At 67.7% G+C, this 44747-nt stretch carries 51 protein-coding genes, 3 tRNA genes and 2 pseudogenes; 32 read left to right on the top strand and 24 right to left on the bottom strand.

Going from position 1 to position 44747, the window contains the following annotated elements; genetic code table 11:
• Positions 1–1181, bottom strand: a 1181-nt coding sequence (gene ahpF / locus CYU89_RS14465) for an alkyl hydroperoxide reductase subunit F (protein WP_296282070.1), incomplete at its 3' end; no start/stop codon positions are given.
• 236 nt (positions 1182–1417) lie between these two features.
• Positions 1418–1981 carry an alkyl hydroperoxide reductase subunit C gene (ahpC, locus tag CYU89_RS14460; protein ID WP_296282069.1) on the bottom strand — a complete coding sequence of 188 codons (564 nt, stop codon included), beginning with the start codon at positions 1979–1981 and terminating at the stop codon, positions 1418–1420.
• A gap of 361 nt (positions 1982–2342) precedes the next feature.
• Between ahpC and prmC the strand changes: the two genes are divergently transcribed.
• From prmC to CYU89_RS14440, 4 genes are all read left to right on the top strand, one after another.
• Positions 2343–3212 carry a peptide chain release factor N(5)-glutamine methyltransferase gene (prmC, locus tag CYU89_RS14455; protein WP_296282068.1) on the top strand — a complete coding sequence of 290 codons (870 nt, stop codon included), beginning with the start codon at positions 2343–2345 and terminating at the stop codon, positions 3210–3212.
• A 30-nt stretch (positions 3213–3242) separates the two neighbouring features.
• The gene (gene pip / locus CYU89_RS14450) at positions 3243–4184 is read left to right on the top strand and encodes a prolyl aminopeptidase (RefSeq protein WP_296282067.1); all 942 of its coding nucleotides are present in this window, start codon (positions 3243–3245) and stop codon (positions 4182–4184) included.
• A 29-nt stretch (positions 4185–4213) separates the two neighbouring features.
• Positions 4214–5113, top strand: a complete 900-nt coding sequence (locus CYU89_RS14445; protein WP_296282066.1) for a dienelactone hydrolase family protein — start codon at positions 4214–4216, stop codon at positions 5111–5113.
• 105 nt (positions 5114–5218) lie between these two features.
• Positions 5219–5647, top strand: coding sequence for a DUF4019 domain-containing protein (locus CYU89_RS14440; RefSeq protein ID WP_296282064.1), 429 nt, complete (start codon positions 5219–5221; stop codon positions 5645–5647).
• A 3-nt stretch (positions 5648–5650) separates the two neighbouring features.
• On the opposite strand, the gene CYU89_RS14435 is transcribed toward CYU89_RS14440, so the two are convergent.
• From CYU89_RS14435 to CYU89_RS14425, 3 genes are read right to left on the bottom strand one after another with little or no spacing between them, the layout of a single operon-like run.
• Positions 5651–6217, bottom strand: a complete 567-nt coding sequence (locus CYU89_RS14435) for an NUDIX hydrolase (protein ID WP_296282062.1) — start codon at positions 6215–6217, stop codon at positions 5651–5653.
• Between the two features lie 40 nt (positions 6218–6257).
• Entirely contained in the window at positions 6258–7178 is a 921-nt protein-coding gene (locus CYU89_RS14430) for a 5'-3' exonuclease H3TH domain-containing protein (RefSeq protein WP_296282060.1), read from the bottom strand.
• Entirely contained in the window at positions 7171–7752 is a 582-nt protein-coding gene (locus CYU89_RS14425; RefSeq protein ID WP_296282058.1) for a nitroreductase, read from the bottom strand. Before CYU89_RS14425 ends, CYU89_RS14430 begins: the two co-directional genes overlap by 8 nt.
• 140 nt (positions 7753–7892) lie before the next feature.
• Here CYU89_RS14425 and CYU89_RS14420 point away from each other — a divergent pair, with 140 nt between their 5' ends.
• The 3 genes from CYU89_RS14420 to CYU89_RS14410 all read left to right on the top strand — a co-directional run bounded on the left by CYU89_RS14420 (position 7893) and on the right by CYU89_RS14410 (position 13755).
• The gene (locus CYU89_RS14420; RefSeq protein WP_296282057.1) at positions 7893–10061 is read left to right on the top strand and encodes a DUF1631 family protein; all 2169 of its coding nucleotides are present in this window, start codon (positions 7893–7895) and stop codon (positions 10059–10061) included.
• Positions 10062–10249: 188 nt separating this feature from the next.
• The gene (locus CYU89_RS14415; protein WP_296282055.1) at positions 10250–12577 is read left to right on the top strand and encodes a DUF1631 domain-containing protein; all 2328 of its coding nucleotides are present in this window, start codon (positions 10250–10252) and stop codon (positions 12575–12577) included.
• A 74-nt stretch (positions 12578–12651) separates the two neighbouring features.
• Positions 12652–13755, top strand: a complete 1104-nt coding sequence (locus CYU89_RS14410; protein ID WP_296282052.1) for an NAD(P) transhydrogenase subunit alpha — start codon at positions 12652–12654, stop codon at positions 13753–13755.
• 9 nt (positions 13756–13764) lie between these two features.
• On the opposite strand, the gene CYU89_RS14405 is transcribed toward CYU89_RS14410, so the two are convergent.
• The 4 genes from CYU89_RS14405 to CYU89_RS14390 are packed head-to-tail and all read right to left on the bottom strand — an operon-like array spanning position 13765 to position 15521.
• Positions 13765–14220, bottom strand: coding sequence for a DUF3106 domain-containing protein (locus tag CYU89_RS14405; RefSeq protein ID WP_296282051.1), 456 nt, complete (start codon positions 14218–14220; stop codon positions 13765–13767).
• Positions 14217–14597, bottom strand: coding sequence for a hypothetical protein (locus CYU89_RS14400; protein ID WP_296282048.1), 381 nt, complete (start codon positions 14595–14597; stop codon positions 14217–14219). The genes CYU89_RS14405 and CYU89_RS14400 overlap by 4 nt, the downstream gene beginning before the upstream one ends.
• Positions 14594–15163 (bottom strand): RNA polymerase sigma factor, encoded by a 570-nt coding sequence (locus CYU89_RS14395; RefSeq protein WP_296282046.1) that lies wholly within the window; start codon positions 15161–15163, stop codon positions 14594–14596. Before CYU89_RS14395 ends, CYU89_RS14400 begins: the two co-directional genes overlap by 4 nt.
• Before the next feature lie 22 nt (positions 15164–15185).
• Positions 15186–15521 (bottom strand): hypothetical protein, encoded by a 336-nt coding sequence (locus tag CYU89_RS14390; protein ID WP_296282044.1) that lies wholly within the window; start codon positions 15519–15521, stop codon positions 15186–15188.
• A 163-nt stretch (positions 15522–15684) separates the two neighbouring features.
• On the opposite strand from CYU89_RS14390, the gene CYU89_RS14385 reads away from it, so the two are divergent.
• Genes CYU89_RS14385 through CYU89_RS14375 form a run of 3 tightly spaced genes read left to right on the top strand, consistent with a single transcriptional unit; the run spans position 15685 to position 17869 of the window.
• Positions 15685–15981 (top strand): NAD(P) transhydrogenase subunit alpha, encoded by a 297-nt coding sequence (locus CYU89_RS14385; protein ID WP_056879767.1) that lies wholly within the window; start codon positions 15685–15687, stop codon positions 15979–15981.
• A gap of 5 nt (positions 15982–15986) precedes the next feature.
• A complete protein-coding gene (locus tag CYU89_RS14380; protein ID WP_296282041.1) occupies positions 15987–16484 on the top strand; it encodes a hypothetical protein in 498 nt (165 codons plus the stop codon).
• Complete coding sequence (locus CYU89_RS14375; protein WP_296282039.1) at positions 16481–17869, top strand: NAD(P)(+) transhydrogenase (Re/Si-specific) subunit beta; 1389 nt, start codon at positions 16481–16483, stop codon at positions 17867–17869. The genes CYU89_RS14380 and CYU89_RS14375 overlap by 4 nt, the downstream gene beginning before the upstream one ends.
• 15 nt (positions 17870–17884) lie before the next feature.
• Here CYU89_RS14375 and CYU89_RS14370 read toward each other — a convergent pair whose 3' ends face one another.
• Positions 17885–18298 carry a hypothetical protein gene (locus CYU89_RS14370; protein WP_296282037.1) on the bottom strand — a complete coding sequence of 138 codons (414 nt, stop codon included), beginning with the start codon at positions 18296–18298 and terminating at the stop codon, positions 17885–17887.
• Positions 18299–18408: 110 nt separating this feature from the next.
• On the opposite strand from CYU89_RS14370, the gene sufT reads away from it, so the two are divergent.
• Positions 18409–18960, top strand: coding sequence for a putative Fe-S cluster assembly protein SufT (gene sufT, locus CYU89_RS14365; protein WP_296282035.1), 552 nt, complete (start codon positions 18409–18411; stop codon positions 18958–18960).
• Positions 18961–19011: 51 nt separating this feature from the next.
• Positions 19012–20109 carry a branched-chain amino acid aminotransferase gene (locus CYU89_RS14360; RefSeq protein WP_296282073.1) on the top strand — a complete coding sequence of 366 codons (1098 nt, stop codon included), beginning with the start codon at positions 19012–19014 and terminating at the stop codon, positions 20107–20109.
• A gap of 102 nt (positions 20110–20211) precedes the next feature.
• Here CYU89_RS14360 and CYU89_RS14355 read toward each other — a convergent pair whose 3' ends face one another.
• From CYU89_RS14355 to CYU89_RS14345, 3 genes are read right to left on the bottom strand one after another with little or no spacing between them, the layout of a single operon-like run.
• A complete protein-coding gene (locus CYU89_RS14355; RefSeq protein ID WP_296282033.1) occupies positions 20212–20703 on the bottom strand; it encodes a hypothetical protein in 492 nt (163 codons plus the stop codon).
• 24 nt (positions 20704–20727) lie between these two features.
• On the bottom strand, positions 20728–21948 hold the full coding sequence (locus CYU89_RS14350; protein WP_296282031.1) for a peptidoglycan-binding protein: 1221 nt from the start codon (positions 21946–21948) through the stop codon (positions 20728–20730).
• Positions 21949–21986: 38 nt separating this feature from the next.
• Entirely contained in the window at positions 21987–22559 is a 573-nt protein-coding gene (locus CYU89_RS14345) for a hypothetical protein (RefSeq protein WP_296282029.1), read from the bottom strand.
• 158 nt (positions 22560–22717) lie between these two features.
• On the opposite strand from CYU89_RS14345, the pseudogene CYU89_RS14340 reads away from it, so the two are divergent.
• From CYU89_RS14340 to CYU89_RS14310, 7 genes and pseudogenes are all read left to right on the top strand, one after another.
• Positions 22718–22855 (top strand): annotated as a pseudogene (locus CYU89_RS14340) (branched chain amino acid aminotransferase); the annotation flags it as partial.
• Between the two features lie 383 nt (positions 22856–23238).
• Positions 23239–24717 (top strand): annotated as a pseudogene (locus tag CYU89_RS14335) (S8 family peptidase); the annotation flags it as partial.
• Positions 24718–24741: 24 nt separating this feature from the next.
• Entirely contained in the window at positions 24742–25032 is a 291-nt protein-coding gene (locus CYU89_RS14330; RefSeq protein WP_296282071.1) for a proprotein convertase P-domain-containing protein, read from the top strand.
• Between the two features lie 184 nt (positions 25033–25216).
• The gene (locus CYU89_RS14325) at positions 25217–25432 is read left to right on the top strand and encodes a DUF4287 domain-containing protein (protein WP_296282027.1); all 216 of its coding nucleotides are present in this window, start codon (positions 25217–25219) and stop codon (positions 25430–25432) included.
• 146 nt (positions 25433–25578) lie between these two features.
• Positions 25579–26532 carry a L,D-transpeptidase family protein gene (locus tag CYU89_RS14320; protein WP_296282025.1) on the top strand — a complete coding sequence of 318 codons (954 nt, stop codon included), beginning with the start codon at positions 25579–25581 and terminating at the stop codon, positions 26530–26532.
• Between the two features lies 1 nt (position 26533).
• The gene (locus tag CYU89_RS14315; RefSeq protein ID WP_296282023.1) at positions 26534–27214 is read left to right on the top strand and encodes a peptidoglycan DD-metalloendopeptidase family protein; all 681 of its coding nucleotides are present in this window, start codon (positions 26534–26536) and stop codon (positions 27212–27214) included.
• Positions 27215–27389: 175 nt separating this feature from the next.
• A complete protein-coding gene (locus CYU89_RS14310; protein ID WP_296282022.1) occupies positions 27390–27947 on the top strand; it encodes a GNAT family N-acetyltransferase in 558 nt (185 codons plus the stop codon).
• A 115-nt stretch (positions 27948–28062) separates the two neighbouring features.
• Here the strand turns inward: CYU89_RS14310 and CYU89_RS14305 are convergent, their stop codons facing one another.
• From CYU89_RS14305 to wrbA, 4 genes are read right to left on the bottom strand one after another with little or no spacing between them, the layout of a single operon-like run.
• Entirely contained in the window at positions 28063–28548 is a 486-nt protein-coding gene (locus CYU89_RS14305) for an asparaginase domain-containing protein (protein ID WP_296282020.1), read from the bottom strand.
• A gap of 20 nt (positions 28549–28568) precedes the next feature.
• On the bottom strand, positions 28569–29273 hold the full coding sequence (locus CYU89_RS14300; protein WP_296282018.1) for a hypothetical protein: 705 nt from the start codon (positions 29271–29273) through the stop codon (positions 28569–28571).
• Positions 29273–29605: a DUF2069 domain-containing protein gene (locus tag CYU89_RS14295; RefSeq protein ID WP_296282015.1), complete on the bottom strand. Its 333-nt coding sequence runs from the start codon at positions 29603–29605 to the stop codon at positions 29273–29275. Before CYU89_RS14295 ends, CYU89_RS14300 begins: the two co-directional genes overlap by 1 nt.
• Positions 29605–30201, bottom strand: a complete 597-nt coding sequence (gene wrbA, locus CYU89_RS14290) for an NAD(P)H:quinone oxidoreductase (protein WP_296282014.1) — start codon at positions 30199–30201, stop codon at positions 29605–29607. The genes CYU89_RS14295 and wrbA overlap by 1 nt, the downstream gene beginning before the upstream one ends.
• A gap of 77 nt (positions 30202–30278) precedes the next feature.
• Between wrbA and CYU89_RS14285 the strand changes: the two genes are divergently transcribed.
• From CYU89_RS14285 to CYU89_RS14275, 3 genes are read left to right on the top strand one after another with little or no spacing between them, the layout of a single operon-like run.
• Positions 30279–31556 carry a YihY family inner membrane protein gene (locus CYU89_RS14285; RefSeq protein ID WP_296282013.1) on the top strand — a complete coding sequence of 426 codons (1278 nt, stop codon included), beginning with the start codon at positions 30279–30281 and terminating at the stop codon, positions 31554–31556.
• Entirely contained in the window at positions 31553–32125 is a 573-nt protein-coding gene (locus tag CYU89_RS14280; RefSeq protein ID WP_343125265.1) for a TlpA disulfide reductase family protein, read from the top strand. Before CYU89_RS14285 ends, CYU89_RS14280 begins: the two co-directional genes overlap by 4 nt.
• Positions 32125–32391, top strand: coding sequence for an acylphosphatase (locus CYU89_RS14275; RefSeq protein ID WP_296282012.1), 267 nt, complete (start codon positions 32125–32127; stop codon positions 32389–32391). Before CYU89_RS14280 ends, CYU89_RS14275 begins: the two co-directional genes overlap by 1 nt.
• 108 nt (positions 32392–32499) lie before the next feature.
• Here CYU89_RS14275 and CYU89_RS14270 read toward each other — a convergent pair whose 3' ends face one another.
• The 7 genes from CYU89_RS14270 to hemA are packed head-to-tail and all read right to left on the bottom strand — an operon-like array spanning position 32500 to position 37415.
• Entirely contained in the window at positions 32500–32907 is a 408-nt protein-coding gene (locus tag CYU89_RS14270) for a hypothetical protein (protein ID WP_296282010.1), read from the bottom strand.
• A 17-nt stretch (positions 32908–32924) separates the two neighbouring features.
• Complete coding sequence (gene ppk2, locus CYU89_RS14265) at positions 32925–33704, bottom strand: polyphosphate kinase 2 (RefSeq protein ID WP_296282008.1); 780 nt, start codon at positions 33702–33704, stop codon at positions 32925–32927.
• A 25-nt stretch (positions 33705–33729) separates the two neighbouring features.
• Entirely contained in the window at positions 33730–34065 is a 336-nt protein-coding gene (locus CYU89_RS14260) for a helix-turn-helix domain-containing protein (protein WP_296282006.1), read from the bottom strand.
• A gap of 16 nt (positions 34066–34081) precedes the next feature.
• The gene (gene moaB, locus CYU89_RS14255; protein ID WP_296282004.1) at positions 34082–34600 is read right to left on the bottom strand and encodes a molybdenum cofactor biosynthesis protein B; all 519 of its coding nucleotides are present in this window, start codon (positions 34598–34600) and stop codon (positions 34082–34084) included.
• A gap of 25 nt (positions 34601–34625) precedes the next feature.
• Complete coding sequence (locus CYU89_RS14250) at positions 34626–35075, bottom strand: GNAT family N-acetyltransferase (protein ID WP_296282001.1); 450 nt, start codon at positions 35073–35075, stop codon at positions 34626–34628.
• Positions 35072–36157, bottom strand: coding sequence for a peptide chain release factor 1 (prfA, locus tag CYU89_RS14245; protein ID WP_296281999.1), 1086 nt, complete (start codon positions 36155–36157; stop codon positions 35072–35074). Before prfA ends, CYU89_RS14250 begins: the two co-directional genes overlap by 4 nt.
• On the bottom strand, positions 36135–37415 hold the full coding sequence (hemA, locus tag CYU89_RS14240; RefSeq protein ID WP_296281997.1) for a glutamyl-tRNA reductase: 1281 nt from the start codon (positions 37413–37415) through the stop codon (positions 36135–36137). The genes prfA and hemA overlap by 23 nt, the downstream gene beginning before the upstream one ends.
• Positions 37416–37483: 68 nt before the next feature.
• Here hemA and CYU89_RS14235 point away from each other — a divergent pair, with 68 nt between their 5' ends.
• The 10 genes from CYU89_RS14235 to CYU89_RS14190 all read left to right on the top strand — a co-directional run bounded on the left by CYU89_RS14235 (position 37484) and on the right by CYU89_RS14190 (position 44647).
• Entirely contained in the window at positions 37484–39169 is a 1686-nt protein-coding gene (locus CYU89_RS14235) for a hypothetical protein (protein ID WP_296281995.1), read from the top strand.
• The gene (lolB, locus tag CYU89_RS14230; RefSeq protein WP_296281993.1) at positions 39166–39816 is read left to right on the top strand and encodes a lipoprotein insertase outer membrane protein LolB; all 651 of its coding nucleotides are present in this window, start codon (positions 39166–39168) and stop codon (positions 39814–39816) included. Before CYU89_RS14235 ends, lolB begins: the two co-directional genes overlap by 4 nt.
• A complete protein-coding gene (gene ispE / locus CYU89_RS14225) occupies positions 39813–40703 on the top strand; it encodes a 4-(cytidine 5'-diphospho)-2-C-methyl-D-erythritol kinase (protein WP_296281991.1) in 891 nt (296 codons plus the stop codon). The genes lolB and ispE overlap by 4 nt, the downstream gene beginning before the upstream one ends.
• Positions 40702–40777 (top strand) — tRNA-Gln (locus tag CYU89_RS14220). Before ispE ends, CYU89_RS14220 begins: the two co-directional genes overlap by 2 nt.
• Positions 40778–40814: 37 nt before the next feature.
• Positions 40815–41774, top strand: a complete 960-nt coding sequence (locus tag CYU89_RS14215) for a ribose-phosphate diphosphokinase (RefSeq protein WP_055940747.1) — start codon at positions 40815–40817, stop codon at positions 41772–41774.
• Between the two features lie 112 nt (positions 41775–41886).
• Positions 41887–42540, top strand: coding sequence for a 50S ribosomal protein L25/general stress protein Ctc (locus CYU89_RS14210; RefSeq protein WP_296281988.1), 654 nt, complete (start codon positions 41887–41889; stop codon positions 42538–42540).
• 51 nt (positions 42541–42591) lie between these two features.
• Positions 42592–43173, top strand: coding sequence for an aminoacyl-tRNA hydrolase (pth, locus tag CYU89_RS14205; protein WP_296281987.1), 582 nt, complete (start codon positions 42592–42594; stop codon positions 43171–43173).
• Positions 43174–43248: 75 nt separating this feature from the next.
• Positions 43249–44340, top strand: a complete 1092-nt coding sequence (gene ychF / locus CYU89_RS14200) for a redox-regulated ATPase YchF (RefSeq protein WP_296281985.1) — start codon at positions 43249–43251, stop codon at positions 44338–44340.
• A 109-nt stretch (positions 44341–44449) separates the two neighbouring features.
• A tRNA-Tyr gene (locus tag CYU89_RS14195) sits at positions 44450–44535 on the top strand.
• Positions 44536–44573: 38 nt separating this feature from the next.
• Positions 44574–44647 (top strand) — tRNA-Gly (locus tag CYU89_RS14190).
• Positions 44648–44747 lie beyond the last annotated feature (100 nt).

The raw sequence follows: 44747 nt of genomic DNA, 5'->3' as shown, positions 1-44747 counted from the left end.
AACACATCGTCGGCACGCAGTTGGCTGTCGAACTCGATCAGGGTCACGTGGGCGACGATGCCGGCCAGGTCGATCGCCGCCTCGACGCCGGAGTTGCCGCCGCCGATCACCGCTACGCGCTTGCCCTTGAACAGCGGACCGTCGCAGTGCGGGCAGTAGGCCACGCCCTTGTTGCGGTACTCGTCCTCGCCGGGCACGTTCATCTGCCGCCAGCGGGCACCGGTGGAGAGGATCAAGGTCTTCGACTTCAGCGAGGCTCCGTTGGCGAGCTGTACCTCAATCAGCCCGTCCTGTCCGGCGGGAACGAGCTTCTCCGCGCGCTGCAGGTTCATCACGTCGACCTGGTAGTCCTTGACGTGCTGCTCCAGCGCAGCGGCGAGCTTCGGGCCTTCGGTATACGGCACGGAAATGAAGTTCTCGATCGCCATCGTGTCCAGCACCTGGCCGCCGAAGCGTTCGGCCGCCACGCCGGTGCGGATGCCCTTGCGCGCAGCGTAAATGGCGGCGGCGGCGCCGGCCGGGCCACCGCCGACGACGAGCACGTCGTAGGGCGCCTTCGCCTTGATCTTCTCGGCATCGCGCTTGCCGGCGTTGGTGTCGAGCTTGGCGACGATTTCTTCCACGCCCATGCGGCCGGCGCCGAACACCTCGCCGTTGAGGAAGATCGTCGGCACCGACATCACTTCGCGCCGCTCGACTTCCTGCTGGAACAGCGCGCCGTCGATGGCGACGTGCTGGATCTTCGGGTTCAGCACCGCCATCAGGTTCAGCGCCTGCACGACGTCCGGGCAGTTCTGGCACGACAGCGAGAAATAGGTTTCGAAGCGGTATTCGCCATCGAGCGAGCGGATCTGTTCGATCACGTCCTGCGCGAGTTTCGACGGATGGCCGCCGACCTGCAGCAGTGCCAGCACCAGCGAGGTGAACTCGTGGCCCATCGGCAGGCCGGCGAAGGTCAGGTGGATGTCGTGGCCCGGCGAGGTCAGCGAGAAGGACGGTGTGCGTTCGCCGCCACGCTGCTCGGTGACGCTGATCCTGTCCGACACCTCCTTCAGGTCGCGCAGCAAGGACTGCAGCTCGGCCGAGGCGTCGCTGTCGTCCAGGAACGCGGTGATGTGGATGGGGCGCACGGCCTTTTCCAGGTAGGCCTGCAGCTGCGTCTTCAGATTGGCGTCCAGCATGGCGAACGTCTCCGTGGAGGAATAGGGGGAAGTGAGGTCAGGCGTTTGCAGGAGCGGCATGCGCCGGGGGAGGGAGCCGGCCAGGGAGGGGAACCGGCAAGCGGCACATGCCGCTGCTGCAAACGTCCGTCGGGGAGACCGACCTCCGGGCGCGTGGCCCGGAGGTGGCAGGAAGCGGATGACGCGGTACTGCAATGGCGCATCCGCGCTGGGATGCGCCGGTGCTGCGGCGAGGCTTAGATCTTGCCGACCAGGTCCAGCGACGGGGCGATGGTCTTGGCGCCTTCCTTCCACTTGGCCGGGCAGACCTGGCCGGGGTTGGCGGCGGTGAACTGCGCGGCCTTCAGCTTGCGCAGGGTTTCCGACACGTCGCGGGCGATTTCGTTGCTGTGAATCTCGGCGGTCTTGATGACGCCTTCCGGGTTGATGACGAAGGTGCCACGCAGGGCCAGGCCTTCTTCTTCGATGTGCACGCCGAAGGCACGGGTCAGCTGGTGGGTCGGGTCGCCGACCAGCGGGAACTGGGCCTTGCCCACTGCCGGGGAGGTTTCGTGCCACACCTTGTGCGAGAAGTGCGTGTCGGTGGTGACGATGTAGACCTCGGCGCCGGCCTTCTGGAACTCGGCGTAGTTGGCGGCGGCGTCTTCCACTTCGGTCGGGCAATTGAAGGTGAAGGCGGCCGGCATGAAGATCAGGACCGACCACTTGCCCTTCAGGGTGCCATCGGTGACTTCGACGAATTCGCCGTTGTGGAAGGCGGTGGTCTTGAACGGCTGGACCGCGGTGTTGATCAGGGACATGGAAGATCCTCGTGAGTGGAGTGGGTGTGGTGAAGCGATGGCGCCATGGTAGGCAGCGACTATTGATATCTCAAATCGATTGATGGAATTGAATAGATAGTTTTTGGCTATCAATAGGTGGGGTCGGCACATGCTTTCAACGAGATCTGAACAAAAAATCAAATTTTTCAGTTACTTATATTGATGGCGATCTGACTGGATCAGGACGTCTTAAGAGCTCTCTTGCCGGCACACGTCCGAACGAGGCCATTGCCGGCACTGCTAGAAGCACCGAGCGCTCCATACGCCATTGAGCACCATGATGGTGCGTCGCGGCGATGCGCAGGCGTGTGGGGTACCGCCGCCCGGTACCATGCGTGCCATGTCCGCTCCCGCCTCCCTCCGTCTCGACCACGCCCTGCGCGCCGCCGCGAGCCGACTGGCCGGCCCGGACGCCCGGCACGAAGCCGAGCAATTGCTGCTGCACGTGATCGGCCGCGACCGCGCCTGGCTGTTCGCGCATGGCGATGCCGCGCTGGCGGACGCGGAGGTTGCGGCGTTCGAGGCGCTGCTGGCGCGCCGGATCGCCGGCGAGCCGGTGGCTTACCTGGTCGGGCATCGCGGTTTCTGGACGCTCGACCTGCAGGTGTCGCCTGCCACCTTGATCCCGCGCCCGGAAACCGAGCGCCTGGTCGAGCTGGCGCTGGAGCGCCTGCCGGCGGACAGGCCGTTGCGCATCGCCGACCTCGGCACCGGCACCGGTGCGATCGCGCTGTCGCTGGCGAGTGAGCGACCGCAGGCGCGGGTGGTGGCAACCGATGTCAGCGCAGACGCGCTTGCCGTCGCACGCGCGAACGGCGTGTCGAACGCCGTCGCCAACGTCGAATTCCGCCACGGCAGTTGGTGGGCACCGCTGCAGGGCGAACGCTTCCATCTGGTCGCGAGCAATCCGCCCTACATCGCCGACGGCGACGCGCACCTGGTGCAGGGCGACCTGCGCTTCGAGCCGCCGACGGCCTTGTCCTCCGGCGCAGACGGGCTGGAGGCGATCCGCGAGATCGTGGGCGACGCATCGACGCATCTCATGCCCGGCGGCTGGTTGCTGCTGGAGCATGGCTGGGACCAGGCCACGGCGACCCGCGCGCTCATGACCGCCGCAGGCTTCGTCGACGTGGCCACGGAGACGGACCTGGAGCAGCGGGACCGCGTGACCCTTGGGCGCGTCACGGAAGCGCAGGACGCGAGCCGCTAGACTGTCGCTTTCCTCCAGGACGGGCTGCCCATGCGCACGCTGTACCCCGATATCGAACCCTTCGACACTGGCACGCTGAAGGTCGATGACCGCCATGAGCTGTACTACGAGCAGTGCGGCAACCCGCAGGGCAAGCCCGTGGTGCTGCTGCACGGCGGCCCGGGCGCGGGCTGCAGCCCGAAGATGCGCCGCTTCCACGATCCCGCGAAGTACCGCATCGTGCTGTTCGACCAGCGCGGCTCCGGTCGCTCCACGCCGCATGCGGACCTGGTGGACAACACCACCTGGGACCTCGTGGCCGACATCGAGAAACTGCGCGAAAAGCTCGGCATCGAGCGCTGGCAGGTGTTCGGCGGCAGCTGGGGTTCGACGCTGGCGCTGGCTTACGCCGAAGCGCACCCGCAGCGCGTGACCGAGCTGGTGCTGCGCGGCATCTTCATGCTGCGGCGGTGGGAGCTGGAATGGTTCTACCAGGAAGGCGCGAGCCGTCTGTTCCCGGATGCGTGGGAACACTACGTCACCGCGATCCCGCCGGTCGAACGCCACGACCTGATCTCGGCGTTCCATCGCCGACTGACCTCCGACGACAAGGCCACGCGCCTGGCGGCGGCGAAGGCGTGGAGCGTGTGGGAAGGCGCGACCAGTTTCCTGCACGTCGACGCGGATTTCGTCAGCGGCCACGAAGAGCCGGAGTTCGCGCTCGCGTTCGCGCGCATCGAGAACCACTACTTCGTCAACGGCGGCTTCTTCGAGGTCGAAGACCAGTTGCTGCGCGATGCCTCGCGCATCGCCGACATCCCGGGCGTGATCGTGCATGGCCGCTATGACGTGGTCTGCCCGGTCGCCAACGCGTGGGACCTGCACAAGGCCTGGCCGAAGGCGAGGCTCGAGATCACGCCGGCGTCTGGTCATTCCGCGTTCGAGGCCGAGAACGTCGACGCGCTGGTGCGCGCGACGGACGCCTTCGCCTGACGGGCCACCGCCGCACCGGAGAGAAGCTCATGGATTCGTCGCGCGCCACCGCTTCCGCCTTCGACCAGCGCCTGCTGGACCTGTACGACGATTACGTCCACGGCCGGATCGACCGGCGCGGCTTCCTGTCGGGTGCGGCCCGGTTCGCCGTCGGCGGTACGACGGCAGCCGCGTTGCTCGCGGCGTTGGCGCCGCAGTACGCGTTCGCTGAGCAGGTGGCCGCGGACGATCCGCGCATCACCACGGTCTACCGCACGTTCCCGGCACCGCAGGGCCATGGCGAAGGACGCGGCTTGCTGGCGATGCCGCGCGAGCCGGGACCGTATCCGGTCGTGCTGGTGGTGCACGAGAACCGCGGACTGAATCGGTACATCGAGGATGTCGCGCGTCGTCTTGCCGTGGCCGGTTTCATCGCGTTCGCGCCGGACGCCCTGTATCCGCTGGGCGGGTATCCCGGCAATGACGACAAGGGTCGTGAGTTGCAGGCCACGCTGGACCGCGCGAAGGTCATGGCCGATCTCGAAGCCGCCGCGCGCTTCGCGCAGGCGCTGCCGCGCGGCAACGGGAAGCTCGGCGTGGTCGGTTTCTGCTTCGGCGGGCTGGTGACCAACGTGCTGGCCGCGCGCCTGCCGGAGCTCGTCGATGCCGGCGTACCGTACTACGGCGGCCAGCCGTCGGCGGAGGAAGCATCGCGCATCCGCGCGCCGCTGCTGCTGCAGTTTGCCGAGCTGGATACGCGCGTCAACGCGGGGTGGCCTACGTACGAACAGCAGCTCAAGGACGCCGGCGTCGCGTACACGGCGCACATGTATCCCGGCGTGAACCACGGGTTCCACAACGACACCACGCCGCGCTACGACGCCGCGGCCGCCGAACTCTCCTGGCAACGGACGCTGGCGTTCTTCCGCAAGCATCTCGCCGGAGCCTAGAGCGACGGCCCCTCAGGGCTGCACGCAGGCTGTCCGGTCGCCGCATCCACCTGCGAACGAGACGGAGGGGTGCCTCGCGGCCGGTCGCGTGGCGGCGACCAGACGATGCGGACGTGCAGGGCGATGGTGGAAGCAGGGCAGGCGGGCGAGGGCAGGATCGGGCTGGAGGATGTCGACATCCCGCGGCTGGGCATGGCGGCGATGCGTTTCATCCAGGCGATCGAACAGGGTCATCACGGCGTGCTGTGGGACGCGGCGTCGGATGCGATCCGGCACTCGATGCCGCGCGATGCCTTCATCCATTCGCTGGCGCACCGGCACGACGTGCTCGGTCGCGGCACCGGGCGCCGCTGGACAGCGGTGCGAGTGGGTCGGCCCGCCACGCGCGCCGACCAGTTGCCGGGGACGTACGCGATGCTGGAATTCGCGGTGTCGTTCGGCGGACGTGGAACGCCGCATCGCGAAGTCATCACGCTGCGCCGCGAGGAAAGCGGCATCTGGCGCCTGGCGGGATACGGCGTCAACGCGACGTAGCGGTCAGCTGCGCGGCGTGCCGTCGAGGGTGTGGTCGATCATCCACAGGCCGGCCCAGAGCTTGGCGTCGAGTTCATAGCCCTCGCCGATCTTCTGCGCCAGCCAGGCGGCTGCCCGCACGCGCGGGATGGCGTGCACCGTGATGTCTTCGTCGCCATCGCCGCCACCTTCGCCGACCCTGCGAAGGCCGGTGGCACGCACGAAGGCGATCCGCTCGCTGCTGCTGCCCGACGAGGTGGGGCCGATCATCAGCACCTCCGCATGGTCGGCGGTCCAGCCGGTTTCTTCCTCCAGCTCGCGCACCGCGGACACCTCGATCGACTCGCCGGCGTGGATGTCGCCGACCAGGCCGGCCGGCATCTCGATCGTGCGCGCCTGCAGCGGCACGCGGAACTGTTCGACGAACAGCACTTCGTCGTCCGGTGTCACCGCGATGATGATGGCCGCCAGTCCGCCTGCGTGCGCGCGCTCCACGTATTCCCAGGTGCCGCGCACCATCATGCGCTGGTACTTGCCCTGCCAGACCACGCTGGCGGGCACCTTTCGCTTGTCGTCGTCGCGTTTGTCCATGCGGCGATGCTATCGGTTGCCGATGACGTTTGACAGACGGTCAGTACGCCGGCGGTTCCAGTCCTGCCGCCACGCGCAGGCGGCGTCGCGTCATCGGGCCGAAGCGCAAGGCATCGGACAGTCCGGCCAGCATGTCGCCGTCCGCCTGGCCGCGCGCATGGCCCGCGCCGATGTCGCCCAGCGGCGCATCCAGCGCGATGGTCGTGAGCTGCCGCCACAGCAGCGCGTGCTCGCGTTGCTCGCGCAGCCGCACGGCCAGCGTGGCGGCACCGCGCAGGCGCAGGAACGCGACCTCGTCCATCCGCGCGAGCAGGGTGTCGAGGTCGCCGAAATGCGCCAGCAGTACCGCGGCCGACTTGGCGCCGATACCGGTGACGCCGGGAATGTTGTCCACCGCATCGCCCGTCAGCGCCAGGTAGTCGGCGATCTGCCGCGCCTCCACGCCATGGCGCGCCTTCACGCCGGCGGCGCCCCAGCGCTGCCCGCGCGCGAAGTCCCACTGCTCGTCGTGTTCCTGCAACAACTGCGACAGATCCTTGTCGGCGGACACGATGACGCCGCGGAATCCCCGTGGCCGCGCTTCGTGGAGCGCACTGCCGATCAGGTCGTCCGCCTCGTACTCGCCATGCGCCAGCACGCTGAGGCCCAGCGCGGCGCACAGTGCCTTGCAGTGGGTGAACTGGCGCCGCAGTTCTTCCGGTGCAGGGTCGCGGTTGGCCTTGTAGGCGGGGTACAGCCGGTTGCGGAAGCAGCTGTCGAGGGCTTCGTCGAAGGCGACGGCGATGTGCGCGGGCCGCTCTTTCTCCAGCAGCTCGAGCAGGAAGCGCGCGAACCCGTGCACGGCATTCGTCGGCCAGCCGTCGGCGTCCTGGAACTCATCCGGCATCGAATGCCAGGCGCGGAACACGTACAGGCTCGCATCCACCAGGTACAGCGGGCGCGGGTGCGACGGATCAGGCATCGGGATTCCAGACGGTCAACAGCGCGGCGGGGTCCGGCCGCTCCCGCTCGGGCGCCAGCAGCCGCGGCGTGCCGATGTGGATGAAGCCCACGATCCTCTCGTCCTGCACGAGCCCCAGCCGCTGCGCCACGTGCGCGTCATAGGCCATCCATCCGGTCAGCCATTGCGCGCCGAAGCCGAACGCCTGCGCGGCCTGCAGCAGGGCGAAGCAGACGCTGCCGGCCGTCAGCAGTTGTTCCTGCTCGGGCACCTTGTGGTCGGGCGTGAGGCGCGCGACGACGGTGACGATGTCCGGGGCGCTGGAAAAACGACTGCGGTCCTTCTCCACCGCCGCATCGGGCGCACCGGGGTCCAGCGCACGGGTGCGCGCCGCCAGCGCATCGCCCAGTGCATGGCGCGCATCGCCGTGAAGATGGATGAAGCGGAACGGCACCAGCTTGCCGTGGTCGGGGACGCGGACCGCGGAGGCCAGCATGCGGAGCAGGGTCGCACGGTCCGGGCCGGGTTCGCCCAATTGCTTGGAAGGTACGGAGCGTCGCGCGTCCAATCCCTGCAACAGACTTTCAGTGAGCATCGAGGCGCCTTATAGTGGGATTCAGTGCACATTAGCGGTGCATGAGTTTAATCGCAGCGGATGCACCACGGTCCGCGCCACGCACGGCTCCTCACTGCAGGACGGGTCGCAGCGGACAACCTGGCCGACCGAACGACGCAATGCCCGCCACGCCACCGCCCCTTCCCACCTCCGGCCACCAGCTCGTCGAGCTGCTGCGCGACGCGATGCAGCCGCCGCTGCAGGCCGCGTTCGCCGATGTGGTGGACGGCCTGCGCCAGCCGATGCTGGATCGCCTGGAACAGAGCGAGGTGGACCGTGGCCCCTATCTCGACGGCCTGCTGGCGCTGCGTGAACGGCGCGAGGCCATCCTGCGCGGATTCCGCGAGGACCTCGACGCGGCATGGCAGGCAGCGGCGACGGGCGATCAGGCACCGGCGCAGTTCGGCACGGAGAAGACCGGCGCCAGCCTGGGCCTGGTGGAGGAGGACGAACTGGATGTCCGCCTGGCCACCGAACATCTCGCGGAGGTGATCGCGCGCGAGTGGCAGTCCGAGCTGTTGCGCCTGAACGGCTACCTGACCTGGCTGGACATGGGGGTGCGGCTGGATCCCGGCCTGGGACCCTATTCGCCGGCGCGCATCGCGATGGCCGCCTACCAGGGATTCGCGCGCGCGGCCTTGCCCGGCAACGTGCGGGCGCTGGCCATGCAGTGCTGCGAGCGCGAACTCGTGGAACTGGTCGGGCCCATCTACGAATCCATGCACGCGCGCCTGGTCCGCAGGCTGGGGGCGCAGGACACCTCGTCTCCTCGCATGCGCCGGGCGCTGGCGATTCCGTCCGCCGGCGACGAGGCGACCAGCGAACCGGACTGGATGACGCGCTTCTTCGTGTCCTGGGACCACGGTGACGCCGAGGCGGCCACCGGCCCGGACGCGACCGCCTCGCTGCCGCCCGCGCTCCACCAGTTGCTGGAAGAATCGCGCTTGCAGCGCGCCCGCAACCAGGGCGTCGCGCGCACGGCTGAACGCACCTCGCTGTCACAGCGTGAGCTCATCGTCGCCCTGACGCTGCTGCAGATCGCGCCCGCCGAGGTGCACGCGGAGATCCTCGCCCGTCCCGACCGACTGCAGGCGGCGTTCAAGCAGCAGATCTTCCTGCAGGCCGCGCAGCTCGGCGTCGCACCCGAGGCCGTGGCGATCTCCGAGGCGGACGAGAACGTCGTCGACCTCGTCGGCATGCTGTTCGAAGTGATCTTCCGGGAAAGCCACCTGACCAGCGAACAGGTCCAGCTTCTGGGCCGGCTGATGGCGCCGATGACCAAGGTCGCGCTGCAGGACCGCAAGCTGTTCCTGCATGCGACCCATCCCGCGCGCCGGCTGCTCAACGTCCTGGTCGAGGCATGTGACGGCAATCCGGGGCAGACCGAGTCGCAGCGCCTGTTGCTGGAGAAGGTCAAGGACACGGTGCAGCGACTGGTCGCGGATTTCGACGAAAGCCAGTCGGTGTTCCGCCTGGCGCGCGCGGAATTCAACGCGTTCTACGCACGCTATCGTGGCGAGGCGGAACAGGTCGAGCAGGCGCTCGCGGCGGAACAGCAGGCCAAGGACGCGGAAGCGGACCTGGTCGCGCGGTTCGCCTCGCAACTCGAAGACCGCCTGCAGCCGCAGGACATCCCGGCCCCGATACGGCGGCTGCTGAAGGAAAGTTGGCCCGCCTATGCCGCGCGCATGGAGGGGCTGGGCAAGCCCAAGGCGGCCCCGATGATGCTGGATGGCCTGCTGCAGGCCGTCGCCGATGCCCACATCCGCGACGATGTGCGCGGCTGGCATGCGGCGATGGACTGGCTGCAACCGATGTGGATGGCCTCGGGGCAGTCGCGGGCCGCCATCGCGATCTTGCGCGAGCGGCTGTTCGATGCACTGGTGACCCCGCAGGCTGCGGCCACCGAGGCGGCCGTCGAACCGCCTGCGCCCGTCGTGCAGGCGCCATTGCTGCCCGGGTTGCTGGAAACCCACGAGTGGGTCGAGGGGCTCGAGCATCTCGACCCGGTGATGACGGACTATTTCCAGCACTTGCGCGAAGGCAGCTGGCTGGACTTCGTCGACAAGGATCATCGCGTACAGGCGGGCCGTCTGAGCTGGATCAGCCCCTTCTCGCGCCGCATGATGTTCGTCAGCCGCTCGGGTTCGCGCATCTGCGTGGCGTCGGTGCAGGAGCTGGTGGTGATGGCGCAGCTGGGCCGCGTGCGCATGCACCGCGACGAGGACGCGTTCTACAGCGCCATGCAGGGCGTGGTCGACCGCCTGGCCGCACCGGCACAGGCTTGATTGTGACAACCTCGCCCCCCATGCAAGCGGCGTGCCGCAACGGTTTTCTGCGCGGCGCCCTGTTGCGCAGCGTCAAACTGCCGATGCCATCACGGTAGTCCGTCAGCCGGATTTCCTACGATGTCGCTGCGGATCCCCGTCCGCATCCCCCCACTCCCTTTCGCCCTCCGGGGCGGGGAACCCTGCGCATGTCGAACGTCCCCAACCTCGCCGACCGCCCCGGGCGCGATACGCGCCTGCTGGAGCAGGCACGCGATGCCGCGATCCCGCCGCTGGTGGATGCGTTCGCGGTCGCGTTGGGGCGTTTCGACGACGCCCTGTTCGACAGGGCGGAACGGGCCGGTCCCTCGCAGATGGCCTTCCTCGACGCCATGCGCGAACTGCGCCGTCGCCGCGAGGACATCATCGGCCGCTTCCGCGGGCAACTGCAGCGGTCGTGGAAGGCCTTCGAGGCCGGGCAGCCGGTGCCGAGCGAGCGGGTGTTCCTGGAGTCGGCGGAAGACACGCTCAGCCTGGTCTCGGAACAGGAACTCGAATCGCGCTTGGCCGTCCGCAATTTCGCCAGCGTGATCATGCGCGACTGCAAGCCGGTGCTTGCGCGGCTTGACCGACGGCTCGGCTGGATCGCCGGCGACATCACGCTGGATGCCGATCTCAACCCGATCGGCCCCGAGCATATCGGCGTGGCCGTGCACCAGGCGTTCGCTGCCTGTGACCTGGCGGCCGATGTCCGGCTGGTGGTGATCAAGCTGTGCGAGCGCGACTTCGTGCCGGCCATCGCCCGCATCTACGCCTCGCTCGACCAGCGCCTGATGCAGGTCGGCGTGATGCCGGAACTGCCTGCGCGCCGCGCGCCGTCGCCCTCGTCCACGGGCGCGCCCGCGCAGGAGTTCGACGCCGTCAACGATGCGGCGGCCGATGGCGAGGACCCCGGGGCGCCGGCGTGGGCCGCGCGCTTCCTCAACCGCATGGCGGGCGTCAGCCGCGGACTGCAGGCCAGCCAGGCCGCGCCGGCTGCGAGCGCATTCGGCGATGTGCCGCCCGGCTACGGCGGGGCCCCCGGTGCCCAGGGCGTGCTGCTGGAAGCCCTGCACCATCTGCTGCAGGAATCACGCCGGGGTCGCGATGCCGGCGATGCGCCGCCACCGCGCGCGGCCGATCCGCGCCAGCGCGACCTGTCGCAGCGCGAAATGCTTTCGGTGCTGTCCCTGCTGCAGGCGTCGCCCAGCGCCACGCTGCGCGCAGCCATCGGCGACACCGGCGAGTCGCTCTCGCAGCGGCTCAAGAACGAAGTGCTCAGCAGCGCCACGCAACTCGGCGTGGATCCGTCGCAGGCGCGCCTCGCACCGGTCGATGAAGATGCCATCGACCTGGTGGGCATGCTGTTCGACGTGATGCTGGACGAGCGCGATCTGGAGGGCCGGCCGCGCGAGCTGATCGGTCGTCTGGTCGTCCCGTTCGTGAAGGTGGCCCTGCTCGACCGTCGCATGTTCGTGCAGAAGACCCATCCCGCACGGCGCCTGCTCAACGTGCTGGCCGAAGCCTGCGAGGGCAACAACGGCGAAAGCGCCGCCGAGCGCACGCTGCTGACCAAGGTCGAGGAAGTCGTCGATCGCCTGGTCGCCGAGTTCAACGAGAATCTCGCGATCTTCCTGACCCTGGAAGAGGAATTCCGCGCCTACCTCGAGCAGCACCGCCGCCGTATCGAGATCGCCGAGCGTCGTGCCGCCGAGATCCAGCGCGGCCAGGAACGCCTGGAAGCCGCGCGTGCGCGCATGACGTCCGAGCTGGACGAGCGCCTCTCGGGACGGCGCGTGCCGCAGGCCATCGAGGATTTCCTGCGCCAGCCGTGGGCGCACCACGTCACCATGACGGTCCTGCGCGAGGGCGACGAGGGAGACGGCCTGCGCGAAGCACTGGCGCTGGCCGACGGCGTGCTCGAGGAACTGACCGAAGCGCAGCGCCACGTGGTCGGCAAGCCGTGGCTGCAGGCCTGGCGTGCGCAGATGCTGAAGGTGTTCGCCAGCGTCGGCATGAACCAGGATGCGGCCGCCGGCGCGGTGGATGCGCTGCACGACACCCTGCAGGCCGTGGCTGCCGCGCGTCCGGACCTGGAGCGCGCGTTGCCCGAGCTGCCGCAGGTCGTGTTGCCCAAGCCCGTCGTGGAAGAAGAGAGCGCGTCCATCCAGCTGGTCGGCGGGGCGGATACGCTCGATTTCGACCACAGCGATGCGGACCATTTCCGCGGCCTGCCCATCGGTACCTGGCTGGATTTCATCGACAAGGACAACAAGGTGCAGGCGGGCAAGCTGTCGTGGGTCAGCCCGATCTCCTCGCGCCTGCTGTTCGTCAACCGCCGCGGCGTGCGCTTCTGCGTCGCCTCGCCCGAAGAACTCGCGGCGATGGTGCGGTTGGGACGCCTGCGCACCCACCAGAGCGAGGACGCGTTCGACAGCGCCATGCAGGGCGTGATCGAGCGCCTGGAACCGGCGCCGTCGGCCGCCGCCCCGGCGTAAGGGAATCCGCGCCGCGCGGCCTTGCCGCGCTCTGTTAGCATCGCGGCACGGATGACCTAACGACGAGGGGCGCAATGGCGGTCGAAGTTCGGGTACTGAAGGAAGCCGCCGAGGGCGAACGCCGTGTGGCCGCGACGCCGGAAACCGTGCGCAAGCTGATCGCCGCGGGCGCACGGGTGGCCGTGGAGCGCGGAGCGGGCGACGGCGCGGGCTTCATCGACAGCGCCTACGCCGACGCGGGCGCCGAACTCGTGGACGATGCGGGCCGCGCCGGCGCCGACCTGCTGCTGTGCGTGCAACCGCCTTCGGCCGGCGCCATCGAAGGCTTCAAGCGGGGCGCCACGCTGGTCGGCGTACTGCAACCCACTGCCGATCCGGCGCGTGCCGCTGCGCTGCAGGCGAATGGTATCCAGGCATTCCCGCTGGAGCGGTTGCCGCGCACCACGCGTGCGCAGGCGATGGACGTGCTGAGTTCGCAGGCCGGCATGGCCGGCTACAAGGCGGTGCTGATCGCGGCGCAGCTGGCGCCCCGCTTCTTTCCCATGCTGACCACGGCCGCCGGCACCATCCGTCCGTCCAAGGTGCTGATCGTCGGGGCGGGCGTCGCGGGCCTGCAGGGCGTTGCGACCGCCAAGCGCCTGGGTGCGCAGGTCGAAGGGTTCGACGTGCGTCCGGAGACGCGCGAGCAGATCGAATCGCTGGGCGGCAAGTTCCTCGACCTCGGCGTCAGCGCGGCGGGCGAAGGGGGCTATGCGCGGCAACTGACGGACGTAGAGCGCGCGCTGCAGCAACAACGGCTGGCCGAGCACCTCAAGGGCATCGACGTGGTGGTGTGCACGGCCGCCGTCCCCGGGCGTCCGGCACCGAAGATCGTCACCACTGCGATGGTCGACGGCATGAAGCCGGGCAGCGTTATCGTGGACCTGGCGGCCGAGACCGGCGGCAACTGCGAACTGACGCGCCCGGGCGATACCTACGCGCACCACGGCGTGACCATCGCCGGTCCGCTCAACCTCGCCAGCCTGGGTGCGGTGCATGCGAGCGAGATGTACGCCCGCAACATGCTGAACTTCGTCGCCCTGTTCGTCAGGGACGGTGCGCTGCAGTTCGATTGGAGCGATGAATTGCTGGCGAAGACGGTATGGCCGGATCGGCCGGCCACGCAGGCGGCCGCCTGACGCCGGACGTCAGCGTTCCGGCCGCCGGTTCCGATCACGGTCACGGTCACGCGGCGGCGGTGCGTTGTCGCGCATCCACGCCTCGCGCTGTTCGGGCGTCATCTTTTTCCACTCGTTCCGCAAGGCCTCGCGCTGCTCGGGGCTGAGCGTCTTCATGCGTGCGAACAGGGCGCGCGCATGCCGGCGCTGATCGGGACTCATGCCCTCAAAGCGCTTCATGCCGTGCCGCGCCTGCGCACGCTGTTCCGGCGTCATCGCCTGCCAGCGCTGGGCGCGTTCGAGCATGCGGCCGCGATCGCCGGGCTCCCGGTTCCAGCGGTCGCGCACGGGTGCGATCAGGGCTTCACGCTGTTCGGGCGTCAGCTTCTCCCAGGTCGGCAGCGGCGCGGGTGCGGACTGCGCGAGCACGTGGCCACTGGCCAGCAGGACGCCGAGGGCGAGGATGCGAAGGGCAGCGGCCTTCATGGGGTCGACTCCATGGCAAGGGGCTGTGCGTCGGCGGACGCCAGCCAGAGATACAGTTCGGGGTCTTCGTCGTACGCGCTGGCCACGCCGAGTTCCTCCGCAGTGAGGTCGCCCTCGCTCTCGCCGGCAACGGTCTCCGGCGCGGGCGGCACCGGGCCGCGGGGCAGCCATTGCAGACCGACACCGACCGCCAGCACCGCGGAAAAGGCCGTGGCCACCAGCCAACGCCCACGGTGGCGCGCACCGGCCGGCGCGGCCTGCCGCCCGGCCTCGTGGCGGGCGTTCCGCAGGTGCATCAGGGTCTGGGGTGAGACCTGCGCCAGCGACGCCTGGTGCAGGCGACGCGCGTACTGGTCGATGTCAGGGGCGGGGTTCATCGGAATTCCTCAAGTTGCCGTTGCAGGGCCTCGCGCGCGCGGGACAGGTGGGTTTTCACCGATCCCTCCGAGCAGCCCATCGCGCGCGCGGTGTCGGCCACATCCAGTTCTTCCAGCACGCGCAGGGTAAACGCCTCGCGCTGGCGCGCGGGCAGGCCGCGCAATGCCTGCACCAGGCGGGTATACGCCTCGCGCTGATCGTGGGCCTGCGCCGGCCCTGCGCCGTGGTCGGGCGCCCAGTCCACCGGTCCTTCCTCGCCGCGATCGCCCGTGGGCATCAGCCAGCGCAGGCGGAAGCCGGCGCGGCGCTGCAGGTCGACGATGCGACGGCGCAGGATGCTCCAGAACAGCGGTGACCATTCTTCGGCCGGCTTCTCGCGATAGGCCAGCATCTTCATCATCGCGTCCTGCACCGCATCGAGCGCGTCCTCGCGATGGCGCAGGCCGGCTTCGGCGAACCGGAACGCGCGGGGTCCGATATCGGCCAGGAAACGCTCGATCGTCGTCGCCAGCGGGGCGGGCGACGACGTTTCCGGCGGCGGGCTCGGGGCGGTGCTCACCAACATAGCTTAGCGGTCGCGTTGTGGATCAGCCGCGATGGTCCAGGCGCCGGTCGATGCGATCGCCACGGCGGTCCGAGCGCGCCTCGGCCCGTTCGCCCTTGCGATCCAGCCGGGTATCGATGCGGTCGCCGCGGCGTTCCAACCGGTTCGCGGCGCGGGAGTGACCATGATGGTCGGCCCACTGCGCACTGCGGTCGAAGCGCCGCTCGATACGGTCGCCGCGCGCGTCGGTCCGTTGTTCGATGCGGTCGCCCTTGCGGTCCAGGCGATGGTCGATGCGGTCGCCGCGATCGCCGGCGACGGCGGTGCCGGTGGCAGTCAGCAGCAGTACGGTCAGGCCGAGCAATGACGTGCGCTTCATGGTGGACTCCTCGGTGGGATGGGGCGGTGCAGGCAAGGAAACGCCCCGAGGCGTCGTCGGTTGACGCGGCAGCGCCGCCCACGCGCGGGTTCAGGTACGGTTATGATGCGGAAGCACCGGCCGACGCCCGTGCATCGACAACGTGGACGAGGTGGAGGAGCGGATGAGCGACGGGTTCGTGGCGCTGTACATCTTCATGCTGGCGGCCATCGCCGGCCACGTGATCATCTCGCGGGTGCCGGTGATCCTGCACACGCCGCTGATGTCCGGCTCCAACTTCATCCACGGCATCGTCCTGATCGGCGCGATGGTCGTGCTGGGCCACGCCGATACCACGCTGGAAAAAGCCATCGGCTTCATCGCCGTCCTGCTGGGCGCGGGCAACGCGGCCGGCGGTTACGTGGTCACCGAACGCATGCTGGACATGTTCAAGAGCAGCAAGCCCGCGGGTGGCAAGTGAGCAGCATGCCCATCGCTCCCGCGCCTGCGCGCACCGCGCGCGAGATATTCCAGGGGTTGAGCTACCTCCAGTACCCGGCGCTGCTGGTGGCGTCGGGGTACGCGGCGAAGTCGGGTTGGACGCTCGCAATGGCCGGCAGCGGGAGCTGGGCGGCGGTGTACGACGACTGGAACTATGTGCTGCTGTACGCCGGCATCGGTATCGGCCTGTCTTCCCTGCAGGATCCGACCCGCACGCAGAACGCGTTGTCGAAACGCGTCTGGCAGGACCCACGCAAGGGGCGCTGGATGCTGGTGCTGCTGTCTTTTTACACCGTCACCCCGATGGTGGCCGGGCTGTTCGGCGCATACCTGGCCGACACGACGGTGGTGAACCAGTTGTCGCTGGGCCTGGTGGCCTTCGGCCTGGGCATGGTCGGCCTGCTCAAGACCGCCATCGAGATGCGTGAGCACCATCGGGTGGACAAGCCACCCGCGTCGTCGTCCGAAGGGAGCCGTGCATGAGTGCGTTGACGCTGGTGAAGCTGAGTTACTTCGTGGCCGCCACGCTGTTCCTGCTGGGCCTGCAGCGCATGGCCAGCCCCAAGACCGCGCGCAGCGGCATCCAGTGGGCCGGTGCGGGCATGCTGATCGCGACCATCGCCACGTTCTTCCTGCCGGGACTGCACAACATCGGTCTGATGATCGCGGCCATCGTGATCGGCGTCGGCCTGAACTGGGTCTGGGGCAAGAAGGTCGCCATCACCGACATGCCGCAGATGGTCGCGCTGTTCAACGGTATGGGCGGCGGTTCGGCCGCGGCGATCGGTGCGGTGGAACTGGTGCGCTACTCCGCCGGTGAGCCGGCGCCGTCGACGTTCACGCTGTCGTTGGCGGTCATCGGCGCGCTGATCGGCGCGGTCTCGCTGACCGGCTCGGTGATCGCCTGGGCCAAGCTCGACGGGCGCATGGACAAGCGCTACACCTTCCCGGGGCAGCAGTGGTTCAACGCGCTGGTGGCGCTGGCCGCCATCGCCAGCGGCGTGATGGCGCTGACCACCCTGGCGATGCCGTGGATCATCGCGTTCTTCGTGCTGTCGCTGGCGCTCGGCGTGCTGATGACGCTGCCCATCGGCGGCGCCGACATGCCGGTGGTGATCTCGCTCTACAACGCCTTCACCGGCCTGGCGGTCGCCTTCGAAGGCTACGTGCTCGGCAACGAAGCGCTCATCATCGCCGGCACCATGGTCGGCGCGGCCGGCATGCTGCTGACGCGGCTGATGGCCAAGGCGATGAACCGCAAGATCACCAACGTGCTGTTCTCCAACTTCGGTGGCGGCAGTGCGGCGATGCAGGAAATCGGCGGATCGATGAAGCCCATCGAGGCCGCCGACGTCGCCGCGATGATGGCCTACGCCGAACGCGTGGTGATCGTGCCCGGCTACGGCCTGGCGGTGGCGCAGGCGCAGCACAAGATCTGGGAGCTGTCGCAGAAGCTGCTGGATCGCGGCGTCAAGGTGAAGTTCGCCATCCACCCGGTCGCCGGCCGCATGCCCGGCCACATGAACGTACTGCTCGCCGAAGCCGGCGTGCCCTACGACCTGATCGCCGACATGGACGACATCAACCCCGAGTTCGCCAACACCGACGTCTCGCTGGTGATCGGCGCGAACGACGTGGTGAATCCGGTGGCGAAGACCGACCCGGCCAGCCCGATCTACGGCATGCCCATCCTCGACGTGGTGAACTCGAAGAACACCATCGTCATCAAGCGCGGCAAGGGCACCGGTTTCGCCGGCATCGAGAACGCGCTGTTCTACGCCGACAACACCCGCATGCTGTACGGCGACGGCAGCGAGATGGCCAATGCGCTGGTCAGCGAACTGAAGGCGCTGGACGGCGGGCACTGAGCCCGCCGCTCCGCGTCAGCGCGTCCACCAGGCCGCCAGCAGCGGCGCCGCCACCAGCGCCGCGGCGTCCAGCGGGGAGGTGGTCAGCGACACCAGTGTCCAGGCATGGTGCGCGCCCAGCTTCAGCACCGAATCCCACGGATTGAGCCCGAAGGCAAACCCCATCTGGGTGGCGGCGATGGTCCACAGCGCCAGCAGGGAGATCGCGACGGTGGCCACGCCGCCCAGCACGGCACGGCGCGCCCCGGCGGGCATGCCGCACAGGCGCAGCACCAGCACGATGTCGAGCGCGGCGGCCAGCGCCATCCAGCCCGCCTGCCGCTGGAGGTAGAGCGCCAGCGCCACCCAGATCACCAGCACGCTGCCGCCGGCCAGCACGAGCATCAGGGGAACAAGCCATGGGGCGGCGCGACGCAGGGCGGGGGACATGGAGACTCCGGCAGGGCCGCCAAGGATACGGCCTGAACGCGGTCGCCGGGGCGCGAAGGCTACAATAGGCCGCCTTGCAGCGCCCCACGCGCGTCCCCATCTGGTCTTGCATGTATTCCCGCAGCAGCGAACCCGTCCAATTCTCCCGCGATTGCGCCGCCGTTCTGGTGCCGCAGGGCGAACTCGTCACCCTGCCGGCCGGCAGCTACGGCTACATCACCCAGGCGCTCGGCGGCAGTTACACCGTGTTCGTTGAAGGCAACCTGATGCGCATCGCCGGCAGGGATGCGGATGCGATCGGCAAGGAACCGTCCGAACCGCTCTCGTTGCCCGACAACGCCAGCGACGAGGAAGTCGAGGCGATGGTGTGGAACCAGCTGCGCACCTGCTTCGATCCCGAGATCCCGTTCAACATCGTCGACCTCGGCCTGGTCTACGAAGCCAACCTCACTACCCGCGACGACGGCCAGCGCGGCGTCGACGTGAAGATGACGCTGACCGCGCCGGGCTGCGGCATGGGCGAGATCCTGGTCGACGACGTGCGCAGCAAGCTGGAGATGATCCCCACCGTGGCCGAGGCCGATGTCGAACTGGTGTTCGATCCGCCGTGGGGCCGCCACATGATGTCCGACGCCGCCAAGCTGGAAACCGGCATGCTCTGAGCCCGCGGCTCGCCCGATGCAGAACCCGTCAGGAAGAAAGAGATGAACGTGATGAACGCCGCCCCGTTGACCTACCGCGTGAACCGCTCCGACAAGGCCCGCACCCCGGACGAGCGCGACGCCATCCTCGCCAGCCCCGGGTTCGGCCTTCACTTCACCGACCACATGGTCGCCATCACCTGGGACAAGGCGCAGGGCTGGCACAGCGCGGAAGTCCGCGCCTACGGTCCGCTGTCGCTGGACCCGGCCGCCTCGGTGCTGCATTACGGCCAAGAGATCTTCGAAGGCATCAAGGCCTACCGCCATGCCGACGGCTCCATCTGGACCTTCCGTCCCGACGCCAACGGCAAGCGCCTGCAGCGTTCGGCCGCGCGCCTGGCGCTCCCGCAGCTGCCGGTCAACGAGTTCGTCGAATCGCTGCGCCAGCTGGTCGCCATCGATGGCGACTGGGTGCCGTCGGCGCCGGAGACCAGCCTGTACTTCCGTCCCTTCATGATCGCCACCGAAGCCTTCCTCGGCGTGCGCGCCGCGCACCAGGCCGGCTACTACGTCATCGCCAGCCCCGCCGGCGCGTACTTCGCCAAGGGCGTGGCGCCGGTGTCGATCTGGCTGTCGGAAGACTATGCCCGCGCCGCCAAGGGTGGCACCGGTGCCGCCAAGTGCGGCGGCAACTACGCCGCCTCGCTGCTGCCGCAGCAGGAAGCGCAGGCGCAGGGCTGCTCGCAGGTACTGTTCCTCGATCCGGTGGAAGGCAAGTATCTGGAAGAACTGGGCGGCATGAACGTGTTCCTCGTCTACAAGGACGGCCACATCGTCACCCCGGAACTTTCCGGCAGCATCCTGGAAGGCATCACCCGCGACAGCATCATCCATATCGCCCGCGATCGCGGCCATGCTGTCGAAGAACGCAAGGTGTCGATCGACGAGTGGAAGCAGGGCGTCACTTCGGGCGACATCGTCGAGGTCTTCGCCTGTGGCACCGCCGCGGTGATCACGCCGATCGGCCAGCTCAAGGGCAAGGACTTCGCCGTCGGCGACCTCAACGCACCGGCCGGCGAAGTGACGATGGGTATCCGCAAGGAACTCACCGACATCCAGTACGGCCGCATCCCCGACCGCCACGGTTGGCTGGTGAAGTTGCGCGATTGATACGCGTCGTGATCGATGCGGGCAGATGAGGTAAGGCCCGCATCGCAATCAGTTTGGCCGACCGGCTTGGGCCGCGACGACGCACGGCGTCGCCTTCAGCGCTCACTCCCGTGGTTTCGCGGGACGATATCGGCGTTGGTCGCCGTATGGGCGTGCCGCAGGATCGATGTTCACGCAGATGCGTCCGTCACAGAGCATCGCGTCAGATGCCGCATAGGCCTGCAGGATGGGAATGGCCTGTTCATGACGCTGCAGCTCCGATTGCACCGTCTGGAGTTCGCGTCGGTAATAGCCCAGCAGTAGCCACCCCACAAGCAGGAACAGCAGCAACGAGCTGCCCGCGAGCGCAAACGCTACGGAGACGGTTCGTTGCGCCGCCTGGAGTTTCACGCATGCGCTCTCCACGGCGCGGTCGTACCTGATCGTGGCGGGAGCGAGCGCGGATTGAGCCTGGTCGTGCAACGATTGCATGTGCTGGTGGAACCGGTCCGCCGTCTGCCGGTCGCGCTGTTCAAGCTTCGCCATCAGCGCCGCCTGCAGCCTGATGCTGTTCTGCAACGAGGAAAGTACTTCTTCCATGGCGCTGTGCGTCATGTCCACGTCCTTGTTGGTGGAGATCTAGAGCGCCCTCGCTGGCGCTCCCTGTTCAAGTGCTGTTCCATGCTCCATCGACTGAGCATGCTGCGTAGCGCGATCTCGTGCGTGTGTATCCTGGGCGATCAAGGATGCATGGATATCTTCGCAAGCCGTAGAGACGGCGCGTTCATCGCCAGAGACCAATGCCTGCATCAAGCGATCCAGATCCGGGCTGCCGGTCCCGCCGACCCCGCCGACCCCCGCGCTTCGTCCGTTGACAGGGGGTGGAAGTAGCTCCGGCAATTGCGGGCGATGATCAGGATGGCTGGGATGCCCGGGCGCACGTGGCCCCGGTGGATGGACATCTAACGGGAGCGGTTCGCGGCCACGAAGTGCCGGGTCGAACGGCGGTGGCCCAAGTCCGCCTTCGCGGGGTGCAAAGCGCGATGTCTGAAGATCAATGTCACCCGTTTGCGGAACACCGTGAGCGCGCTGGAAGTCCAGCACAGCCCCCTGCATCGACGTACGGTACACGCCGTCCTGGGGCAGTGCGCTCCCTCCCTGAGCGCGATACCCTTCGATATCCAGCGTGCGCTGCATATCGAGTACGCGAGCATCGGATTCGCCTAGACGGATTTTGCCGTCTTCCACGATGGGGCGCGGGGGTACGTTCTCCCGGTGCTGGGACTGGATGGGCAGCCTCCCGCTGACCAGATCACCGATATAGTTCTCGTACGCTTGGTAATAGCGGGTATCCACCTCCATGTGCACGTGTACCGCCCCGCTCTGCTGTCTTCCCTGAGTGCCAAGCGATTCGCCATAGACGACGGTCTGACCTTCGGAGACAGCGATCGGATGCATGTGCCTGATGCGTGCGATGACGTCTCCGTCCTGCCTGTCATAGACATCTACCAGCCCCTGGCGTTCGTTCACTCGGCCGATGTAACCCGCGACCGGCGAAGGAACATCGACGGCGCGCGAGGCTGCGGACCCGGTCGGCTGATCCGGATCTTCCAGAATGAAATCCTTCTTCAGCAGCACCTGGTCCGGCCCCAGCCCTTGCGTCCTTCCCGGTCGCGCCATCTCGATTTCCTCGACCTCACCTCCGAAGATCGCGTGGATGCGGCCAGGCTCGCCACCGATGATCCGGCCGTCCACCATCTGCGCATGCTGGTTGGCGCGTGGGTGATGCATGACCAAGCCGTCGAAACCAGTGACCACCTCGTTTGTCTGGAATCCATCCGGGTCGCGCGGCGCGCCCAACTGTATTACGCGGTAAGTGGAAGGCGTCCTTGCGCTTGTCATGACATGTCCTCTGCCGTCTTTTCGTCGGTGGTGGCAGGGTGGACATCGGGCCTGACTGCGTCACACCTGAAGTAGGCCGATGAGGGGCTGCCAACTCGTGCGGGCGATTCCCAACTGAGCTTCCCACCGTGCAATGAAAGGCGCGATACCGCGCGATCCTCCCCGGCTTGCTCATCGGGCATGGCATCGAGGCCGTGCCGCGCGACGACACGCCATGCGCCACGGCCTTCCGGTTCGACGCGTTCGACCACATGGAAGTCCCCTTCACCATACTCGGCGAACACGTGAATCAGGTCAGGGGTCATCACCAAACTACCGACAAGCGCCATGACAGCTTCATCATGCCCCTCCCTGGAGCCCGACACTGCGCGATATCTCCGGCAGCTTGTGACGCCTTCCGTGTCGTCGGGGTACCAAACACCGGTCAGCGCATCCGGTAAGCGGGTTCTGACGGCGCTTTCTTCTGGTGCCGTGACCTGGATGCCGTCAGGCGCCCTGGTCAGTGCGCGGCATCCCGGGCCTGCTATCACCAGAGCCAGCAGCAGACATTGCACTTTGCATCCTTTCATTTCACCTTCTTCCTGACGAGTCCTCTGACCGTGTACGCCATCAATACACGCTCAGTCACGCGATAGCGAGTCACAAATTCGCAGGTCATCCAGGATCGTTCTTCCACCAGAGGCCATCTGCCCGGGGTATCGACTGGTGATTCCTTGCTGGATCGGGGAAGGGCAAGGGTTTCGAGGTCGGCGACATTAGTGCGCCCGCGGGCGAAGTGACGATGTGCATCCGCAAGGAACTCACCGACATCCAGTACGGCCGCATCCCCGACCGTCACCGTTGGTTGGTGAAGCTGCGCGAATGAGGTCGAAAGCATCGTCTAAAGAAAAGCCCGCTGCGAAGCGGGCTTTTTTATTGCGTAATCAACGCGTGGTTCGCCGAATAAAAAATTCGCATGTGCGATGGTGTGCAGGAAGTAAATGAACCTACCTGCGAATGTCTACCGGTGACCTGCGCTTCATGCGTGTATCCCGGCGATTACGTTTGAAACATATATGGCGAACTGTGTCTTTCATCGCTGATTCAGCGAAGTGCTCTCCGTTAGCGTCGTCGTTGCGTCGTGCATTGCGCGGCGTGTACCCGGTCGAACGCAACAGCCCGTCCACCCCCTCCCGTTGCAGTCCCGCGCCCTCGACCGGGCGATTGCCGCATTGGCGGCTTTTCATTTCATTCTTGAGGGAGAGTCTGATGTCTGGATTTGCAAAGCGTGGTTCGCGTGTGCGCCTGCTGTGCCTGTCGTCCGCCGTGCTCGCATCGCTGTATGCGTTGCCGGCCATGGCCGGCCGTGTCGACATGAGTGGCCTGCAGGTGGAAGAACCGGGCGGCTACGACCGCTTCATCGTGAAGTATCGCGACGGCAGTACGGAAAGCACCAACGCGACGCAGCTGCAGCGCTCGCTGACCAGCGCCGCCAGCACCGGCGTCGCCAAGCGCGGCGGTCGCGCGCTGGGCCTGCAGAAGCTGCGCCGGCTCGCCGCGGGCGGTGCCGACGTGGTGCGGGCCGATCGCAAGCTGGACCGCGTCGAAGCCGAGTCGCTGATGCGCCAGCTGGCCGCCGATCCGAACGTGGAGTACGTGGAGGTCGACCAGCGCATGTATCCGGTGCTGACGCCCAACGACCCGCGCCTGTCCGAGCAGTGGGGCTTCGGCACCACCACGTCCGGCATCAACGTGCGCTCGGCCTGGGACAAGTCCACGGGTGCGGGCGTGGTGGTGGCCGTCATCGATACCGGCATCACCAACCATGCCGACCTCAACGCCAACATCCTGCCCGGCTACGATTTCATCAGCGACACCTTCGTCTCGCGCGACGGCAACGGCCGCGATTCGAACCCGAACGACGAAGGCGACTGGAACCCGGTCGCGGGCGAGTGCTACAGCGGTTCGCCGGTTAGCAACTCCAGCTGGCATGGCACGCACGTAGCCGGCACCGTCGCCGCCGTGACCAACAACAGCACGGGCGTGGCCGGTACCGCGTTCGGCGCCAAGGTGGTTCCGGTGCGTGTGCTGGGTCGCTGCGGTGGCCTGACCTCGGATATCGCCGACGCGATCACCTGGGCCTCGGGCGGCACCGTCAGCGGCGTGCCCGCCAATGCCAACCCGGCGGAAGTCATCAACATGTCGCTGGGCGGCGGCGGTACCTGTTCCGCGACCTACCAGAACGCGATCAACGGTGCGGTCGGTCGCGGGACCACCGTGGTGGTGGCCGCGGGCAACAGCAACACCAACGTGTCCAGCGCGGTGCCGGCGAACTGCCCGAACGTCGTGGCCGTGGCGGCGACCACGTCGAGCGGCTCGCGCGCCAGCTTCTCCAACTACGGCACCGGCATCGACATCTCAGCGCCGGGCCAGAGCATCCTGTCCACGCTCAACTCCGGCACCACCACGGCGGGCAGCGCGAGCTACGCGTCGTACAACGGCACGTCGATGGCGGCACCGCACGTGGCGGGCGTGGTCGCGCTGATGCAGGCTGCCGCACCGTCGCCGCTGACCCCGGCACAGGTGGAGACCATCCTGAAGAATACCGCGCGTCCGTTGCCGGGCACGTGCTCGGGTGGCTGCGGTGCGGGCATCGCCAATGCGGACGCAGCCGTCGTGGCGGCGCAGGGCGGCACCACGCCGCCGGGTGGCGGTACGCAGACCTACACCAACGGCACCGACGTCAGCATTCCCGACAACAACACGACGGGCGTGACCAGCACGATCGCCGTGTCGGGCCGCACGGGCAACGCGCCGAGCAATGCGCAGGTGCCGGTCAGCATCGTGCACACCTACATCGGTGACCTGATCGTCGACCTGCTGGCGCCGGATGGTTCGGTGTACGTGCTGCACAACCGCACGGGCGGCAGTGCCGACAACATCAACCAGACCTACACGGTGAACCTGTCGAGCGAAGCCCTCAACGGCAGCTGGCGCCTCCGCGCCCGCGACCGTGCAGGTGCGGATACCGGCTACATCAACAGCTGGAGCATCACGTTCTGAGGATCGCCCGCTGAGGGAGTCGCCAGGATGTGCATGAGGAACCCCGGCCTTGGCCGGGGTTCTTTGTCTGTGCTACGGGCAGGACCGCATGTCGATCCCGCACCCCCTCCTTCGTCGAACAGGCAAGCGCAGGTCGTGACGCCAACGTGGCGCACACAGCTTGCATGACCGCCAGGAGCGATGCATGACGACGAACGCGAAGACAAAAGGTCCGGCTTCCTACTTCCCTTCAATAGAGAAGCAGTACGGCAAGCCGGTGGAACACTGGTTCACGATCCTGGGCGCGGTCAGCGACCGGAAACACGGCGAGCAGGTGGCCCTGTTGAAAACGGAGCACGCGTTGGGCCATGGCCATGCGAATGCGCTGGTGGCGTATTTCAGGGCGGAGCGCGGAGGCTAGACGCCTTCCAAGGAAAGCAGGGAGGACGAGTACGGCCTCGGGCACCCTGCGACGGCGCCTGCAGGCATCGGGCGGCCGCGCAGATTGACGCCGCGATGACGCAGGCCTTTCGAAGATGCGGACACTGCAACCCGAGTCCTTTGCCCATGTCCGTGCGATTCCTTGCTGTCGTCCTGCTCGCCGCCCTCTCGGCCCCCTCCCGGGCGGAACCCCCTGTGTCCCTGGCGGCGCAGGCGAACGATCCCGCCACGCGGAGCGGCGCGGCGGCGCTGCTGCGCGCCCAGGTGCTGCTGGACCGCGCGCACTTTTCACCCGGGGAAATCGATGGCCTGTCCGGCTCCAACCAGCGGCGCGCGCTGCGGGGCTTCCAGGCCGCCAGGGGGCTGGACGTCACCGGCGAGCTCGACCAGGCCACGTGGAACGCCCTGAACGCAAACGCGGCGGCGGTAGTCACCGCGTACACGTTGACGGCCGAAGACGTCGACCAGCGCTACATCCGCATTCCCGACGACATGATGGCGCAGGCAAAGCTGCCATCGCTGGGCTTCGCGTCGGTGCGCGAAGCCCTGGGCGAACGCTTCCATGTTGCGCCGACGCTGCTTGAACAACTGAATCCCGGCGTGGACTTCGCGCGGGCGGGTGCCCGGATACAGGTGCCGAACGTGGCCGATGTCGCCGCGCCGCCCAAGGCCGCCCGCGTGGTGATCGACAAGTCCGAGTCCACGCTTGCGTTGACGGACGCCGCAGGCAAGGTCGTCGCGCAGTTTCCTGTGTCCTCCGGCAGCGACAAGGACCCGTTGCCACTGGGGGAGTGGAAGATCCTCGGCACCGCCGTCAATCCCACCTTCCACTACAACCCGGCCCTTTTCTGGGACGCGGATCCCTCCCACGCCAAGGCGACACTGCCTGCCGGCCCGAACAACCCGGTGGGCACGCGATGGATCGATCTTTCCAAGCCTCACTACGGACTGCACGGCACGCCCGAGCCGGCCACGGTGGGGAAGGCGCAATCCCATGGCTGCGTGCGGCTGACGAACTGGGACGTCGAGCGCGTCGCCGCCGCCGTCTCGCCCTCCACCGCCGTCGTGATGCAGGACTAGCATGAAGTACGTGCTGGGCCTGCTGCTGGTGGTGGCGCTGGGCGTGGTCGTCTGGAGCGGCATGGACATCGTGCCTACGCCGGCATCCGACCCGTCGCAGCCGGTTGCATCCGCCGGGGTGTCAACGTCCGCTGCGACTGCGCCACCGGGTGCGGCCAATACGCCTGTAGTCTCTGTCGCAGGCACCGTCGCGCCTGCATCAGTGGCCCCCGTGCCTGGAGTCAGCAGCGACATGCCCGCGCCATCCGCGCTGCTGCTCCCGGTCCAGGGCATACGCGCGGCGGACCTCACCGATACCTTCACCGACGCACGCAGCGAAGGGCGCTCCCACGATGCCATCGACATCATGGCCGCCAAGGGCACCCCGGTCCTTGCCGTGGCCGATGGCCATGTGGAAAAACTCTTCACCAGCGAGCGCGGCGGCTTGACGATCTACCAGTTCGAGCCGACCGGCCGCTACGCCTACTACTACGCACACCTCGACCGGTATGCGGATGGATTGGCGGAAAAGCAGCAGATCCGCCGCGGGCAGGTGATCGGCTACGTAGGCGCCACGGGCAACGCCAGCCCCGCTGCCCCCCACCTGCACTTCGCCATCTTCCTGCTTGGCCCCGAGAAGCAGTGGTGGAAGGGCAGCCCGGTCAATCCGTATCCGATCCTGACCGCGCAGCAAGCTCTTTGATCAGCGGCGTGGCCGCACCTTCCGGTCGCGCCGCGCTCCCACCAAGGTTGGCGGGGACCGTGGGGGATGCGGAGGGCAGCATGTCCGCGGTTCGAACCCGAGGCGGGTGCGAGCCCCAACCCACCGCGAATAGGTCCTGCTTTAGGTCTTAGGACATCACGACAGGGGCTTGCCGGTGATCGACGCCAGCCGAGGGCGCGGCTGCACCTGCGGGCGGTGCCGCGCCTCACCCGCACATGCTCTTGGGCCCACGGTGCTCGCGCGGATCAATTGGGAAAGGTACTCTGGCCGCCGTTTCCGGATCCCTGTTTTCCTTTTGCCCTGGTCGGCGGAAGGCATTCGGCCATCGCAGACAAGTCAGCAACCATTGAAAGCAAGCCAACTCCAACTGAAAACAGACTGGCGCTTCGAAGAGAGCGAGCAGCGGCGCCACTACGTCATCGAACCATGGCTCGACGGTCGGCGGGTGGGGCGCGCGCACGGCTGGTTCGAACCCGGCGGGAGCTTTGTGCTGGAGAAGATCGAGATCGATTCCAGGCAGCGCTCACGCGGCTACGGAAGTACGGTGATCGAGCAGCTGCGGCAGAAGGCGCGCGACAAGGGCTGCCACGAGCTTGTGATCAACAACGTGCGGTCCAGCAATCACCGGGCCATCGCGCTCTATGAGGCGATGGGGGCGAAGGCCGTCCCGCTGTCGGCAAGCCTCAGCGCCTTTGTCATTTCGCCGCCGTAGGTCTGGCCCTCCGATAGAGGGACACGTCGGGAGAACAACGCCTTCTTCTTCCGGAAACAACAAGGCCCGCATCGGCGGGCCTTGTTGTTACTGCGGCATCATCAGCTCGTCAGCCTCACACCGCCTCGAACCGATTCTCCGCCACGTTCTTCCGCACCTTCGCCGGATCCCAGATCCGCCCGTTCATGGCGATGTACACCCCTGCCGGCAGCGACTGCACCGCGCCGATCGCGCAGCCGATGTTGAACTCCGCGTCCGAGCCGCGGAAGCGGGCCGGACTGAGGGCGCCGGTCATGACGATGGTCTTGTCGGTGATCGAAGCGAGCACGTGGCCCGTCTGCACCATGCTGTCGGTGCCGTGCGTCACCAGCACGTGCTTCGTCGGCTGCGCGGCGATGGTCGCGCGGATCAGCTCGCGGTCCTCGTCGGTGATGTGGAGCGAATCCTTGCGCAGGATCGGGATGACGGTGAAGCGGAACGTCACCCCCAGTTCGCGCAGGATCATACCGATCTGCGGATCGCCGATCTGGTAGTCGGACTTGTCGTCGAAGTAGATCTTGTCGATCGTGCCACCGGTGGTGACGATCAGCAGCTCATCCATCTCAGTGCTCCTGCCAGCGCTCACGGCGCGCCTGGCGTTGTGTCCGGGGAAGTCAGGTCGTACGGCTCGCCGTAATGCTCGCAGATCGCTTCCAGCGCGGGCGACGGCGGCGCGACGACCACGCGATTATCGCCGCTTTGCCGCGTGAAGGTGCAGCGCACGTCGGTGACGTTGCCATCGTCGTCACCCCCGGCGTCCACCTGCACCATCAGGTCCATGGTGTCGTAGTCCATCGGCAGGGGGCGAGGCGCATCCAGCTTCCACAGATGGAATTCCCAGCTGCAGCAACTGCTGCGCCCGGCTTCCACCAGCCAGCCTTCGATGACCTGCAGCTCGTAGTAGCCGCCGCTGAAGAAGTGCTGCAGCGTGCGCGTGGCCGGGTCGATGCGGTAGACCTCGCCTTCGCAGTTCGGACCGGCGCCGCACATGCCGCGGATCTCGACCTCGTGCATGCCGTCGCCGTCCACGTCGATCAGGTTGGCGTGGCCCATGCTGGTGTAGCCGACCTCCTGCGTCACCTCCCGCTGATCGCACACGCGGCCGCCATCGCAGGCCAGTGTGGCGACATAGCGGCGCACTTCCGGCGAAGCGCATTCTGTCTGCACCGTCAGCACGCTGCCGTCGCGGTTCTCGGCGCGGACGGCATCGGCCGGTTCGCACACCGCGTCCTGCGCCCAGCCGCACGGCGCCAGCAGACAGAACAGCAGCGCCACGACGAAGCGCATCACCCCTTCCTGCCGAACCGCTTCGCGAACGCCGGCCAGCTGGTCGCCAGCACGATGCCGATGGACAGCACGATGCCGCCCCAGGCGAACGGCGCCTTCACCGGATCGGCCCACGCCACCATCACCGCGTGCGAAAACCAGAACAGCGCGAACACGCCGGCCCAGAACGCCGCCGTCCGCCGACGCGCCATCACCCCGATCATCAACAGGATCGGCGGCAGCGCGAACAACAGCAGCGCCAGCGTGTACTGCCGGTCGCCCCAGAACCACACCGCATACAGGATGGCCAGCAGTTGCAGCAGGGCGGCGAGCAGCAGGCGCGAGCGGCCCATCAGCGCGTCTCCAGGCGACGGGCGATATCGGCGACGCGGCGACCGAGTGCGCGCGCGAGGGCGGCTTCTTCGTCGCTGGGCTGCGGATCGTCGTCGCCACCGGCCACGTGGCTGGCCCCATACGGTGTGCCGCCCGTGCGCGTGGTGCTGAGCTGCGGCTCGGTGAACGGAATGCCGACGATCACGCAGCCGTGGTGCAACAGCGGCACCTGCATCGACAGCAGCGTAGATTCTTGCCCGCCGTGCTGGGTGGCGGTGGAGGTGAATACCGCCGCCGGCTTGCCGACCAGCGTGCCGCTGGCCCATTCCGCGCCCAGGCCATCGATGAAATGCTTGACGGGCGCGGCCATGTTGCCGAAGCGGGTGGGGCTGCCGAGGATCAGGCCCGCGCACTCGGCCAGGTCCTGCCTGTCCACGTAGGGCGCGCCTTCTTCGGGCACGGGCGGCGCGGCCTGCTGGGTCACGGCGGCGACCGGCGGCACGCTGCGCAGGCGCGCGGACATGCCGTCCACTTCGCCTGCGCCACGCGCGATCTGCCGCGCCAGCCGAGCAACGGATCCGCCGCGGCTGTAGTAGAGCACCAGGATCTCGGGCATTGGGGGCGTCTTCGTGGCGTGGAAGCGCCTAGTATCGGCGATGTCGCGCCCATGACGCATCGGTTACCCTTCCGCCCATGGAGCCCCTGGATTCGTTGAACCGCTGGACTGACCGCATGCGCGACCGCGCGCGCATGGGCACCTTCTTCCGCTTCCTGGCCAAGCGCTTCCTCGACGACCGGTTGTTCCAGGCCGCCGGTTCGCTGGCCTACACCACGCTGTTCGCGCTGGTGCCGCTGGCGATGGTGGTGTTCGGCGTACTGTCGGCGTTCCCGGTGTTCCAGGAATGGAGCGCGCAGCTGCGCGACTACATCTTCGCCAACTTCCTGCCCGGCGCGGCAGTCAGCCTGAAGGCGAAGCTCGATGGCTTCCTGGCCAACACCGGCAAGCTGACCGCAGTCGGCGTGATCGCGCTGGTGGTGTCGCTGCTCATCACGCTCAACAGCATCGAGGCGACCTTCAACCGCATCTGGCGCGTGCGCAGCGCGCGGCCGAAGCTGTCGCGCTTCCTCGTCTACTGGACCGTGCTGACGCTGGGCGCGCTGATGGCGGCGGCCTCACTGGCGCTGTCGGCACGCTTCTATGCGCTGCCCGTGTTCGCCACCAGCGGCGGCAAGTGGCTGCAGGCGCTGTCGCTGAGCGTGGCGCCGGTGTTGATCGAGCTGGCGGCCATCGTGGTGATCTACCGCGTGGTGCCGCACCGGACCATCAAGTGGCGCTATGCGGTGGCGGGCGCGTTGCTGGCGACCGTGCTGCTGGAACTGGCGAAGTGGGGCCTGGGCGTCTACCTGGGCAGCTTCAACGCGTACCAGAAGATCTACGGCGCGGTGGCGGCCGCTCCCATCCTGCTGCTGTGGATCTTCCTGTGCTGGGTGGCCGTGCTGCTGGGCGCGTCGCTCGCCTCCGGCATGGCGGCATTCCGCTACCAGCCGGTCGCGCTGCGCCTGCCGCTGGGCTACGAGATCTATGGCCTGCTGCGCATGCTGGGCCGCTTCGCGCAGGCGCGCGAGAAGGGCAAGGGCCTGCACAGCGACCAGATCCTGGCGATGGAGCCGATGCTGACCGATTCGCTGATCCAGCAGATGCTGGCGCAGCTGGCCGAGATCGACCTGCTGCGCCGTGACGAAGAAGGCGAATGGCTGCTCGCACGCGACCTGGACGATCTGACGCTGTGCGACCTGTACGAAGCCTGCCAGCTGCGCATTCCCGTCGCCGAAGCACATCTTCCGTTCCACGACGACGCGCTGGGGCGCGCCGCACGCGTGGCGCTGGACGACCTGCGCGTGCCCTTGCGCGAGCTGTTGAAAAAGCGCGTCAGCGATCTGTTCGTCGATTCCCACCAGGAGCCTGCATGAAGCCCGTTTCTTCCCTGTCGCTGGCGGCCGTGTTGTTGCTGGCCGCGTGCAACGCCGGATCGGCGCCCGCCGAGGTGGCCGAACCGGCGATCGAGGCGCATGTGAAGGATGTCGACCCCGCTGCCGAAAAGCCGGCCGATCGCACGGTCGAGATTCCGACCCTGCAGGTGAAGACACTCGATGGCGCCGATTACACGCTGGCCGCGCTCCGCGGCAAGTGGGTGGTGGTGAATTTCTGGGCGACGTGGTGCGCGCCCTGCCTGAAGGAAATGCCGGACCTGTCCGCGCTGGACCGGGACAACGACCACATCGAGGTGATCGGGCTGGCGTACGAAGAAATCGAAGCCGACGAGCTGAAGGCCTTCCTCGCCGAACGGCCGGTGGTGTATCCCATCGCCATCCTCGACGTGTACAACCCGCCGGCCGATTTCGCCACGCCGCGCGGCCTGCCGCTCACCTACCTGATCGCGCCGGATGGCAAGGTCGCCAAGCAGTTCCTCGGCCCGGTGACCGGCAAGGAGATCGAGACCGCCATCGCCGCAGCCGGCGGTCCGCAAGCGAAGGCGTGATGATCGCCGCGCGTTTCCTGGTCAGCGGCAAGGTGCAGGGCGTGTTCTTCCGCGCTTCCACCCGCGAGCGTGCGCGGGATCTCGGGCTGTCGGGTCGGGCGACCAACCTGCCGGATGGCCGTGTCGAAGTCGTCGCCGCAGGTGATGCGGCGGCACTCGATTTGCTGGAGGCATGGCTTCGCCTGGGGCCACCTGCCGCGCGCGTCGAATCGGTCGTGCGTGAGGCGTGGACGCGAGCGGTGAACGAAAACTTCGTCACCAGCTGACCGGGCAGGCACCACCTGTAGCGTGCGCCATGCGCACGATCACGCACGTCGCCCGTGCGCATGGCGCACGCTACGCCAGGACTGCATCCCATCCGGTCGCAGGCTCACTCATTCAGGGCCACCCGGTGACGGCTCGCTGGCGTCTTGCAGGCGCAAGGCGCGCGCGGCCTGTTGCTCGTCCAGCGGCGGTGGCCGCGCGACCACGGTTTGCATGGGCTCCTTCCAGCCGGGAATCCTGCGGGCGCCGGCCTGGATGCCTTTCGCCGCGAGTCCGGCCAGTACCGGCACGATGCCGCCGTTCTTGCCCAACTGTTCCAGGCTGGTCGGCTCCTTCCAGCGCCGCTCGAACACCGTGGGCTCGACATCGACCGGATTCTCGAAGCGGTACAGGTCCACCACTTCCTCCGGCTCGGGCCTGACAACCAGCGTATCGAGGGTCGTGGCCTGGTCATCGTCGGCCGCCGCCGCGGCATCCTGCGCCATCGCGGGTGCGGCGACCAGCCACAGTGTGGCCATCAGTGTCCGGCGCACGATCAGCCGCCGCGCTGCGGCTTGATCGGCTTGAGCACGCTGTAGCGCTCCTTGTGCAGCTTGCCCTTCAAGGGAGGCAGGCCGAGGGGTTCGACCGGTACCCGGGTGTCGGGCAGGCGGTCGAGCAGGTCGCGCAGCAGGGTCAGCCGGCCCACGCGCTGGTCGTTGAAATCCACCAGCGTCCACGGCGCATGCGTCGTATGGGTGGCCTTGAGCATCGCTTCGCGCGCGGCGGTGTAGTCGGCGTACTTCTCGCGTGCCTTCAGGTCGATGGGCGACAGCTTCCAGCTCTTCAGCGGTTCTTCCGCGCGTTCGGCGAAGCGCTCTTCCTGCTGCGCCTGGTCCACGCACAGCCAGTACTTGAACAGCAGGATCCCGTCGTCGGTGATGCCGCGCTCGAACACCGGCGCCTGCTGAAGGAAGCGCTCGTACTGCTCATCGGTGCAGTAGCCCATCACCTTCTCGACGCCGGCCCGGTTGTACCAGCTGCGGTCGAACAGCACGATCTCGCCCGCCGCGGGCAGGTGCGAGATGTAGCGCTGGAAGTACCACTGCGTCGCTTCGCGTTCGCTCGGCTTGGGCAGCGCCACCACGCGGCACTGGCGCGGATTGAGGTGCTCGGTGATCGCGCCGATCGCGCCGCCCTTGCCGGCGGTATCGCGGCCTTCCATCACCACCACGATGCGCGCACCGCAGTGCGAGGCCCAGCGCGCCATCGCCGCCAGTTCCAGTTGCAGTGGTTTGAGGCGGGCTTCGTAGTCCTTGCGCTTGAGCGGTTTCATCGCGGCATCCTGTGCGGTGGGGGAATCAGCGCTTGCGGCGCGGTTGTCCGGCCATGCTGCGCGCGACTTCGAGCAGTGCGCCCTGCTGGCGGGTGTTGAGCGCGCGGTAAGCGGCGAGCAGGTCGTGTTCGCCCTGCGTGCGCGCGGGGTCCAGCGTGGTCGCCAGTTCGGAGAGCAGCGCACCGGCCGGGACACCGAAGGCGCGCGCCAGGGCGGCGAGCTGGTCGCCGCCGGGCATCTTCTCGCCGGCGAGCCAGGATTTCACGGTTGCCACGCCGGCGCGCGGGATGGCGGCGGCAAGGTCGGCGGCGGTCAGGCCGCTGGCTTTGGCCAGCAGGCGCAGGGTGGCATCGAGTGACATGTCGGGTGCTCCTTGCTCATTCCTTCAGGCGGGGCCGCAGCGTGGCCAGGTTGCAGGGACGCGTGCGGGCATCCAGTTGGGCACGGATGATCTTCTCCCACGCCGTGCGACACGCCGAGGTGGAACCGGGCAGGCAGAAGATGAAGGTCTGGTTGGCCAGGCCGGCGAACGCGCGCGACTGCAACGACGACGTGCCGATTTCCTCGACGCTGACGTGCCGGAACAGCTCGCCGAAGCCGGGCATTTCCTTGTCCAGCAGCGGCAGCAGTGCTTCGGGCGTGGAGTCGCGGCCGGTGAAGCCGGTGCCGCCGGTGACCAAGATGCCGTCCACCTCGGGATCGGCGATCCACTGCGAGACCTGCGCGCGCAGGCGGTAGCGGTCGTCCGGCAGCAGCGCGCGTTCGTGCATGCGGTGGCCTTCCTGCGCAAGGGCGTGGGCGAGGTAGTCGCCGGAGCGGTCCTCGGCGAGCGTGCGGCTGTCGGAGACGGTCAGCACGCAGAGGTGCAGCGGGATCAGGGTGTCGGCATGGCTCATGGCCGCAGGGTAGCGCAATCGAGGGTCAGTTGAGCGGCAGCCGGAACCTCACAGTACCGTCGTAGGGCGACCAGCCCATCGCGCGGTACAGCGCCTGTGCGCTGGTGTTGTCGTGGTCGGTCTCCAGTTCCAGCCGCAATGCCCCGTCCGCGCGCGCGAACTCGGCGGCCGCCGACAGCAACGCGCGTGCAACGCCCTTGCGACGTGCCTCCGGCACGACCAGCAGGTCGTTGAGGATCCAGACGCGCGAGGCGCTGACGGAAGAAAAGGCGGGATACAACTGGGTGAAGCCGACGGCTGCGTCGTCGTTCCATGCCAGGAAGATGACGGACTCATCGCGCTCCATGCGCGCGCGGATGAACGCCGTTGCCAGTGCCGGGTCCGAGGGCTGGCCGTAGAAGCCGCGGTACTGGTCGAACAGGCGGGCCACGACGTCCAGGTGGGTCAATCCGGTCCGGCGAACCATCGTCGTCATGCGGCCTCCGTCAGTCGTGCGAGTTCGTCCGCCAGGTGCTCGCGGCCGAGGCGGTCGATCAGTTCGTCCAGGTCGCCCTGGATGATGTTGGGCAGGTCGTACAACGTGAGTCCTTCGACGCGGTGGTCGGTGATGCGTCCCTGCGGGAAGTTGTAGGTGCGGATGCGCTGGCTGCGGTCGCCGCTGCCCACCTGCAGCTTGCGCGTCTCGGCCTGCGCGGCCTGCTGCTTGCTGCGTTCGGCATCGAGCAGTTGCGCCTTCAGTCGTTTCATCGCCTTGTCGCGGTTGGCGTGCTGGCTGCGTTCGGTCTGGCATTCCACCACCACGCCGCTCGGTACGTGGGTGATGCGGATGGCCGACTCGGTCTTGTTGACGTGCTGGCCGCCGGCGCCCGAGGAGCGGAAGGTGTCCACCTTCAGGTCGGCGGGATTGATGACGATGTCGTCCACCTCGTCCACGTCGGGAATGATCGCCACCGTCGCGGCGGAGGTGTGGATGCGGCCCTGCGATTCGGTTTCCGGCACGCGCTGCACGCGGTGGGTGCCGGATTCGAACTTGAGCCTGGAGTACGCGCCGCGGCCGACCACGCGCGCGACGACTTCCTTGTAGCCGCCGTGCTCGCCAGGGCTGTCGGATTCGATCTCCACCTTCCAGCCCTGCCGTTCGGCGTAGCGCGCGTACATGCGGAACAGGTCGCCGGCGAAGATCGCGGCTTCGTCGCCGCCGGTGCCGGCGCGCACTTCGAGGAACAGGTTGCCCTCGTCGCGGTTGTCCTTCGGCAGCAGCAGGAGCATCAGCTCGTCGTCGAGCTGCGCCAGCCGCTGCTGGGTGGCGGCGATCTCCTCGTCCGCCAGTTCGGCCAGTTCCGGGTCGTCGCGCATCGCCTGTGCGGCGGCCAGGTCGGCCTGCGCGCGCTTTTCCTCCGCCATGGCGGAGGCCACCGGTTCGAGCTGCGAGAACTCGCGCGAGAAGGCGCGGAAACGGTCGCTGTCTCCGATCACCCCTGGGTCGGCGAGCAGGCGTTCGAGTTCTTCCCGGCGTTCGGCCAGCGCTTCGAGCTTACGGCGCAGCGTCGGCGTCATCGTCTTTCTTCAGGTGGGAGTACGGCGGGTGAGCGGGGAACAGGCGGTCGGCGGCGCGCGCAAGGTCCGCGTCACCGCTCAGCGCGGCCTCGCGCAGGGCGGCGGTCGGCGGATGCAGCAGGCGATTGGTCAGCGTATGGGCGAGGAACTCGAGCACCTGCTCCGGTTCGCGGCCATTGGCGAGCTGTTGGCGGGCCTTCGCCAGTACATCTTCGCGGGTGGATTCGCCCAGCGCACGCAGGCGCTTGAGTGGTTCCTGGCGCGATCCGGCCAACAGGCTCTCCATGAAGCGCCCGACCTGCACGTCGATGATCGCCTCGGCGGCGTCGGCCGCCTCGCGCCGGCTGCGGCGGTTGTCCTCGACCGCGCGCTCGAGGTCGTCGACGGTATAGAGGTAGGCGTCGCGCAGTTCGGCCACGGATGCTTCGATATCCCGCGGCACGGCCAGGTCGAACAGCAGCATCGGCTTGTGCTTGCGCTTGGCCAGTGCGGCGGCCACCTGTGCCTGCAGCACGACCGGCTCGCGCGCGGCGGTGGCGGAGAAAACCACGTCGGCCTCGGCCAGGTGGCGTTCCAGTTCGGCCAGGGGCAGGGCGTAGCCGCCGTGGCGCGTGGCCAGTTCCTGCGCGTGCGCCAGCGTGCGGTTGGCGACCAGCAGGCGCCGCACCTTGCCTTCGCTCAGGTGCTTGGCGGCCAGTTCGATGGTTTCGCCGGCGCCGACCAGCAGCACGGTGGATTCGCTGAGACGGGCGAAGGAGTTCTGCGCCAGGCGCACGGCGGTGGAGGCCACGGAAACGGGGTTCGCGCCGACGCGGGTATCGGTGCGCGCACGCTTGGCGACGGCGAAGGTCTGCTGGAACAGGCGGTCCAGGCGGTTGCCGAGCGCGCCGTGTTCGCGCGCCGTAGCCCAGGCGTCCTTCACCTGGCCGAGGATCTGCGGTTCGCCCAGCACCATCGAGTCCAGCCCGGTGGCGACCCGGAACAGGTGGCGGACGGCATCGGCGTCGCGGTGACGGTAGAGATAGCCTTCGAGCCCCTCGGCGTGGGTCGCCAGCCAGCTCGCCAGCACGTCACCGTCTTCCGCCACCGCGTACAGCTCGGTGCGGTTGCAGGTCGACAGCAGGGCGGCTTCCACCACGTCGGGCAGCGCCCGCAGCGACGACAGCGCATGCGGCACCGTGCCGGCGTCGAACGCCACCCGCTCGCGCAGGTCGACCGGCGCAGTCTGGTGGTTCAATCCGAGGACCCACAACGTCATCGTTCAGGCGCTTGCAGTAAGCTGCTGGCTCATATCAGGGCCGCCATTTTACGGCCGACGTGACCTTCATGCCCGAAATGATTCGCAGCTGGTTCGCCCTGCTGGTCCTCGCGGCCGCGATACCGTCCGCCGCCGCAGCCACGAAGACATCGCCGGCCGCCCCGCAGAACGACGCGCTGGCCACGGTGATGGCGGGGGAATTCGCCCTGCAGGCCGGCCAATTGCCCGAGGCCGCGCGCTGGTACCTCGATGCCGCCCGGCGCGACGACGACGCCGGCCTGGCCGAGCGCGCCACGCGCATCGCCCTGCTGGCCAAGGACGATGCCCGCGCAGCGGACGCGTTGAAGTTATGGCGGGCACGCTCGCCGAGGACGCTTGCCCTGCGTGGCGCGGAGGCCACGCTCGCCATGCGCCAGGGCCAGTCGCGCGTTGCGCGTCGCGAACTGGCGGCGCTGATGAAGGAAACCGATGACCTGGGCTGGCGCTACGCGCTGACCGCCCTGGGCAGCGGCAGCAAGGACCCGGCGCTGGCGCCGCGGCTGTTGCGTGAGCTGGTCGACGACGGCGCCATTCCCGACAAGCTGCAGCCGTGGCTGGCCTTCACCGGGCTCGCCCAGCAGCTGGATCAGGCCGCGTTGGCCGAGCGCATGGTCGGCGAGGTGGTGAAGCGCTTCTCCGGCGAGCCGCTGGTCGCGTTGCTGCAAGCCAGCCAACTGCTGCAGGCGGACCGCAAGGAGGAGGCGCGCGCGGTCCTCGATACGCTGCTGCCGAAGGCGGCCACCGATGCCTCCCTCCGGCTCAAGCTCGCGGAAGAGTACGACCGCCTCGGCGATCCGGCAGCCGCCTCCCGCGCCATGGGGCAGGGGCCGCAGGACACGCTGACCTACGGCCTGCGCGCACAACTGCTGGCCAAGGCCGACGACAAGACCGCCCTCAACGCGCTTTACGAGGAGCTGAAGCAGGCCAGTGCAGGCCAGCCCACCGCGTACAGTCCGGACCGCAGGCTCTTGCTGGGCCAGATGGCCGAGTTCCTGGAGCGGCGCGAGGAAGCGCTCACCTGGTACCGCAGTGTCCCGGCCGGCGACCAGCGTGCCGAAGCCCGCTTGCGCGCCATCAAGGCCCTGTTCGACCTGGGTCGCAAGGACGACGCCTTCGCCGAGGCGCGTGCACTCCAGGGAGATGCGACGGTCGACGACGGCACGCGTCGCGATGCCTACCTGATGGAAGCCGATTTGCGGCAGAAGGACGAACAGGACGCCGGCGAACTGGACGTGTTCGCGCGCGGACTGGCCGCGTACCCCGACGATCTGGCCCTGCTCTATTCGCGGGGCCTGGCCTGGGAGCGGCGCGACCGCATCGACCATGCCGAGGCCGACTTCCGCCGCATCCTGGTGATCGAGCCGGACAACGTGGCGGCGCTGAATGCGCTGGGATACACGCTCGCCGATCGCACCACGCGCTACCAGGAGGCGTTGGAGCTGATCGGCCGGGCGCGTACCGCGGCGCCGGATGATGCCGCCATCATCGACAGCTACGGCTGGGTGCTGTACCGGCTGGGCCGCAACGCGGAGGCGCTGGTCGAGCTGAGGCGCGCGTTCACGCTGCAGAAGGACCCCGAAATCGCCGCGCACGTGGCTGAAGTGCTGTGGGTGATGGGGCAGAAGGAGGAAGCGCGCCGTTACTTCGACGAGGCCCGCAAGCTCGACCCCGACAACCGCTCGCTGCTGCGGGCGCTGGAGAAGACAGGCGCATGAAGGTTTCAGGATTCCTGCTGGCGGGGCTGGCGGCCCTGTCGATGGCGGGCTGTGCGACGCGCAGCGCCACGGTGGACTCACCGGTCCTGCGCGACCCGGCGGCCCTGGCGGCCGCACAGGCCGGGCAGGCGACGCGTGCCGCGTGGCTGGCCTCGCAAGCGGACTGGTCGTTTGCCGGACGCGTGGCCGTCAATGCCAACGGCAAAGGGGGCAGCGGCCGCATCGACTGGCAGCAGACCGGCACGGACTATCTCGTCGCGCTGAGCGCGCCGGTGACCCGTCAGAGCTGGCGGCTGGACGGCGACCTGGTGACCCGCGCCGCACGGTTGGAGGGACTCGAGGGCGGGCCGCGCGAAGGTGCCGATGCCGACCGGCTGTTGCGCGACGCCACGGGCTGGGACATTCCGGTCGCGTCGATGGTGCACTGGGCCCGCGGTGTCGCCGATCCGGCCGTTTCCACCGATGGCGTGGAGTACGACATCGAGGGTCGCCTGCGCACCCTGACCCAGCAGGGATGGCGCGTGGATTACCTGGACTGGTTTCCGGCCGAGGGTGCCCGCCCGGTCATGCCGCGTCGCATGGAGGCCCGGCGGCAGGGCGCCTCGGTGAAGGTCGCCATCGACCAGTGGCAGTTGGCGACGCAGTGAGCGCATTCCAGGCTGCGGAAGGCTGGTCGGCCTGGCCGGCGCCGGCCAAGCTCAACCTGGCCCTGCAGATCACCGGCCGGCGTGCGGACGGTTACCACCTCCTGCAGACGGTTTTCCGGCTGCTGGAGTGGGGCGATCAGGTCCACCTGCGGTGCCGTGGAGATGGCCGGGTTTGCCGGATCGGTGAGTCCGTTCCCGGCGTTCCGGAGGCGGATGACCTCGTTGTCCGCGCGGCCAACCTGTTGAAAAATGAAGCCAATGTCGCGCAAGGTGTAGACATCGGCGTAGAAAAGCGCATTCCCGCGGGTGGTGGGTTCGGTGGTGGGTCTTCCGACGCGGCGACGGTGCTGGTGGCGCTGGATCGGCTATGGGGGTGCAATCTGGGCATGGACCGCTTGGCGGCACTGGGCCTCCGGCTGGGGGCCGACGTGCCCGTCTTCGTCCGCGGCGAGAATGCCTGGGCGGAAGGCGTGGGCGAGGTCCTGACGCCGTTGGCGCTTCCGCCCGCCTGGTACCTGCTGGTGGATCCCGGCGTCCATGTGCCTACGGCGGCCCTGTTCGCATCGCCGCATTTGACGCGTGATGCTGCACCCGCGAAAATATCCGACTTCGTTTCGGGATCACTGCTCGGCAACGTGTTCGAGCCGGTCGTGCGTCGCCGGGAGCCTGCCGTCGAGGCGGTCTTCCAGGCCCTGTCGCACGTCGGTACGCCACGATTGACGGGTTCCGGCGGCGGCTGCTTCGTGGAGTTCGCCGATCGGGACTCGGCCGAGGCCGCGCTGGCGACCTTGCCGTCCGGGCTGCATGCCTGGGTGGTGGAGGGCGCCGCGCGATCGCCACTGCTGCGCGCACTGGCATCGTGTCGCGGGACGGAGAAAAACGCCTAGGGGCGTCGCCAAGTGGTTAAGGCACCGGGTTTTGATCCCGGCATTCGTAGGTTCGAATCCTTCCGCCCCTGCCAATTCACCCGTGTCACGCTGCGCCTGCCGAGACGACCCATGCAAGACGAACGCAACCTGCTTGTCTTCTCCGGCAACGCCAACAAGCCGTTGGCGAACAGCATCTGCCGCGAGTTGGGCGTGCGTCCGGGCAAGGCGCTGGTATCCCGGTTCTCCGACGGCGAAGTGCAGGTGGAGATCCAGGAAAACGTGCGCCGGCAGGAAGTGTTCGTCGTGCAGCCCACGTGCGCGCCGAGTGCCGAGAACCTGGTGGAACTGCTGGTCCTGATCGACGCACTGAAGCGCGCATCGGCCAGCAGCGTCACCGCGGTGGTGCCGTATTTCGGCTACGCCCGCCAGGATCGCCGCATGCGCTCTTCGCGCGTGCCGATCACGGCGAAGGTGGCGGCGAAGATGTTCGGTGCGGTCAGCGCGGATCGCGTGCTGACGGTCGACCTGCACGCCGACCAGATCCAGGGTTTCTTCGATATCCCGGTCGACAACGTGTACGCGTCGCCGCTTCTGCTGGCCGACATCTGGCGCGCCTACGGCACGGAGAACCTGCTGGTCGTGTCGCCTGACGTGGGTGGCGTGGTCCGCGCCCGTGCGGTGGCCAAGCGCCTGGACGACGCCGACCTGGCGATCATCGACAAGCGCCGTCCGCGCGCCAACGTCGCCACGGTGATGAACATCATCGGCGACGTGGAAGGCAAGGACTGCGTGCTGGTGGACGACATCGTCGACACCGCCGGTACGCTCTGCGCCGCGGCGGCGGCGCTGAAGCAGCATGGCGCCAACAAGGTGGCGGCGTACTGCACGCACCCCGTGCTGTCGGGCCCGGCGGTGGACAACTTGAACAATTCGGTGCTCGATGAACTCGTCGTCACCGATACCATCCCGCTCTCGCCGCAGGCGCAGGGCTGCAGCAAGATCCGCCAGCTGTCTGTGGCGGAACTGCTGGCGGAAACGATTCGCCGCATCGCCTTCGGCGAGTCGGTCAGCTCGCTGTACGTGGATTGAGTCTTCGCTGCGCGCCGGTTCACCGGGGCGCGGCTTTCCGGGTTCATCTGGTCGCGGGTGAACCTTTCATCAGATCGCCGAAGGGCGGTCCAACAACTAGGTAGTGAATCCAATGGCTAAGACGCATGAAATCAAGGTCGAGCGCCGCGAAGACGAGGGTAAGGGTGCGAGCCGCCGCCTCCGTCACGCGGGCACCGTGCCTGCCATCGTTTACGGTGGCGAACTGAAGCCGGTCAGCATCCAGCTGAACCATAACGAAGTCTGGCTGGCCTCCCAGCACGACTGGTTCTACTCGTCGATCCTGGACCTGAGCCTCAACGGCGACATCCAGAAGGTGCTGCTGCGTGACATGCAGCGCCATCCGTTCAAGCAGCAGATCATGCACCTGGACTTCCAGCGCGTGAACGAGAACGAGACGCTGCGCACCGCAGTGCCGCTGCACTTCCTCAACGAAGACAAGTCGCCGGCCGGCAAGTCCGCCGAAGTCGTGGTCACCCACGAGCTGAACGAAGTCGTCGTCGAGTGCCTGCCGAAGGACCTGCCGGAATTCATCGAGATCGACCTGGCCGACCTGGCCATCGGCGCGGTGGTCCACCTGTCGGAAGTGAAGCTGCCGGCCGGCGTCACCATTCCCGAACTGAAGCTGGGCAAGGAACACGACGTCGCCGTCGTGATCGCCAAGCACGGCAAGGAAGAGGTCGAGGAAGCGCCGGCGGAATCGGCGGAAGTGCCGGCGTCCAAGGTCGCCAAGAAGGACGACAAGTAATCGCGTGATCCTGCGCCCGCTTCGGCGGGCGCAGGTGCGCGGTGCGTCCCCATGGCAGGCTTGCGCCTCATCGTCGGACTGGGTAATCCCGGTGCCGAACATGCCCGAACCCGGCACAACGCCGGGTTCCATTTTGTCGACGCCCTGGCGGAACGGCAGGGTGAGCGGTTCGGTCTGGACAGCAAGCTGTTCGGCGAGACGGCGAAGGTCGTGGTCGCCGGCCAGCCGGTGTGGCTGCTGAAGCCGGCCACTTACATGAACCTTAGCGGCAAGTCCGTGGCAGCTGCTCTGCGCTTCTGGAAGATCGCGCCGGAGGAGGCCTTGCTGGCGCACGACGAACTGGATCTTCCCCCCGGTGCCGCGCGACTCAAGTTCGATGGCGGTCACGGCGGCCAGAACGGCCTGCGCGACACCATCCAGCACCTGGGCCATGGCAAGTTCCACCGGCTGCGCATCGGCATCGGCCATCCGGGGCACAAGGACCGCGTGACGGGCTGGGTATTGGGCAAGCCGGGCAAGGATGACGAAATCCTGATCGCGCGGGCGGTCGACGATGCCATCGACGTGCTGCCGCTCGCGGTCGCGGGCAATTTCATGGATGCGATGACGCGGTTGCATACGCAGAAGCCGTGATTGGTGATTGGTGATTTGCAGGCGCGCACCTGGCCGCGAATCACCAATCACGAATCACGAATCCCGGATGTACACATGGGCATCAAATGCGGCATCGTCGGCCTGCCTAACGTCGGCAAGTCGACCCTGTTCAATGCGCTGACCAAGGCGGGCATCGCCGCGGCCAACTTCCCGTTCTGCACCATCGAGCCGAACGTGGGCGTGGTGCCGGTTCCCGACCTGCGCCTCAACCAGCTGGCCGAGATCGTCAAGCCGCAGAAGGTGATCCCGACGGCGGTGGAGTTCGTGGACATCGCCGGGCTGGTCGCGGGCGCGGCCAGCGGAGAAGGCCTCGGCAACAAGTTCCTGGCCCACATCCGCGAGGTCGATGCGATCACGCACGTGGTGCGCTGCTTCGAGAACGATGACGTCATCCACGTCAACAACCGGATCGATCCGATTTCGGATATCGACACCATCGACACCGAGCTGGCGCTGGCCGACCTGGAGAGCGTGGAAAAGGCGCTGAACCGCGCCGAACGCTCGGCCAAGGCGGGCGAGAAGGATGCGATCGCCCGCAAGCCGGTGCTCCAGAAGCTGCAGGCGGGCCTCAACGACGGCAAGCCCGGCCGCGCGCTGGGCCTGGACGAGGAGGAGAAGGCGCTGGTCCGCGACCTGTTCCTGCTGACCCTGAAGCCGGTGATGTACGTGGCCAACGTGCTGGAGGACGGGTTCGAGAACAACCCGCACCTCGAGGCCGTGCGTGCCCGTGCCCTGACCGAGGGTGCCCAGGTGGTTCCGGTGTCGGCCGCCATCGAAGAGGAGCTCTCGCAGCTGGACGATGCCGACCGCGATGCTTTCCTGGCCGACCTCGGCCTGGACGAGCCGGGCCTGAATCGGGTGATCCGGGCCGCCTACACGCTGCTGGGCCTGCAGACCTACTTCACCGCAGGCGTGAAGGAGGTGCGTGCCTGGACGGTGCGGGCCGGTTCAACCGCCCCCCAGGCCGCGGCGGTGATCCACACGGATTTCGAAAAGGGATTCATCCGCGCCGAGACCATCGCGTTCGACGACTTCCTCAAGTACAAGGGTGAGTCGGGTGCCCGCGATGCCGGCCGCCTCCGGCTGGAAGGCAAGGAATATCGCGTGCAGGAAGGTGATGTCCTGCATTTCCGGTTCAATGTCTGAGAAAAAAGTGGTGCGGGCGCGTTGACAGACGGTCGAGTACCCGCCAAAATCTCGGGCTGTTTCACCCTGGTTTGATTTGGCCCTCCAGCCCAGTCAGTCCGGTGATCCCGGAGGGATACCCAAGCGGCCAACGGGGGCAGACTGTAAATCTGCTGGCTTACGCCTTCGGTGGTTCGAATCCACCTCCCTCCACCAGTTTTCGTTGTTGTTTCGCGTTGTAGTGGTCTCCCGGTGCGGGAGTAGTTCAATGGTAGAACTGTAGCCTTCCAAGCTACTAGCGCGGGTTCGATTCCCGTCTCCCGCTCCACTGAACACCTGCGCAGGACCTGCGGCAATCCAGGCAACACAACCGTTTCACGCTCACGTAGCTCAGTCGGTAGAGCACCTCCTTGGTAAGGAGGAGGTCG

It is taken from the genome of Pseudoxanthomonas sp. (assembly GCF_002863005.1).
Taxonomy (GTDB): Bacteria; Pseudomonadota; Gammaproteobacteria; order Xanthomonadales; family Xanthomonadaceae; genus Pseudoxanthomonas_A.
This window is presented reverse-complemented; position numbering and strand designations above follow the sequence as displayed.

What these genes read in the sequence shown, in the direction of transcription:
- CYU89_RS14235 (WP_296281995.1), top strand. Translation starts at nt 37,484, where the DNA reads ATGCCCGAAATGATTCGCAGCTGGTTCGCCCTGCTGGTCCTCGCGGCC.
- CYU89_RS14215 (WP_055940747.1), top strand. Translation starts at nt 40,815, where the DNA reads ATGCAAGACGAACGCAACCTGCTTGTCTTCTCCGGCAACGCCAACAAG.
- CYU89_RS14395 (WP_296282046.1), bottom strand. Translation starts at nt 15,163, where the DNA reads ATGTTGGTGAGCACCGCCCCGAGCCCGCCGCCGGAAACGTCGTCGCCC.
- lolB (WP_296281993.1), top strand. Translation starts at nt 39,166, where the DNA reads ATGAAGGTTTCAGGATTCCTGCTGGCGGGGCTGGCGGCCCTGTCGATG.
- CYU89_RS14415 (WP_296282055.1), top strand. Translation starts at nt 10,250, where the DNA reads ATGTCGAACGTCCCCAACCTCGCCGACCGCCCCGGGCGCGATACGCGC.
- CYU89_RS14325 (WP_296282027.1), top strand. Translation starts at nt 25,217, where the DNA reads ATGACGACGAACGCGAAGACAAAAGGTCCGGCTTCCTACTTCCCTTCA.
- wrbA (WP_296282014.1), bottom strand. Translation starts at nt 30,201, where the DNA reads ATGCCCGAGATCCTGGTGCTCTACTACAGCCGCGGCGGATCCGTTGCT.
- CYU89_RS14285 (WP_296282013.1), top strand. Translation starts at nt 30,279, where the DNA reads ATGGAGCCCCTGGATTCGTTGAACCGCTGGACTGACCGCATGCGCGAC.
- ychF (WP_296281985.1), top strand. Translation starts at nt 43,249, where the DNA reads ATGGGCATCAAATGCGGCATCGTCGGCCTGCCTAACGTCGGCAAGTCG.
- CYU89_RS14210 (WP_296281988.1), top strand. Translation starts at nt 41,887, where the DNA reads ATGGCTAAGACGCATGAAATCAAGGTCGAGCGCCGCGAAGACGAGGGT.
- CYU89_RS14320 (WP_296282025.1), top strand. Translation starts at nt 25,579, where the DNA reads ATGTCCGTGCGATTCCTTGCTGTCGTCCTGCTCGCCGCCCTCTCGGCC.
- CYU89_RS14260 (WP_296282006.1), bottom strand. Translation starts at nt 34,065, where the DNA reads ATGTCACTCGATGCCACCCTGCGCCTGCTGGCCAAAGCCAGCGGCCTG.
- pth (WP_296281987.1), top strand. Translation starts at nt 42,592, where the DNA reads ATGGCAGGCTTGCGCCTCATCGTCGGACTGGGTAATCCCGGTGCCGAA.
- CYU89_RS14280 (WP_343125265.1), top strand. Translation starts at nt 31,553, where the DNA reads ATGAAGCCCGTTTCTTCCCTGTCGCTGGCGGCCGTGTTGTTGCTGGCC.
- CYU89_RS14390 (WP_296282044.1), bottom strand. Translation starts at nt 15,521, where the DNA reads ATGAAGCGCACGTCATTGCTCGGCCTGACCGTACTGCTGCTGACTGCC.
- CYU89_RS14345 (WP_296282029.1), bottom strand. Translation starts at nt 22,559, where the DNA reads ATGAAAGGATGCAAAGTGCAATGTCTGCTGCTGGCTCTGGTGATAGCA.
- CYU89_RS14270 (WP_296282010.1), bottom strand. Translation starts at nt 32,907, where the DNA reads ATGGCCACACTGTGGCTGGTCGCCGCACCCGCGATGGCGCAGGATGCC.
- CYU89_RS14385 (WP_056879767.1), top strand. Translation starts at nt 15,685, where the DNA reads ATGAGCGACGGGTTCGTGGCGCTGTACATCTTCATGCTGGCGGCCATC.
- prmC (WP_296282068.1), top strand. Translation starts at nt 2,343, where the DNA reads ATGTCCGCTCCCGCCTCCCTCCGTCTCGACCACGCCCTGCGCGCCGCC.
- CYU89_RS14355 (WP_296282033.1), bottom strand. Translation starts at nt 20,703, where the DNA reads ATGACGCACAGCGCCATGGAAGAAGTACTTTCCTCGTTGCAGAACAGC.
- sufT (WP_296282035.1), top strand. Translation starts at nt 18,409, where the DNA reads ATGTATTCCCGCAGCAGCGAACCCGTCCAATTCTCCCGCGATTGCGCC.
- pip (WP_296282067.1), top strand. Translation starts at nt 3,243, where the DNA reads ATGCGCACGCTGTACCCCGATATCGAACCCTTCGACACTGGCACGCTG.
- CYU89_RS14440 (WP_296282064.1), top strand. Translation starts at nt 5,219, where the DNA reads ATGCGGACGTGCAGGGCGATGGTGGAAGCAGGGCAGGCGGGCGAGGGC.
- CYU89_RS14305 (WP_296282020.1), bottom strand. Translation starts at nt 28,548, where the DNA reads ATGGATGAGCTGCTGATCGTCACCACCGGTGGCACGATCGACAAGATC.
- hemA (WP_296281997.1), bottom strand. Translation starts at nt 37,415, where the DNA reads ATGACGTTGTGGGTCCTCGGATTGAACCACCAGACTGCGCCGGTCGAC.
- CYU89_RS14370 (WP_296282037.1), bottom strand. Translation starts at nt 18,298, where the DNA reads ATGTCCCCCGCCCTGCGTCGCGCCGCCCCATGGCTTGTTCCCCTGATG.
- moaB (WP_296282004.1), bottom strand. Translation starts at nt 34,600, where the DNA reads ATGAGCCATGCCGACACCCTGATCCCGCTGCACCTCTGCGTGCTGACC.
- CYU89_RS14300 (WP_296282018.1), bottom strand. Translation starts at nt 29,273, where the DNA reads ATGCGCTTCGTCGTGGCGCTGCTGTTCTGTCTGCTGGCGCCGTGCGGC.
- ppk2 (WP_296282008.1), bottom strand. Translation starts at nt 33,704, where the DNA reads ATGAAACCGCTCAAGCGCAAGGACTACGAAGCCCGCCTCAAACCACTG.
- CYU89_RS14250 (WP_296282001.1), bottom strand. Translation starts at nt 35,075, where the DNA reads ATGACGACGATGGTTCGCCGGACCGGATTGACCCACCTGGACGTCGTG.
- CYU89_RS14275 (WP_296282012.1), top strand. Translation starts at nt 32,125, where the DNA reads ATGATCGCCGCGCGTTTCCTGGTCAGCGGCAAGGTGCAGGGCGTGTTC.
- ahpC (WP_296282069.1), bottom strand. Translation starts at nt 1,981, where the DNA reads ATGTCCCTGATCAACACCGCGGTCCAGCCGTTCAAGACCACCGCCTTC.
- CYU89_RS14380 (WP_296282041.1), top strand. Translation starts at nt 15,987, where the DNA reads ATGCCCATCGCTCCCGCGCCTGCGCGCACCGCGCGCGAGATATTCCAG.
- CYU89_RS14445 (WP_296282066.1), top strand. Translation starts at nt 4,214, where the DNA reads ATGGATTCGTCGCGCGCCACCGCTTCCGCCTTCGACCAGCGCCTGCTG.
- CYU89_RS14430 (WP_296282060.1), bottom strand. Translation starts at nt 7,178, where the DNA reads ATGCCTGATCCGTCGCACCCGCGCCCGCTGTACCTGGTGGATGCGAGC.
- CYU89_RS14360 (WP_296282073.1), top strand. Translation starts at nt 19,012, where the DNA reads ATGAACGCCGCCCCGTTGACCTACCGCGTGAACCGCTCCGACAAGGCC.
- CYU89_RS14400 (WP_296282048.1), bottom strand. Translation starts at nt 14,597, where the DNA reads ATGAACCCCGCCCCTGACATCGACCAGTACGCGCGTCGCCTGCACCAG.
- prfA (WP_296281999.1), bottom strand. Translation starts at nt 36,157, where the DNA reads ATGACGCCGACGCTGCGCCGTAAGCTCGAAGCGCTGGCCGAACGCCGG.
- CYU89_RS14410 (WP_296282052.1), top strand. Translation starts at nt 12,652, where the DNA reads ATGGCGGTCGAAGTTCGGGTACTGAAGGAAGCCGCCGAGGGCGAACGC.
- CYU89_RS14425 (WP_296282058.1), bottom strand. Translation starts at nt 7,752, where the DNA reads ATGCTCACTGAAAGTCTGTTGCAGGGATTGGACGCGCGACGCTCCGTA.
- CYU89_RS14375 (WP_296282039.1), top strand. Translation starts at nt 16,481, where the DNA reads ATGAGTGCGTTGACGCTGGTGAAGCTGAGTTACTTCGTGGCCGCCACG.
- CYU89_RS14405 (WP_296282051.1), bottom strand. Translation starts at nt 14,220, where the DNA reads ATGAAGGCCGCTGCCCTTCGCATCCTCGCCCTCGGCGTCCTGCTGGCC.
- CYU89_RS14315 (WP_296282023.1), top strand. Translation starts at nt 26,534, where the DNA reads ATGAAGTACGTGCTGGGCCTGCTGCTGGTGGTGGCGCTGGGCGTGGTC.
- CYU89_RS14420 (WP_296282057.1), top strand. Translation starts at nt 7,893, where the DNA reads ATGCCCGCCACGCCACCGCCCCTTCCCACCTCCGGCCACCAGCTCGTC.
- CYU89_RS14295 (WP_296282015.1), bottom strand. Translation starts at nt 29,605, where the DNA reads ATGGGCCGCTCGCGCCTGCTGCTCGCCGCCCTGCTGCAACTGCTGGCC.
- CYU89_RS14435 (WP_296282062.1), bottom strand. Translation starts at nt 6,217, where the DNA reads ATGGACAAACGCGACGACGACAAGCGAAAGGTGCCCGCCAGCGTGGTC.